This is a genomic window from Modicisalibacter radicis (genome assembly GCF_900961225.1).
In the GTDB taxonomy this organism is placed as follows: Bacteria; Pseudomonadota; Gammaproteobacteria; order Pseudomonadales; family Halomonadaceae; genus Modicisalibacter.
This window is the reverse complement of record NZ_CAAHFN010000061.1, coordinates 1-57,283: the sequence shown is the minus strand read 5'-3', so window position 1 is coordinate 57,283 and position 57,283 is coordinate 1. Positions and strand designations below refer to the sequence as shown.

The 57,283-nt window shown below is 64.1% G+C and carries 47 protein-coding genes, 1 tRNA gene and 1 pseudogene; 21 read left to right on the top strand and 28 right to left on the bottom strand.

Annotated elements, in window-relative coordinates:
* Nucleotides 1-103 precede the first annotated feature (103 nt).
* From HR9077_RS09935 to HR9077_RS09905, 7 genes are all read left to right on the top strand, one after another.
* Entirely contained in the window at nt 104-769 is a 666-nt protein-coding gene (locus HR9077_RS09935) for a response regulator (RefSeq protein ID WP_136066848.1), read from the top strand.
* Between the two features lie 73 nt (nt 770-842).
* Entirely contained in the window at nt 843-2,066 is a 1,224-nt protein-coding gene (locus HR9077_RS09930) for a sensor histidine kinase (RefSeq protein ID WP_244613137.1), read from the top strand.
* Between the two features lie 102 nt (nt 2,067-2,168).
* Nucleotides 2,169-2,624: a DUF411 domain-containing protein gene (locus HR9077_RS09925; protein ID WP_136066846.1), complete on the top strand. Its 456-nt coding sequence runs from the start codon at nt 2,169-2,171 to the stop codon at nt 2,622-2,624.
* 90 nt (nt 2,625-2,714) lie between these two features.
* On the top strand, nt 2,715-3,221 hold the full coding sequence (locus HR9077_RS09920; protein WP_136066845.1) for a cupredoxin domain-containing protein: 507 nt from the start codon (nt 2,715-2,717) through the stop codon (nt 3,219-3,221).
* A gap of 41 nt (nt 3,222-3,262) precedes the next feature.
* Nucleotides 3,263-5,287 carry a copper resistance system multicopper oxidase gene (locus HR9077_RS09915; protein ID WP_136066844.1) on the top strand — a complete coding sequence of 675 codons (2,025 nt, stop codon included), beginning with the start codon at nt 3,263-3,265 and terminating at the stop codon, nt 5,285-5,287.
* The gene (locus HR9077_RS09910; protein ID WP_136066843.1) at nt 5,280-6,062 is read left to right on the top strand and encodes a copper resistance protein B; all 783 of its coding nucleotides are present in this window, start codon (nt 5,280-5,282) and stop codon (nt 6,060-6,062) included. Before HR9077_RS09915 ends, HR9077_RS09910 begins: the two co-directional genes overlap by 8 nt.
* A gap of 28 nt (nt 6,063-6,090) precedes the next feature.
* Nucleotides 6,091-6,642, top strand: a complete 552-nt coding sequence (locus HR9077_RS09905; protein ID WP_136066842.1) for a cytochrome b — start codon at nt 6,091-6,093, stop codon at nt 6,640-6,642.
* Between the two features lie 85 nt (nt 6,643-6,727).
* Here HR9077_RS09905 and HR9077_RS09900 read toward each other — a convergent pair whose 3' ends face one another.
* From HR9077_RS09900 to speB, 6 genes are all read right to left on the bottom strand, one after another.
* The gene (locus HR9077_RS09900; protein ID WP_136066841.1) at nt 6,728-8,206 is read right to left on the bottom strand and encodes an aldehyde dehydrogenase family protein; all 1,479 of its coding nucleotides are present in this window, start codon (nt 8,204-8,206) and stop codon (nt 6,728-6,730) included.
* An 8-nt stretch (nt 8,207-8,214) separates the two neighbouring features.
* The gene (locus HR9077_RS09895; RefSeq protein WP_210725905.1) at nt 8,215-8,949 is read right to left on the bottom strand and encodes an MBL fold metallo-hydrolase; all 735 of its coding nucleotides are present in this window, start codon (nt 8,947-8,949) and stop codon (nt 8,215-8,217) included.
* The gene (locus HR9077_RS09890) at nt 8,946-10,265 is read right to left on the bottom strand and encodes a purine-cytosine permease family protein (RefSeq protein ID WP_136066840.1); all 1,320 of its coding nucleotides are present in this window, start codon (nt 10,263-10,265) and stop codon (nt 8,946-8,948) included. Before HR9077_RS09890 ends, HR9077_RS09895 begins: the two co-directional genes overlap by 4 nt.
* Before the next feature lie 51 nt (nt 10,266-10,316).
* Nucleotides 10,317-11,921, bottom strand: a complete 1,605-nt coding sequence (locus HR9077_RS09885) for a 5-guanidino-2-oxopentanoate decarboxylase (RefSeq protein WP_136066839.1) — start codon at nt 11,919-11,921, stop codon at nt 10,317-10,319.
* Between the two features lie 120 nt (nt 11,922-12,041).
* Nucleotides 12,042-13,439: a YjiH family protein gene (locus HR9077_RS09880; RefSeq protein WP_136066838.1), complete on the bottom strand. Its 1,398-nt coding sequence runs from the start codon at nt 13,437-13,439 to the stop codon at nt 12,042-12,044.
* Between the two features lie 63 nt (nt 13,440-13,502).
* Nucleotides 13,503-14,456 (bottom strand): agmatinase, encoded by a 954-nt coding sequence (gene speB, locus HR9077_RS09875; RefSeq protein ID WP_136066837.1) that lies wholly within the window; start codon nt 14,454-14,456, stop codon nt 13,503-13,505.
* Nucleotides 14,457-14,648: 192 nt separating this feature from the next.
* On the opposite strand from speB, the gene HR9077_RS09870 reads away from it, so the two are divergent.
* Nucleotides 14,649-16,055, top strand: a complete 1,407-nt coding sequence (locus HR9077_RS09870) for a sigma-54 interaction domain-containing protein (RefSeq protein WP_136066836.1) — start codon at nt 14,649-14,651, stop codon at nt 16,053-16,055.
* Nucleotides 16,056-16,119: 64 nt separating this feature from the next.
* On the opposite strand, the gene secF is transcribed toward HR9077_RS09870, so the two are convergent.
* From secF to queA, 5 genes are all read right to left on the bottom strand, one after another.
* On the bottom strand, nt 16,120-17,031 hold the full coding sequence (gene secF / locus HR9077_RS09865; protein ID WP_136066835.1) for a protein translocase subunit SecF: 912 nt from the start codon (nt 17,029-17,031) through the stop codon (nt 16,120-16,122).
* A gap of 12 nt (nt 17,032-17,043) precedes the next feature.
* Nucleotides 17,044-18,894, bottom strand: coding sequence for a protein translocase subunit SecD (gene secD, locus HR9077_RS09860; RefSeq protein ID WP_136066834.1), 1,851 nt, complete (start codon nt 18,892-18,894; stop codon nt 17,044-17,046).
* 70 nt (nt 18,895-18,964) lie between these two features.
* Nucleotides 18,965-19,294, bottom strand: coding sequence for a preprotein translocase subunit YajC (gene yajC / locus HR9077_RS09855; protein ID WP_136066833.1), 330 nt, complete (start codon nt 19,292-19,294; stop codon nt 18,965-18,967).
* Nucleotides 19,295-19,368: 74 nt separating this feature from the next.
* Nucleotides 19,369-20,487, bottom strand: a complete 1,119-nt coding sequence (tgt, locus tag HR9077_RS09850; protein ID WP_136066832.1) for a tRNA guanosine(34) transglycosylase Tgt — start codon at nt 20,485-20,487, stop codon at nt 19,369-19,371.
* Between the two features lie 75 nt (nt 20,488-20,562).
* Nucleotides 20,563-21,600 carry a tRNA preQ1(34) S-adenosylmethionine ribosyltransferase-isomerase QueA gene (queA, locus tag HR9077_RS09845; protein ID WP_136066831.1) on the bottom strand — a complete coding sequence of 346 codons (1,038 nt, stop codon included), beginning with the start codon at nt 21,598-21,600 and terminating at the stop codon, nt 20,563-20,565.
* A 193-nt stretch (nt 21,601-21,793) separates the two neighbouring features.
* Between queA and HR9077_RS09840 the strand changes: the two genes are divergently transcribed.
* Nucleotides 21,794-21,880: transfer RNA gene (locus HR9077_RS09840), tRNA-Leu, on the top strand.
* A 202-nt stretch (nt 21,881-22,082) separates the two neighbouring features.
* Here HR9077_RS09840 and HR9077_RS09835 read toward each other — a convergent pair.
* From HR9077_RS09835 to HR9077_RS09815, 5 genes are all read right to left on the bottom strand, one after another.
* A complete protein-coding gene (locus HR9077_RS09835; protein ID WP_136066830.1) occupies nt 22,083-23,072 on the bottom strand; it encodes an isoaspartyl peptidase/L-asparaginase family protein in 990 nt (329 codons plus the stop codon).
* Nucleotides 23,069-23,863 carry an amino acid ABC transporter ATP-binding protein gene (locus HR9077_RS09830; RefSeq protein WP_136066829.1) on the bottom strand — a complete coding sequence of 265 codons (795 nt, stop codon included), beginning with the start codon at nt 23,861-23,863 and terminating at the stop codon, nt 23,069-23,071. The genes HR9077_RS09835 and HR9077_RS09830 overlap by 4 nt, the downstream gene beginning before the upstream one ends.
* On the bottom strand, nt 23,860-24,975 hold the full coding sequence (locus HR9077_RS09825; RefSeq protein WP_136066828.1) for an amino acid ABC transporter permease: 1,116 nt from the start codon (nt 24,973-24,975) through the stop codon (nt 23,860-23,862). Before HR9077_RS09825 ends, HR9077_RS09830 begins: the two co-directional genes overlap by 4 nt.
* 9 nt (nt 24,976-24,984) lie before the next feature.
* Nucleotides 24,985-26,142 (bottom strand): amino acid ABC transporter permease, encoded by a 1,158-nt coding sequence (locus tag HR9077_RS09820; RefSeq protein WP_136066827.1) that lies wholly within the window; start codon nt 26,140-26,142, stop codon nt 24,985-24,987.
* A 116-nt stretch (nt 26,143-26,258) separates the two neighbouring features.
* On the bottom strand, nt 26,259-27,293 hold the full coding sequence (locus HR9077_RS09815; protein WP_136066826.1) for an amino acid ABC transporter substrate-binding protein: 1,035 nt from the start codon (nt 27,291-27,293) through the stop codon (nt 26,259-26,261).
* Between the two features lie 300 nt (nt 27,294-27,593).
* On the opposite strand from HR9077_RS09815, the gene HR9077_RS09810 reads away from it, so the two are divergent.
* Nucleotides 27,594-28,484: a LysR family transcriptional regulator gene (locus tag HR9077_RS09810; RefSeq protein ID WP_136066825.1), complete on the top strand. Its 891-nt coding sequence runs from the start codon at nt 27,594-27,596 to the stop codon at nt 28,482-28,484.
* A gap of 159 nt (nt 28,485-28,643) precedes the next feature.
* Here HR9077_RS09810 and HR9077_RS09805 read toward each other — a convergent pair whose 3' ends face one another.
* From HR9077_RS09805 to HR9077_RS09795, 3 genes are all read right to left on the bottom strand, one after another.
* Nucleotides 28,644-30,608, bottom strand: a complete 1,965-nt coding sequence (locus tag HR9077_RS09805) for a tripartite tricarboxylate transporter permease (RefSeq protein ID WP_136066824.1) — start codon at nt 30,606-30,608, stop codon at nt 28,644-28,646.
* Between the two features lie 70 nt (nt 30,609-30,678).
* On the bottom strand, nt 30,679-31,809 hold the full coding sequence (locus HR9077_RS09800) for a type 2 periplasmic-binding domain-containing protein (protein WP_244613135.1): 1,131 nt from the start codon (nt 31,807-31,809) through the stop codon (nt 30,679-30,681).
* A 63-nt stretch (nt 31,810-31,872) separates the two neighbouring features.
* On the bottom strand, nt 31,873-32,991 hold the full coding sequence (locus tag HR9077_RS09795) for a 4-oxalomesaconate tautomerase (RefSeq protein ID WP_136066823.1): 1,119 nt from the start codon (nt 32,989-32,991) through the stop codon (nt 31,873-31,875).
* A 152-nt stretch (nt 32,992-33,143) separates the two neighbouring features.
* Between HR9077_RS09795 and HR9077_RS09790 the strand changes: the two genes are divergently transcribed.
* Nucleotides 33,144-34,061: a LysR family transcriptional regulator gene (locus HR9077_RS09790; RefSeq protein ID WP_210725904.1), complete on the top strand. Its 918-nt coding sequence runs from the start codon at nt 33,144-33,146 to the stop codon at nt 34,059-34,061.
* 74 nt (nt 34,062-34,135) lie between these two features.
* Here the strand turns inward: HR9077_RS09790 and HR9077_RS09785 are convergent, their stop codons facing one another.
* The 7 genes from HR9077_RS09785 to HR9077_RS09755 form a co-directional block, all read right to left on the bottom strand.
* Nucleotides 34,136-34,417: a hypothetical protein gene (locus HR9077_RS09785; RefSeq protein ID WP_136066822.1), complete on the bottom strand. Its 282-nt coding sequence runs from the start codon at nt 34,415-34,417 to the stop codon at nt 34,136-34,138.
* Nucleotides 34,410-35,657: a poly-beta-1,6-N-acetyl-D-glucosamine synthase gene (gene pgaC / locus HR9077_RS09780; protein WP_136066821.1), complete on the bottom strand. Its 1,248-nt coding sequence runs from the start codon at nt 35,655-35,657 to the stop codon at nt 34,410-34,412. The genes HR9077_RS09785 and pgaC overlap by 8 nt, the downstream gene beginning before the upstream one ends.
* On the bottom strand, nt 35,654-37,624 hold the full coding sequence (gene pgaB / locus HR9077_RS09775) for a poly-beta-1,6-N-acetyl-D-glucosamine N-deacetylase PgaB (RefSeq protein WP_136066820.1): 1,971 nt from the start codon (nt 37,622-37,624) through the stop codon (nt 35,654-35,656). Before pgaB ends, pgaC begins: the two co-directional genes overlap by 4 nt.
* Nucleotides 37,621-40,038, bottom strand: a complete 2,418-nt coding sequence (gene pgaA / locus HR9077_RS09770; protein WP_136066819.1) for a poly-beta-1,6 N-acetyl-D-glucosamine export porin PgaA — start codon at nt 40,036-40,038, stop codon at nt 37,621-37,623. Before pgaA ends, pgaB begins: the two co-directional genes overlap by 4 nt.
* Before the next feature lie 420 nt (nt 40,039-40,458).
* A complete protein-coding gene (gene arfA, locus HR9077_RS09765; protein ID WP_136066818.1) occupies nt 40,459-41,973 on the bottom strand; it encodes an arabinosylfuranosidase ArfA in 1,515 nt (504 codons plus the stop codon).
* 37 nt (nt 41,974-42,010) lie between these two features.
* Nucleotides 42,011-43,420 carry an MFS transporter gene (locus tag HR9077_RS09760; RefSeq protein WP_136066817.1) on the bottom strand — a complete coding sequence of 470 codons (1,410 nt, stop codon included), beginning with the start codon at nt 43,418-43,420 and terminating at the stop codon, nt 42,011-42,013.
* Nucleotides 43,421-43,751: 331 nt separating this feature from the next.
* Entirely contained in the window at nt 43,752-43,964 is a 213-nt protein-coding gene (locus tag HR9077_RS09755; protein WP_136066816.1) for a hypothetical protein, read from the bottom strand.
* 566 nt (nt 43,965-44,530) lie between these two features.
* Here HR9077_RS09755 and HR9077_RS09750 point away from each other — a divergent pair.
* Nucleotides 44,531-44,944: a GreA/GreB family elongation factor gene (locus HR9077_RS09750; RefSeq protein WP_136066815.1), complete on the top strand. Its 414-nt coding sequence runs from the start codon at nt 44,531-44,533 to the stop codon at nt 44,942-44,944.
* Nucleotides 44,945-44,965: 21 nt separating this feature from the next.
* Entirely contained in the window at nt 44,966-45,574 is a 609-nt protein-coding gene (locus HR9077_RS09745) for a LysE family translocator (RefSeq protein WP_136066814.1), read from the top strand.
* Between the two features lie 8 nt (nt 45,575-45,582).
* Here HR9077_RS09745 and HR9077_RS09740 read toward each other — a convergent pair whose 3' ends face one another.
* On the bottom strand, nt 45,583-47,229 hold the full coding sequence (locus tag HR9077_RS09740; protein WP_136066813.1) for an acyl-CoA dehydrogenase family protein: 1,647 nt from the start codon (nt 47,227-47,229) through the stop codon (nt 45,583-45,585).
* 385 nt (nt 47,230-47,614) lie between these two features.
* On the opposite strand from HR9077_RS09740, the gene gbdR reads away from it, so the two are divergent.
* The 3 genes from gbdR to HR9077_RS09725 all read left to right on the top strand — a co-directional run bounded on the left by gbdR (nt 47,615) and on the right by HR9077_RS09725 (nt 50,645).
* Nucleotides 47,615-48,757, top strand: coding sequence for a choline metabolism transcriptional regulator GbdR (gene gbdR / locus HR9077_RS09735; protein ID WP_136066812.1), 1,143 nt, complete (start codon nt 47,615-47,617; stop codon nt 48,755-48,757).
* Nucleotides 48,758-48,886: 129 nt separating this feature from the next.
* Nucleotides 48,887-49,591, top strand: a complete 705-nt coding sequence (gene mtgA, locus HR9077_RS09730) for a monofunctional biosynthetic peptidoglycan transglycosylase (RefSeq protein WP_136066811.1) — start codon at nt 48,887-48,889, stop codon at nt 49,589-49,591.
* A gap of 124 nt (nt 49,592-49,715) precedes the next feature.
* Entirely contained in the window at nt 49,716-50,645 is a 930-nt protein-coding gene (locus HR9077_RS09725; RefSeq protein WP_136066810.1) for a Gfo/Idh/MocA family protein, read from the top strand.
* A gap of 23 nt (nt 50,646-50,668) precedes the next feature.
* Here the strand turns inward: HR9077_RS09725 and HR9077_RS09720 are convergent, their stop codons facing one another.
* Complete coding sequence (locus HR9077_RS09720; RefSeq protein ID WP_136066809.1) at nt 50,669-51,637, bottom strand: LysR substrate-binding domain-containing protein; 969 nt, start codon at nt 51,635-51,637, stop codon at nt 50,669-50,671.
* Nucleotides 51,638-51,751: 114 nt separating this feature from the next.
* On the opposite strand from HR9077_RS09720, the gene HR9077_RS09715 reads away from it, so the two are divergent.
* The 5 genes and pseudogenes from HR9077_RS09715 to HR9077_RS22135 form a co-directional block, all read left to right on the top strand.
* Entirely contained in the window at nt 51,752-52,993 is a 1,242-nt protein-coding gene (locus tag HR9077_RS09715; RefSeq protein ID WP_136066808.1) for an aldose epimerase family protein, read from the top strand.
* Between the two features lie 325 nt (nt 52,994-53,318).
* Complete coding sequence (locus tag HR9077_RS09710; protein ID WP_136066807.1) at nt 53,319-54,314, top strand: arabinose ABC transporter substrate-binding protein; 996 nt, start codon at nt 53,319-53,321, stop codon at nt 54,312-54,314.
* A gap of 110 nt (nt 54,315-54,424) precedes the next feature.
* Nucleotides 54,425-55,918: an L-arabinose ABC transporter ATP-binding protein AraG gene (gene araG, locus HR9077_RS09705; protein ID WP_136066806.1), complete on the top strand. Its 1,494-nt coding sequence runs from the start codon at nt 54,425-54,427 to the stop codon at nt 55,916-55,918.
* Nucleotides 55,919-55,952: 34 nt separating this feature from the next.
* Nucleotides 55,953-56,957, top strand: a complete 1,005-nt coding sequence (gene araH, locus HR9077_RS09700) for an L-arabinose ABC transporter permease AraH (RefSeq protein ID WP_136066805.1) — start codon at nt 55,953-55,955, stop codon at nt 56,955-56,957.
* 172 nt (nt 56,958-57,129) lie between these two features.
* A pseudogene (locus HR9077_RS22135) lies at nt 57,130-57,283 on the top strand (dihydroxy-acid dehydratase); the annotation flags it as partial.

Below are 57,283 nucleotides of genomic sequence, written 5' to 3'. Positions count from 1 at the left end.
CCGACGCTTTAAGTTGGCTTTCAGGCTGCATCTTCTTCTATCTAGGCCAGGACTGGGGAAGCCTGGGCCAAGACTGAAGAAGCATGAGGGGGTAGTGGCAAACATGAAAATCCTGCTTGTCGAGGATGACGAGTTACTCGCCGAGAGCCTGGCGGAGCTACTGGACGATGCGGGCTACCGCACCGATATCGCGTCTGACATCAAGACGGCGACGACGCTGGCGTCTACCGAGCGCTACGCGCTGGTGATTCTCGATCTCGGCTTGCCGGACGGCACCGGACTGACCCTTCTCGCTAATTGGCGAAAAGCGAAATGGCCGTTGCCGATACTGATCCTGACCGCCCGGGACAGCTGGATGGACAAGGTGGAGGGGCTCCGCGTCGGCGCCGATGATTATATGACCAAGCCGTTTCACGAGGAGGAGCTGCTGGCGCGGCTGCAGGCGCTGCTGCGTCGACGAATGGATACCTTCTCGAACCTGCTGGAGATCAACGGTATTCGTCTCGATGAGGCGCGCCAGCAGTACAGTCTCGAGCATCAGGAGTGGCAGTCGCTGACTTCTACCGAATTCCGGCTGCTGCGCTACCTGATGCGTCATCCCGATCGCGTTCATTCCAAGCGCCACCTGCTCGATCAACTCTATGCTCTTGAACAGGACGCTGCGGCGCCCAATCTTGTCGAGGTCTACATCGGACGGCTGCGTCAGCGTCTCGGACGTGAACGTATCGTGACCCGCCGCGGCGAGGGGTATGTGCTTGTCTCGGCCTGATCGTCGCAGCCTACGTTTGCGGTTGCTAAGCGGCCTGGGCATCGTGGCGCTACTGGTGGCGGGGAGCACTTGGATGCTGCACGGTCTGCTGCTGGAACGGCTGGCACAGGACTTTCTTGCCGATCGGCTGCAGCAGGAGGCCGATTTCGTCATCCGCCGCCTGCGCGTCGGCGGCCCGGAATCGCTGCCGCTGCCGCCTGATGCCAATCCCGCAGAGACCTTCCATCACTTTTACCTGCTGCGTATCGGCGAGCGCGTTTTCGGTACTCATGACGCGCTGCTGCCGCAGTTGTCGCCGCTGCTCGAAGGAATCACGGAGGGCGCCGCGCTGGTGCAATGGCGCGATCATCGCCTGCTGCTGTGGCGAACTCGCTTAACGCTTGAAGGAGAGCCGGCCACGCTGACGGTGGGTGAGGACTTTGCCAGCATCGAACGGGGCCTTTCGCGGCTGCACTGGTGGATCGGCGTGGTGGCAATGGCGCTACTGCTGCTGCTTTTGCTGCTCAATCTGCTCGCGGTCAACCGCGCCCTGCGCCCTTTCGGGCGGCTATCGCTTCAGCTTGCCGAGCTGCAACGCGGCGAGCGTCGGCGTCTTGATATCGAGACCGTCTCTGAACTGGAAGCACCAATCGTGCAACTCAACGCCTTCCTCGACGAACAAGAGCGTCGCCAACAGCGTTCACGCGAGTCGCTGGCCAATCTGTCTCATGCAATCAGAACGCCGCTGACGGCCGTCATGCAGGCGTTACGTTCGAGGCGAGCGCTGGATGACAAACGCCGTACACGCATTCTGGAGCGGCTCGATGACATCGACGAAAAACTGGAAAGTGAGCTGCGTCGCTCGCGTATCGTCGGCCCATCTACCGGCCAGCAGCACACCGCCATGGCGGAGATGGTTTCCATGTTGGATATGTTTCGCACCCTCTACCCCGATCGAACCTTCCTGCTCAATACGCCCGACATCACCGACTACCAGCTGCCGCTGGAGCGACAGGACGGCATGGAGATACTGGGTATCCTGCTCGACAACGCCGGCAAGTGGGCTCATGGGCGGGTCGAGCTGACGCTGCTTGTCGCGCCGTGTCGCCTGATCTTCGAGGATGACGGCCCGGGCGTGCCCGATGAGATGCTCGCTCAGTTGGGGCAGCGCGGTATTCGGCTCGACGAGCAATATCGTGGTCATGGCCTGGGGCTCTCCATTCTGACGCAGCTCGCCGAGCGCTATGGCGGGCACGTTACGTACGCCCGGTCACGGTTGGGCGGTCTGCGTGTCGAGGTCGTCTTCGCCCATCATTGAGTATTTTTGCGGCGCCCGTCCGAGGTGGCTTCTTTTCAGCGTATTTTCAGGTTGCCGGCGTCTACTGGTCCGAGGAATTCGTTAACGCTCGGGAGATCTGTCATGCCGCGCCATATCGCCGCACTGGTGTTATCCGCCACATTCACGCTGGGCTCACAGGTGGCGCACGCCTCGTTGCCCGAAGAGGCCATCCTGTACAAGAGCCCCAATTGCGGCTGCTGTGCCGCTTACGCTGACTATCTGGAAAAACGCGGTGTCGATGTCCAGGTAGTGGATACGCAGGATCTTGGTGACGTCAAAAGCCGTCTCGGCATTCCCCATGGACTCGGCAGTTGTCACAGCCTTGAGATGGGCGGGTACGTCATAGAAGGCCATGTACCCGGCGTGGCGCTTGATCGGCTGTTCGACGAACAGCCCTCAGTGGCGGGTATCGCGTTGCCCGGCATGCCTGCTGGCACGCCTGGTATGCCCGGCGAGCGGCAACAGGCACTCACGGTCCATCAGTTCGATGACGAGGACTCTGCAATCTTCATGTCCCTGCCGGCGGAAGCCGGCTGATCCACCGGGAGCGATTTCCGGTCTTTTTTCGATTTTCGGGGCATAGACGGCACCGCCGCCATCCCTCTTTACATCAATTGGAGATTTGCCATGAAGTTTTTGTTGACGCTTTTCACCTTCGCCGCCATCAGCACAACGGCGCTGGCCGATACGGGGCACGGACACGGCGGCGATGCGCCGGAACCCTCGCGGACTATCGAGATCAAGGCCGGCAGCATGTGGTTTGACCCCGATGAGCTACGGATTGCCCCGGGCACGACGGTGCGCTTTCGTATCGAAAACACCGCCATGATCGAGCATGAGTTCTCGATCGGTAGCGAACAGATGCAGCGAATGCATCAGGAAATGATGCAGCAGGGCGGTGGGCATCACGGTGGTGACGGCCAGGGCAATCAGCATGGCGACATGTCAGGTCATGGCGATATGTCAGGCCACGGTGGGATGAAGAATGCCTCTGTCACGCTGGCACCCGGCGAGACTAAGACACTGGTCTGGACCGCTCCCGAAGAGGGCGAGCGTATCGAATACGCCTGTTTCCTTCCCGGTCACTACGAGGCGGGCATGAAGGGCACGGTCATGCTGAATCCGGGTTCGTAAGCCTTGTCCCCTCGCCACCCAGCCTTCGGGAGCTGAATTGAGTGAAAAATCGTTCGATAGATGGCGATCGCCGCCGTTTTCTTTTCGCGCTCGCCGGTACTGGAGCGCTGGCAGGGCTGGAGGCGCTATTACCGGGTTACGCCCGCGGTGAGGCTCTTTCCCCCCGGGCGGGAATGGCCGCGCAGGTTAAAGGAGGAACGCCCCGTCCAGTCTCGCTGGATCTCACCGTGCGCCGCGAGCGGGTCGCCATCGCCGGTGGCCACGCAACAGGGGTCACGGTCAATCGCTCGATACCCGCGCCCTTGATCGAGCTGTGGGAGGGGCAGGAGGCGCGCCTGCGCGTGCACAATCAGCTCGACGAGGATACTTCGATTCATTGGCATGGCCTGCTGTTGCCCTTTCAGATGGACGGCGTGCCCGGCGTCTCCTTTCCCGGCATCGCCCCGGGTGCGAGCTTCGAGGCGCGCTTCCCGGTGCGTCAGCGCGGTACCTACTGGTATCACAGCCACTCCGGGATGCAGGAGCAGGTCGGCCTGACTGGGCCGCTTGTCGTGCATCCCGCCGGGCCGCCGCGAGTCAGCACCGATCGCGAATACGTGGTCATGCTCAACGACTGGACCTTCGAGGACCCGCACCGTCTCATGACGCGGCTGAAAAGTTCGGGCGATTACTACAACTTCGATCAGCGTACGGTAGACCATCTTTTCGAGGATGTGCAGAAGCGTGGTTTAGCGGCGACGCTGGGCGATCGTCTGGCCTGGCACCGGATGCGCATGGCGCCCACCGACATCGCCGACGTGACCGGTGCTACCTATACCTATCTGATGAATGGTCGCCACCCGTCAGTGGGTTGGGAGGGGCTGTTCCGGCCCGGTGAGCGCATCCGGCTGCGGGTGATCAACGCCTCGGCGATGACCTATTTCAATTTTCGCATTCCGGGGCTGGCCATGACGGTGGTGGGGGCTGACGGCGAGGAGGTGGAGCCTGTAGAAACCGACGAGTTCCAGATCGGTGTGGCGGAAACTTACGACGTCGTGGTCGAACCAAAAGCCGGGATCGCTTATACGTTGATGGCGGAGTCGATGGATCGCAGCGGTTACGCGCTGGGCACGCTGGCGCCCCGCGTCGGCATGCGCGCGGCGGTACCCGTGCTGCGCGAACCGCCCCGGCGCAGCATGATCAGTATGGGCATGGATCATACTGGCATGGCTGGCATGAACCACGATGCGATGGGGCCTGGAAACATGGATCACGCTGGCATGGCCGGCATGAGCCACGATGCGATGGGGCCTGGAAACATGGATCACGCTGGCATGGCTGGCATGAACCACGATGCGATGGGGCCTGGAAACATGGATCACGCTGGCATGGCTGGCATGAACCACGATGCGATGGGGCCTGGAAACATGGATCACGCTGGCATGGCCGGCATGAGCCACGATGCCACGAGCCATGGAAATATGGATCACGGCGCCATGAGCGGTATGGGAGTTGCGGCGGTTGTCGGCGGTGCCGGCCCGATAGTGGCGCGCCATGAGCCCGGCGGTCACGGTCCTGGCAATATCAACGTCGCCGAAGTTCAGCGCGACCGGCTCGGTGAACGTGGCACCGGTCTGGAGAATGTTGAACACCGCGTGCTCACCTACAGCCAACTGCGCAACGTCGTACCGATGCGCGACGGGCGCCCGCCATCGCGCACCATCGAGCTGCATCTGACCGGCAACATGGAACGCTACATGTGGTCATTCGACGGCGTGAAGTACTCCGACGCCGAGCCGATCGACATCGTGCTGGGCGAGCGCATTCGGCTGGTGCTGGTCAACGACACCATGATGGAGCACCCCATCCACCTGCACGGCATGTTCATGGAGCTGGAGAACGGCCAGGGAGATCGGCTGCCGTTCAAGCACACTCTCAGCGTCCTGCCCGCTTCGCGAGCCTCGCTGCTGCTCACCGCCGATGAGCCGGGACGCTGGGCCTTTCACTGCCACCTGCTCTATCACATGGATGCCGGCATGTTCCGGGTAGTGCGCGTGGCCCCGGCGGAGGCATTCGATCATGCCTGACAGAATGTTTCTGTATCGCGGCGTGGCATTTCTTGCCGCGCTCTGCCTACCCGTATTCGCTTCCGCCGACAATTACGGCCGCGCCAGCCCGGAGTCGGTGATACCCGACGCGCCCTACAATCCGCGTAGCGGTTCCCCTGTCGACTGGCCCGACCCGGTGTACGACGACGGACGCTACAGTCAGGTATTGATCGATCGGCTCGAATATCGCGATAGCGCCGGTGCGCCTAATGCCTGGCTGTGGGATGCCCAGGGCTGGATCGGCAGCGATGAAAACCGCTTCTGGTGGAAAAGCGAGGGAGAGGGGCCGATCGACGGTGGCAGCCCCGAGAATAGCGATCTCCAACTGCTCTACAGCCGCATGATATCGCCCTTCTGGAACCTTCAGTCGGGCGTGCGGCAGTCTTTCAATCCCGATCCAGACCGGCGCTTCGCGGTGGTCGGGTTTCAGGGGTTGGCTCCGCTGCTGCTGGAGACCGACACCGCCCTGTATGTCAGCGACGAAGGTGACGTCAGCGTCAGCGGCGAGTTCGAATACGAGATACTGCTCACCCAGCGGCTGATCCTGCAACCGCGGTTGGCGCTGTCGGCTTCGCTACAGGATGTGCCGGAGTACGGCACCGAGAGCGGACTCAACAGCAGTGAAGTGGGATTGCGACTGCGCTATGAACTGATACGTGAAATCGGCCCTTATGTGGGAATCAGCCACGCGCGCGACCATGATGAAAGCGAGTCGACCACAGCGCTGGTGATCGGTCTGCGCGCCTGGTACTGAGTCACGGAAACAGGGGAGAGGGGTTTAGATGTTGCGTCCACATTGGTGGGATACACCTGATCGCTACGGTCTTATCAGTCGCTGGCTCCACTGGGGCATCGGTGCCCTGCTGCTCTGGCAACTGGGGGGCATGGCGACGAGAGCACTGATGGGCTCCGGCGAGTGGATCCAACTCTGGATTTCCACTCACCGGCCGTTGGGAACGCTGCTGCTAGGGCTGTTCACGCTGCGTGCCTTGTGGGCGCTGTTCAATCTCCCTCGTAGGCCGCCGCACCGCGGCATGCCGGCGCGGCTGGCGGCCTGCTCGCATCTGCTGCTCTATCTTCTGATGTTGGCGATGCCGGCGTTGGGCCTTTACATGACCTGGCGTAGCGGCCAGCCGTTCGCCCCGCTGGGAATATCGCTTTTCGAAGGCGGCAGCGCTCATGTCGATCAGATGCTGCTGGCGCGGCAATGGCACGCCTGGTTGGGCTGGACGCTGCTGGCGCTGATCATCGGACATGTGGGGATGGCGCTTTTGTGGCATGGCCTGGTGCGTCGCGACGGTACTCTGAGCCGCATGGCTGGGAGAGGTCGGTAATGAAATCGACAAGCATCCGAAAGAAGGCATGTCGGCTGGTGATGCATCACGACCGACATGCCGGACTTCAAGGGCCTGGATCTAATCAGCCGCTTGTCGCCAGCTGCTCCGAACCGCTTCCGGCCGGACCGATCAAGTGTTTGACTTCCTGGTAGCTGGCCAGCCCCCAGGGGCCCAGCTCGCGGCCGATGCCGCTGCGCTTGTAGCCGCCCCAGGCGGCCTGCGGCGGTACCAGCTGTTCGCTGTTGAACCATACGCTGCCGGCCTGCAGTTGCCGGCCGATGCGCCGGGCGCGTTGGGCGTCGCCGCTGACCACCGTGGCGGCAAGGCCGAACTCGCTGTCGTTGGCCAGTTCGATGGCCTCGGCTTCGCTGGTGACGCTGCGCGCGCAGAGCACCGGGCCGAAGACCTCCTCGCGCCACAGCCGGCTCTCGACCGGCACATCGCGATACAGCGTCGGGGCGATGAAATAGCCCTGTTCCGGCACGCGGCGATGGCTGGCGTCGCGTACTGCGTTCAAACCTTCCTCGGCGGCGATCGCCAGGTAGCCGCGCACCGCGTCGCGCTGGCGGGCGCTGGCCATCGGCCCCTGGGTCGTCGCGGCATCCAGCGGGTCGCCGAGCGCCAGCGCGTCGATACGCTCGGCCAACGCCTGATAGAGCGGCTCGGCGATCGACTCGTGAACCAGCAGGCGCGACGTCGCCGAGCAGATCTGGCCGGCGTTGAAGTACAGCCCGGCCATCACGTAGTCGGCGGCCTCGCCGATGTCGGCGTCGTCCATCACCAGAATCGGCGACTTGCCGCCGAGTTCCAGCGAGATGCCACGACTGCCTTCGGCGACGGCGCGCATCACCGCCTCGCCGACCCGGTTGCTGCCGGTGAAGGAAATCTTGTCGACGCCGCGATGGGTGCTGAGCGGCGCGCCGACTCCCTCGCCGTCGCCATGCACCAGGTTGAACACCCCGGCGGGCAGGCCGATCTCCTCGGCAATCTCGGCCAGTGCCTGCTCGGGCAGCGGGGTGACTTCCGACGGCTTCAAGACCACCGTGCAGCCGGCGGCCAGGGCCGGAGCGAGCTTCCAGGCGCTGGTCACCAACGGGAAGTTCCACGGCGTGATCAACCCGACCACGCCCACCGGATCGAAATAGCAGGTGGCTTCGACGCCATCCATTTCCAGTGCCACCGGCTGGCCCTGGCGGGCGTCGAGCGCGCGCGCCTGGCCGGCATAATAGCGGTAGCAGTCGATGGCGTCGTCCAGATCGATGCCCGCCTCGGCCAGCGCCTTGCCGTTGTTGGTCGACGACAAATGCACGAGTTCCTCGCGGCGCCGGGTCAGGACTTCGGCGAAGCCATCCAGATAGCCGGCGCGCTCGGCACCCGATAGCGCTCGCCAGGCGGGTAATGCACGGCGCGCCGCGGCGACCGCAGCGTCGACGTCGGCGCTGTCGCCGGCGGTGACCTCGGCGAGGGCCTGCTCGGTGTAGGGATTGACCACCGCCAGGCGGCGGCTGCCGTGCGAGGCCACCCAGCGGTTGTCGATGAACTGCTTGTCGAGTTGTTGCATGGAGCTCCTTACAGATCGTGATTGCGCAGCCAGGCGTCGATCAGCGCATGCAGGTGGGGTCCCGAGAAGCTCGGGAAGTGCCCGCCGTGGACGGTGCGTACGGGAAGTTGGCGCAATCGCCGCAGGCTGGCGGCGTAATCGTCGAGATCGCTGTGCCAGAGGTCCTCGATCAGCGGCCCGTCGTAGATGATGTCGCCGGCGATCAGGGTGGCGCTGGCTGCTTCCCAGAGTGCGATGCCGCCGGGCGAGTGCCCGGGGGTATGGATGACCTCGATGTGTCGGTCGCCGAGATCGAAGCAATCGCCATCCTCGAGCGGGGCGATGCGTCGTGGCGGCGCGATGCGGTAGCTGTGGTATTCGAACGGCGCGGGCGGCAGCACGTCGAACATCGCCTCGCCGAGAAAGGCGTCGGCCAGGGTTCGCGCATTGTCGGGGCTGGCCAGGATATCGGCCTCGCCGGCATGCACGTGGCAGCACTCGAATTCATGCGCGGCACCGATATGGTCGAAGTGGGTGTGGCTGGCGACCGCCATCAGGTCGCGTTCGGCGACCAGCGGTACATGACGGCGCAGGGGCACCGCACCGAGGCCGAAATCCACCATCAGGTCGCGATCGCGGCCACGCACGTGCCAGATGTTGCAGCGGTAGAAGGGCTTGATTGCCGGTTCGTCGATCAGCGTGATGGCATCGGCGTGCGGCGTGATGCGATACCACTGCGTGGCTTGTGTGCGTTTCAGGCTCATGGCGTGGCGTATCCCCTACGGCGTAGACCCAGGCTGGCGACATAGTAGAACGCGCCGGTGAGCACGAACACCGGTAGCGAGGCGCCGAAGTCCAGCGGTGAGACCCAGTTCCAGTAGTAGGCCAGGGCGGCGCCAGCCAGGTAGCAGGCGAAGGCCAGCGGGTTGATGGCGGGCAACGCTCCGGCATCGCCGAGCAGGTGAGCGGCGCTGTAACGCTCGCGGCCCAGCAGATAGTAGTCGACGATCATCAGCGAGAAGGCCGGAATGAACACGCTGCCGATGATCAGCAGGAAGGTCTGGAACTGGTCGAGGATGCCGGGGATCAGCGAGCCCAGCACGCTGACGACACCGATCACCAGTGCCGGCTTCCAGAAAGCCGTACGCGGGCGCACGCTCATGTAGGAGAGCGTGGCGCTGTACACGCACATCACGTTGGTGGTCAGCACCGAGAAGAAGATCACCAGGGCCGCCGGCAGGCCGAAACCGAAACCGCTCAGCAACTGGGTGGGATCGTAAGTCTGCGGGAAGCCGATCGCTACCGACAGCGCCGAGACGCTGGCCCCCAGGCCCATGGCGATCAGCGTGGCGACCACATAGCCGCTCCAGGTGCCGGCGACCGCGGCGCGCAGGCTCTTGCAGTGGCGGTTGTAGTCGGCGGCCAGCGGGATCCACGAGAACGCCGTGGCGACCACGATGTCGAAGGCCACGCCGCTACCCAGTCCGCCGCTCGCGGCCAGCTCGGTGACGCTCGCCAGGTCGTAGTTCGATGCCAGCGCGAACACCACCACCCCCGATAGAATCAGCATCAGAACCGCCGCCAGTTTCTCGGCGGTCTCGATGCCCAGGTGGCCGCGCAGCGCGATGAGCACCACCAGCCCTTCGCAGAGCACCGTGAACAGCGCCACGTTGGAATAGCCGGTCAGGCTTTCCATCGCGTAGTCGAGGCTCATGCCGGCCAGCAGCGCCTGTATCCAGCTCCAGGCGATCAGCGCCAGCAGATTGACGATGGCCGGGAAGCCGGCCCCGACGCGACCGAACGTGCCCCTGGCCAGCACCATGGTGGTCAGGCCGGTCCGCTGGCCCATGGCGCCGATCAGCACCAACGGAATGATGCCGATCGCCGAACCCAGCAGCACCAGCGTCATGGCATGCAGAAAATCCAGGCTCGGCACCAGCAGCATGCCGGTGAGAATCGTGGTGACCACCACGTTGGCGCCCAGCCACAGCGCGAAGGTGCCGGGGAAGCCCAGGCTGCGGTCGCCGCTGACCGCGTCGAGAGTGTCCTGGCCGAAGGCCGGGGTCGTTGAATGTGCCATTGTTGTTGTTCCCTTGTGATGTCTTGGTTATGTCTCGTTGCGACTGCGCTCTCAGTGCTCCAGTGCCGACTGCCAGGCGAAAGCATCGACCTCGATCAAATAGGGGGCGTCGCTTGGCCGGTTGGCCAGCGCCGAGGCCAATTCGTGTGGACTGCCGACGCGAGTCGCCGCACAGCCGAAGCCGCCGGCCAACTGCTGAAAGTCGGGGGCCTTAAGGTCGACGCCCAGGCGGGCGACGCCGTGGGCATCCATGTAACGGCGGATCTCCTCGTAGCCGGCGTTGTGCCACAGCAGCACGATCACCGGCAGGCGCTCCTCCACCGCGGTGGCCAGCTCGGACAGCGTGAACATCACCCCGCCGTCGCCGACCAGTGCGACCACCGGCAGCTCGGGTTTGGCCAACGCCGCGCCGAGCGATGCCGGCAGGCCATAGCCGAGCGTGCCGTAGCCGGTCGAGGCATTGAAGAAACGTCGTGGCGCGGGCTGCGAGACCAGATGGTTGGCGGCATAGACCGGCGCGGTGGAGTCGCCGACCAGCACCGCCTCGGGCAGCGCCTCGCGCAGCGTTGCGAACAGCGGCACGAAGGGGACGAAGGCCGGGTCGCTTTCAAGCGCCAGCGCTTCGTGGGCCTTTCGGACGCGCTGTGCGCCGTCGCGCGGCAGCGGGGTGGGGAAGTGCGCGAGCAGCAATTCCAGCGCGCGGCCGGCATCGCCGACCAGCCCCAGCGCGGTGGCCTGGTTGCGTACCAGCTGTTCGGCGTCGATGTCGATGCGAATCAGCCGGCCGCTCAGCGCGAAGCCGTCGTCGAACACCACGTCGTAGTCGGTCTCGCCGAGCTCGGTGCCCACGGCGAGGATCACGTCCGCCTCGCGGGCGAGTTCGCGTACCGCCGGCAGCGCGGTGTTGGCGCCCAGGTCCAGGGGGTGATCGCGACCCAGCAGCCCCTTGGCGTTGATGGTGGTGGCGCACGGCGCGTCGAGGCGTTCGACGAGCTGCCGGGCGGCCTCGGCGGCATCCACGCAGCCTCCGCCGAGCAGCACCAGCGGACGCTCGGCCTCGCGCAGCCAGTCGGCGGCCTCGGCCAGCCCGGCCGGGTCGGGCGCGGGGCGATACAGCCGTGCCCCGGGCCACTGCGCGGGGGGCGTGACTGGGGCGTCGAACAGGTCGATGGGAATCTCGATATGCACCGGCCCGGGGCGCGCCGAGGAGAACACCGCGAAGGCGCGGGCCAGCACCTCGGGCAGCGCGCCGGGATCGAGCAGCGTGTGGCTGAAGCGCGCCACCCCGGCCAGCGTCTGCTGCTGGCTGGGCAGTTCGTGCAGCCGGCCCTGGCCACGCCCCAGGGTATCGCGGCGGTTGACGCTGGAGATCACCAGCATCGGCACCGAATCGGCCAGCGCCTGCCCCATGGCGGTGGCGATGTTGGTCATGCCCGGCCCGGTGATGATCAGGCAGACCCCGGGCTTGCCGCTGGCGCGGGCGTAGCCGTCGGCCATGAACCCGGCGCCCTGCTCGTGGCGCGGGGTGACGTGGCGGATCGCCTGACCCTCCAGGCCGCGATACAGCTCGACGGTATGCACGCCGGGAATGCCGAACAGGGTGTCGACGGCGTAGCGTTCGCGCAGCAGGCGGATCAGCAGTTCGGCGCAGGTCATTGTTTATCCTTTGGCTTCGGGCTTCGGGCTTCGGGCTTCGGGCTTCGGGCTTCGGGCTTCGGGCTTCGGGCTTCGAGCGGTTTGGCTCGCGGCTCGAGACGCGTAGCCCGTCGCTTCGATTCAGAACACGAAGGTGTGGGCGATGAAGGCGATGATCGGCAGGGTGATCGCCGTGCGCAGCAGGAAGACCGCTACCAGCTCCCAGAGCTTGAGCGGGATCTTGGATTTCAGCAGCAGCGCGCCGATCTCGGACATGTAGATCAGCTGGGTCAGCGACAGGCAGGCGATCACGAAGCGTGTCAGTTCGCTGTCGATGTCCTTGGCCAGCACCGCCGGCAGGAACATGTCGGCGAAGCCCACCAGGGTCGCCGGCGCCGCGGCCTGGGCCTCGGGAATGCGCAGCCACTCGAGCACCGGCACCATCGGGTAGGAGAGCCAGGTGAACAGCGGCGTGAACTCGGCGAGTATCAGCGCCACGGTGCCGATCGCGATCACCAGCGGCAGCAGGCCGAGAAAGATGTCGGCGACGTTGAGCATCGCGCTGCGCGCCAGGGCACGCGGGCCGGGGGCGGTCTCGGCGCGCGCCACGGCCTGGCCGAGGCTGAAGCGCAGCACCCCCACCTGGCGGGTGTTTTCCTCCTCGAGGCGGCAGCCCACCGGCTCGTAGTAGGTGTTCGGCTTGCGCGACAGCGGCGGCAGCCGCGGCACCACGACGGCGGCGATCAATCCGGCGACCACCACGGTCAGGTAGAACTGCACGAACAGGTGGTTGATGCCGATGAAGCTGGTCACCAGCAGCGCGAAGGCGATCGACACGATCGAGAAGTTGGTGGCGATCACCGACGCCTCGCGGCGGTTGTAATAGCCCTGCTCGTACTGCTGGGTGGTGATCAGCACGCCCACCGTGCCCGAGCCCATCCACGAGGCGGTGGCGTCGATGGCGCTGCGCCCGGGCAGGCCGAAGATCAGCCGGAACGGCTTGCGCACCAGGCTGCCGATGAACTCCATGAAGCCGAAGTCGACCAGAAAGGGCAGCAGCAGGGCGGCGAAGAAGAAGAACGTCAGCAGCACCGGCGCCAGGTCGTTGAGCATCACGCCGCCAGTGAAGTCGGCGATGACGACGGTCGGGCCGACCTGGAAGTAGGTCATCAGCGCGAACACGGCGCCCAGGATGCGCATGCCGAACCACAGCGGCGCGACATCGAACAGCTCGTTGGCCGCGCCGTCACGGGCCCAGCCCGGCCGGGTCAGCTTGACCAGCGCGGTGAGCAGCGCCGACAGGCACAGCACGATCACGGCGATTGCCGGCAAGGCGCCGCCCAGCAGCGCCTTGAGGCCATCGGCGAGCATGCCCATGCCGATATTGATGCCGTCACCGGTGGAGAACGGGATCAGGAACATGGCGATCCCGATCAGCGAAGGTATCAGAAACTTGATCAGCGCCCGGCGGTTGAGTCGCCCGCCATTGGGGGCGTTGCCGTCGTTGCGGCCCGCGGTCGTGGCTTGATTGGAAGACATGGTGGCTACCCATTGTTGTTGTCGATCACGCCGGTCGGGATCGACCGGCGTCGAAAAAGCGGTTCAGCGGCGCGCGACACCCGGCAGCACACAGAGCATCTCGTAGAGCAGGGTGGCGCCCATCAGCGCGGTGTTGCCGCTGGTGTCGTAGGGCGGCGAGACCTCGACCAGGTCGCCGCCGACCACGTTCAGGCCCCAGGCGCCGCGCACGATCTCGAGGCCCTGCTGGGCGGTCAGGCCGCCCATCTCGACGGTGCCGGTGCCCGGCGCCACCGAGGGGTCGAGGCCGTCGATGTCGAACGAGATATACACCGGACCCTCGCCCATCTGCTCGCGGACCTCGGCCATCAGCGGCGCCAGCGACTGGTACCAGCACTGCTCGGCGGGCACCACGCGAAAGCCCTGATCGCGGCACCAGTCGAAGTCGTCGGCGGCGTAGCCGGTGCCGCGCAGGCCGATCTGCACCACCCTTTTGCTGTCGAGCAGGCCCTCCTCCTGGGCGCGGCGGAACGGGCAGCCGTGGGCGACCTCCTCGCCGAACATGTGCGGATTGATGTCGGCGTGGGCGTCGATGTGGATCAGCCCCACCGGGCCGTGCCTGTTGGCGATGGCGCGCAGCACCGGCCAGGTCAGGGTGTGGTCGCCGCCCAGCGTCAGCGGCACGCAGCCCTGGGCGAGCACCTCGTCGTAGTAGCCGCTGATGATGTCGAGGTTCTTGGGCAGGTTGAAGGTGTTGATCGGCACGTCGCCGATGTCGGCCACTTGCAGGCTGTCGAAGGGCGCGGCGCGGGTCGCCATGTTGTAGGGCCGCAGCATGCGCGACTCGTCGCGGATCTGACGCGGTCCCAGGCGGGTGCCCGGGCGGTTGGAGGTGCCGATGTCCATGGGGATGCCGATGAAAGCGGCGTCCAGGCCGGCGGCGGTGACCTGGGTCGGCAGGCGCATCATCGTCGCCGGGCCGCCGAAGCGCGGCATTTCGTTGCCGCCCAGCGGCTGGTTGAGGTTCGGCTTGTCCATGCGGTCTCCTGAAGAGGCATTGTTATCGATCACTGACGTTGTGTGTATGTTGCATGAACCATGCCAGCTCCTGGGCGGCGTGGTTGGCGGGCTGTATCCTCGCCGTGATTCATCGATGAATCGTTCGGGACGCTTTGCGATTCATTCGTGTATCATTGATGCGAAAGTGAATCACCGAACTCGGGAAGCGACATGAGCGACATCGATAGCGCGGTGCTCTCGACCATCGTCGAGACCGCTCACGACCACTTCTTCATCGTCGACGCCGAGGGCCGGGTTCGCGATGTCAGCCCCGGCAGCGCGGCGGTGTATGGATTGGGGCGCGAGGAGCTGTGTGCGAGCACCGTGCAGGAACTGGTCGAGCGCGGCGTGCTGTCGCCCTCGGTGACCCAGGAGGTGATGCGCACCCGCCAGCCGGCGCAGCTGATGCAGCACACCGGCACCGGCCGGCGCGTGATCGCCGAGGCGCACCCGGTGTTTCTCGACGGCGTACTGGTGCGGATCGTCTCGCGCTCGATGGATCTCACCGACCTGCAGCTGCTGCAGGATGAGTACGCGCTGCTGCAGCGGCGCTTCAGCGAGCACTTGAAGCGCGGTGGGGCCTCGCCGCTGGACGACGATCTCGAACTCGACAGCCTGGAAGTGCGCAGCGGGGTAATGCGCGAGGTGGCGCTGCTGCTCAAGCGGGTCGCGCCCAGCGACGCCACGGTGCTGATGCTCGGCGAGTCGGGGGTCGGCAAGACCGCCTTCGCGCGCCAGCTGCATCGCTGGAGCGCGCGTCGCGAGGGGCCGTTCATCGACGTCAATTGCGCGGCGATCCCCGAGGCGCTGTTCGAGTCCGAGATGTTCGGCTACCAGCCGGGAGCCTTCAGCGGTGCGGGTCGCCAAGGCAAGGCCGGGGTGCTTGAGCGCGCCGATGGCGGCACGCTGTTCCTCGACGAGATCGGCGAATTGCCGCTGCCGATGCAGAGCAAGCTGCTCAAGGTGATCCAGGACGGCGAGGTGACCCGTCTGGGCGACACCCGCTCGCGACGGGTCGACTTTCGCCTGGTGGTGGCCTCGAACCAGGACCTCGCCGCGCGCGTCGAGAGCGGCGCCTTTCGCCTCGACCTCTACTATCGACTCAACGTCATTCCCGTGACCCTGCCGCCACTGCGCGAACGCCGCGAGGACATTCCCGGGCTGGTGGAACTGCAGCTGGAGCGGCTCAACCAGCGCTACGGCCAGCCCAAGGTATTGCATCCCAGCGTCTGGCCGGAGCTGATGGGCCGCGATTGGCCGGGCAACGTGCGCGAACTGGAAAACTGGATGGAGCGCACCTGGCTGGCCAGCCCCGGCGAGCTGATCGGCGCGCCGGCAGATACCAGCCCCGGCGCCGTGCCCGCGCCATCCGCCGGCTCCACGCCCGGCGTCCCGGCGGTGCTGGCCGAAGGTCAGACGCTGCGCGAAGCGCTAGACGTGGCGGAGCGCGGAATTCTCGCCGGGCTGTGCCGCGAACTGCCCAGCACCTATGCGCTGGCGGCGCGACTGGGCATCAGCCAGCCCAGCGTGGTGCGCAAGCTGCGCAAGCACGACCTGCGCATCGGCGACGCGGGCTGACGCCGCGCACAAACGACGACACCCCGCCGAGGCGGGGTGTCGCGGTCCTGCCAGGCGCGCCGCGTCAGGGCAGCTCTTCCTCGCCGTCGGCGTTTTCCTTCTGTGCCGGCATCAGGTCCTCGCGCTGCAGGTTGATCGAGATCAGCAGTGCCGAGGCGACGTAGACCGATGAGTAGGTGCCCACGCCCACGCCGATGATCAGCGCCAGGGCGAAGTTGTGGATCATGTCGCCGCCGAGCAGCAGCAGGGCCAGCAGCACCAGCAGGGTGGTGCCGGAGGTCGCCAGGGTGCGCGCCAGAGTCTGGTTGATCGATTCGTTGAAGATCGTCGGCATGTGTTCGATGCGCGACTTGCGGATATTCTCGCGGATCCGGTCGTAGACGATGATGGTGTCGTTGAGCGAATAGCCGATCACCGCCAGCACGGCGGCCAGCACGGTCAGGTCGAAGTCGATCTGGAACAGCGAGAACACCCCGAGCACGATGATCACGTCGTGGACCAGCGCCAGCAGCGCGCCCAGCGAGAACTTGTACTGGAAGCGCAGCGCCACGTAGAGCATCACCGCGCCGAGCGCCACCAGCATGCCGAGGCCGCTCTGGTCGCGCAGCTGGCCGCCGACCTGGGCGCCGACGAACTCGGCGCGCACCAGGCTGACGTTCTCGCCGCTCTGGCGCAGCACCTCGGTGACCTGCGCCCCGACGCCGGGGTCGAAGGCCTGCTGCAGGCGCACCAGCACCTCGGAGGGCGCGCCGAAGGTCTGTACCGAGACGTTGTCGAAGCCGGCGCTCTCCAGCGCCTGACGCACTGCCTCGAGCGCCGGCGCCGTGGCGTAGCGGACCTCGACCAGCGTGCCGCCGGTGAAGTCCAGCCCCAGGTTGAGCTGCTGGAGCGCCAGCGTGACGATCGAGACCAGCAGCAGCACGCCCGAGACGATGAAGGCCAGGCGGCGCTTGCCCATGAAGTCGAACTGTCGCATCGCGTTAGCCCCTTAAATCCAGAGTTTCTTCACCGGCTTGCCGCCGATGGAGAGGTTGACGATCGCGCGCGAGACCAGGATGCCGGTGAACATCGAGGTCAGAATGCCCAGCGACAGCGTCACGGCGAAGCCCTTGACCGGACCGGTGCCGATCGAGAACAGGATCACCGCCACCAGCAGGGTGGTGATGTTGCCGTCGACGATCGAGGTGAAGGCGCGTTCGTAGCCGGCGTGGATCGCCTGCTGGATCGGCATCTTGGCCCGTACCTCTTCGCGTATGCGCTCGAAGATCAGCACGTTGGCGTCGACCGCCATGCCCAGCGTGAGCACGATACCGGCGATGCCGGGCAGCGTCAGGGTGGCGCCGAGCATCGACAGCGCGGCGATCAGCAGTATCAGGTTGCATGCCAGCGCCAGGTTGGCGACCACGCCGAACGCCTTGTAGCGGATCAGCATGAACGCCACCACCAGCAGCATGCCGATCTCGACCGACAGCACGCCCTGCTCGATGTTGCGCTGGCCGAGGCTCGGCCCGATGGTGCGCTCGGCGACGAAGTACATCGGCGCGGCGAGCGAGCCGGAGCGCAGCAGCAGCGCGAGCTCCTGGGCCTCGGTGGGCGAGTCCAGCCCGGTGATGCGGAAGCGGTTGCCCAGCGCGCTCTGGATGGTCGCCAGGCTGATGATGCCGCGCTCGACGTAGGGATCGCGCTTTTCGACCCGCTCGCCATCCTCGATCACCGTGCGGGTGCGGGTCTTGTTGTCGATGTAGATGACCGCCATCGAACGGCCGATGTTGGAGCGCGTGGCGCGATTCATCAGCGTACCGCCGGTGCCGTCCAGGTCGATGTTGACCTGCGGCCGGCCGTTCTGGTCGAAGCTGGTGCTGGCGCTGGAAACGTTCTCGCCGGTAATGATCACGTCGCGCATCAGCTCGGCGGTGCGCTGTTCATCGTTGCGAAACGACAGCGTCTCGGTTTCCGAAGCGGGGGTGTCGGGGCGCGCGGCGAGGCGGAATTCCAGGTTGGCGGTGGCGCCGACCACGCGCTTGGCGGCGGCGGTGTCCTGGACACCGGGCAGCTCGACGACGATGCGGTTGGGGCCCTGGCGCTGGACCAGCGGCTCGGCCACGCCCAGCTCGTTGACGCGGTTGCGCAGCGTGGTCAGGTTCTGCTCGACCGCGTAGTCCTGGATCTCGTCGATCTTCTGCTGGGTCAGGGTCATCGCCAGGGGCGCGCCGCGTTCGGCGTCGGGCTCCTGGTACTGGAAGTCGGGAAACTCGCCGCTGATGATGCTGCGCGCTTCGCTGCGGTCCTCGGCGTTGGCGAAGGTCATCGTCAGGGTGTTGTCGTCGATCTGGGTGTCGCGGTAGCGGATGCGTGCGTCTCGCAGGGCGTCGCGCATCGCGCTGGCGTTGACCTCGAGGCGCTGTTTCACCGCCGACTGCATGTCGACCTCGAGGGCGAAGTGCACGCCGCCGCGCAGGTCGAGGCCCAGGTTCATCGGCGAAGCGCCCAGGCTTTCGAGCCAGGCGGGGGTCGATTCGGCGAGGTTGAGCGCCACCGTGTAGTCGTCGTTGAGCAGGCCGCTGATGATTTCTCGGGCCTCGAGCTGGTCCTCGCCCTCGGCCAGGCGAATCAGGGTGCCGCTGCCTTGCCCGTCGATACGCTTGATGGCGATGTCGGCGTCGTCGAGGGCGCCACGAATCCGCTCGAGCTGGCTCTCGTCGAGACTGGTGTTGCCGCGGGAGCTGCTGATCTGGACGGCGGGATCTTCGGGGTACAGATTGGGCAGGGCGTAGACCACCCCGACGACGAGCACGACGAGTATCAGCAGATACTTCCACAGGGGGTAACGGTTGAGCATGGAAGCCCTGTCCTTGTTGCTGACGCTGTAAGAGCGCTGCCGACACGGGGGCCGGCAGCGTGAGGAGGTATCAGAGGGACTTCAGCGTGCCCTTGGGCAGGACCGCCGCGACGGCGTTCTTCTGCACGTTGACCTCGGTGCCCTCGGCGATCTCCATGGTCAGGAACTCGTCGCTGACCTTGGTGACCCGGCCGACCAGTCCGCCGCCGATGACGATCTCGTCACCCTTGTCGAGGTTGCTGATGAGCTGCTTGTGCTGCTTGGCGCGCTTGGACTGCGGGCGCCACAGCAGGAAGTAGAAGATCAGTACGAAGCCGACCAGCATGACGATCTGGGCGATACCGCCGCCCGCAGCCGCACCGCCTTCCGCGTGCGCCTGTGAAATGAAGAAGTCCAGCATGGGTTGTTGTCTCCTGGAGGGTTGCGAAACAGGGCCGAGGCTCGGCCTCGACCGGAATAAGGGTCGTCGTTAGCTCACTGTGGCGCGTCGGGCACTGACAGGCCGCGTCGTGCATAGAACATTTTCACGAAGTCCGCCAATGTACCCGCTTCGATAGCACCGCGCAAACCGGCCATGACGCGCTGGTAATAGCGCAGATTGTGGATGGTATTGAGCATCGAACCAAGCATTTCGCCACACCGATCAAGGTGATGCAGATAGCTGCGCGAGAAATGCTGGCAGGTATAGCAGTCGCAGCCTTCCTCGAGTGGGCGGGTGTCGTGACGATGCTTGGCATTGCGGATCTTGACCGTGCCCTCGGCGGTGAACAGATGACCGTTGCGGCCGTTGCGGGTCGGCATCACGCAGTCGAACATGTCGATGCCGCGACGCACGCCCTCGACCAGATCCTCGGGCTTGCCCACCCCCATCAGGTAGCGCGGCTTGTCATCGGGCATCCAGGTCGGCAGGTAATCGAGGACCTCGATCATCTCCTCCTTGGGCTCGCCCACCGACAGCCCGCCGATCGCCAGGCCGTCGAAGCCGATCTCCTCGAGCCCCTCCAGCGAGCGCTTGCGCAGCTCGGGATACATGCCGCCCTGGATGATCCCGAACAGCGCCGAGGGCGAGTCGCCGTGGGCGAGGCGCGAACGCTCGGCCCAGCGCAGCGAGAGTTCCATCGACTTCCGTGCCTCGTCCTCCGTCGCCGGGTAGGGGGTGCACTCGTCGAAGATCATCACGATGTCCGAGCCCAGCGAGCGCTGAACGGCCATCGACTCCTCGGGGCCCATGAACACCTTGGCGCCGTCCACCGGCGAGCGAAAGTGCACGCCCTGCTCGGTGATCTTGCGCATCGCCCCCAGCGAGAACACCTGGAAACCGCCGGAATCGGTGAGGATCGGCTTGTCCCACTGGGCGAAGTCGTGCAGGTCGCCATGGGCCTCGATCACCTCGGTGCCCGGGCGCAGCCACAGGTGGAAGGTATTGCCGAGGATGATCTCGGCGCCGATCTCCTTGACGCTCTGCGGGGTCATGCCCTTGACGGTACCGTAGGTGCCCACCGGCATGAACGCCGGGGTTTCCACGGTGCCGCGCGGGAAGGTCAGCCGGCCGCGGCGGGCGCGCCCGTCGCCGGCCAGACGCTCGAAACTCATGAAGCATTCGTTACGCATGGAATTCTCGAAAAAAGATGAATGACGCCGCGGGCCGAGTTCAGCGTGTCTTGCGGGTCAGGGCTTACGTGTCAAGAACATGGCATCGCCATAACTGAAGAAGCTGTAGCGCGCGTCGACCGCGGCGCGGTAGGCGTCCATGACCGGCTGGTAACCGGCGAACGCCGACACCAGCATCAGCAGGGTCGATTCCGGCAGGTGGAAGTTGGTCACCAGGGCGTCGACGCAGCGCCATTGATACCCCGGGTAGATGAAGATGTCGGTCTCGCCGCGAAACGGCGCGATCTGGCCATCGGCGCCGGCGGCACAGGCGCTCTCCAGGCAGCGCACGCTGGTGGTGCCCACCGCGATCACCCGGTTGCCGCGCGCCTTGGCGGCACGCACCTGAGCGCTGACCGTCTCGTCGACCTCGACCCATTCGCTGTGCATGTGGTGCTCGCGGATGTCGTCGACGCGCACCGGCTGAAAGGTGCCCGCCCCCACGTGGAGGGTGACGAAGGCGGGCTCGATGCCGCGCTCGCGCATGGCTTCCATCAGCGGCTCGTCGAAGTGCAGCCCGGCGGTGGGCGCGGCGACCGCGCCGTCGCGCCGCGCGTAGACGGTCTGGTAACGTTCGCGGTCGGCGAGTTCGTCGTCGCGCTCGATGTACGGGGGGAGTGGCATGTGGCCGTGGCGTTCGAGCAGTTCGATCAGCGGCGTGTCGCCGAGAAAGCGCAGCTCGAACAGGGCCTCGCGACGACCCTCGACCACCGCGCGCACCTCGCCTTCGAAGACCAGCTCGGTCCCCGGTCTGGGCGACTTGCTGGCGCGGATGTGCGCCAGCCCGCGGTGGGCGTCGAGCGGGCGCTCGAGCAGCATCTCCACGCGCCCGCCGCTGGCCTTGTGGCCGTGCAGCCGCGCGGGGATCACCCGGGTATCGTTGAACACCACCACGTCACCCGGCGCCAGGCGCTCGAGCAGGTCGGGGAAGCGCCGGTGCTCGATGGCGCCGCTGTCGCCATCCAGGCACAGCAGTCGGCAGTCGCTGCGCTGTTCGCTGGGATAGCGGGCGATCAGCTCGTCGGGAAGGTCGAAATGGAAGTCGGCGCGCTGCATGGCTGCGTGAAGGCTCGAGTAAGGTTGCAAGACGATGACGGGCGAAACATGCCTGCGGGCGGCCCCGCGATGCTCGAAGGGGTCTCTTCGAGAGGGGCCGCCCGCAAAGGCGCACCATGATAATCGACACGCTCGATTAAGTCAGGCCCGGCGATTGACGAACCCGGCGAGACCCGTATAATCCTGACCCGCTGCCGGCGTGGCGGAATTGGTAGACGCAGCGGATTCAAAATCCGCCGCTGGAGACAGTGTGTCGGTTCGAGTCCGACCGCCGGCACCATGTAATCAAGCACTTAGCATTCCCCTCGTGCTTGACCTCGATTCGCATCCCCTCATGTGTCAACAAAGTGTCCACACACTTCGAACGTGTATCAGATGACTCTCGCGTGAGTTTGCAAGCCTAATGTGCGCCATTAGACCGCGGTGTGCATGAGCGCCCCAGGGCGCTCATCATGAGCACGAGCCAAAGTAGGAAGTTCGCTTCAGCCATGCACCCTGTCGTCTTGCGCATAGATCGCCGTATGGGGCCTTCCTTCACCGTCTCGCCAGGCGCGGTACATGCCCGGCGTGTTGAAGACCAGCTGGGTACTGCCATCCGGCGAGACGGCAATGACCCCGCCTTGGCCGCCAAGCGCTTTCAGCTCCTGAAAGACGACGTCCCGACAGGCTGTCTCGAGGTCTTTTCGCGCGTGGCGCATGCGCGCGGCGATGTCATGAGCGACTGCGGCGCGAATGAAATACTCGCCATGTCCCGTGGCGGAGATCGCGGCACTTCGGTCATCGGCCCAGGTGCCGGCGCCTATCAGCGGCGTGTCGCCGACCCGTGAGTAGCGCTTGTTGGTGATGCCCCCGGTGGACGTTGCCGCCGCGACATGGCCATGACGATCGAGCGCGACTGCACCAACCGTACCGAACTTGTGGCCCTCGGGCGGCTCGTCCTGGCCACCTCGATGATCGGCCTGGCTGGGTTCAAGGTTTGGTGTGCCGCCCTTGAGGCGATTGTCCTGCCACTGGCGACGCCGGAGTTCCGTGTCGTACCAGTCATTGGCGACCTGGGGGAGCTGACGTTCTTCCAGGAAGCGGTCGGCGCCTTCGCCGATGAGCATGACATGCTCGCTGTGCTCCATGACGGCGCGCGCGCCGCGAATCGGGTTGCGGACATGATGCACGCCGGCAACGGCGCCGGCGGCGCGGTCGCTGCCCCGCATGATGGCGGCATCGAGCTCATGGCGGCCTTCGTCGGTGAACACGGCGCCCTTGCCGGCATTGAACCAGGGGGATTCTTCCAGCATCACGACACTGGCTTCCACGGCATCCAGACTGCTGCCGCCCGCTTCCAGTATCCGCTGGCCGGCGTCGAGGGCCAGTCGCAGCGCTTCGTGAATGTCGCTTTCATCCTGAGCGGACAACAGGCCGGGCGTCAGGACGCCGGCGCCGCCATGAATCGCCATGGCGATGGGGGCATGGTTCATGCGTTGGAGACTCCGTGATCGAGAATTTGCGTCAGAAACTGCTGGGTGCGAGGAGAGCGCGGTGCGTCGAAGAATTGCCTGGGCGGTGCCTCCTCGACGATCTCGCCACGATCCATGAACACCACGCGGTCGGCCACGCGCCTGGCAAAGCCCATTTCATGCGTGACGCAGAGCATCGTCATGCCCTCCTTGGCGAGGTCCACCATGACCTCGAGCACTTCGGCGATCATCTCGGGATCGAGCGCCGAGGTGGGCTCGTCGAAGAGCATGACCTTGGGGCGCATGCACAGCGCGCGGGCGATGGCGATGCGCTGCTGTTGGCCGCCCGAAAGCTGACCCGGGTACTTGTTGGCGTGCTCGCGCATCTGCACACGGTCCAGGAGCGACAACGCATGCTCGATGGCATCCGCCTGGGCGATCCCGAGATTGGCGGTCTGGGGGAGCGTGCAGTTCTTGAGTACGCTGAGATGAGGAAAGAGATTGAAGTGCTGAAAGCACATGCCCACGCTGCGTCTGATGCGTTGCAGGCGTTGACGATTGTCGTCCAGCGTTTCGCCCAGCACCTCGAGCGTACCCTGCTGATGTACTTCGAGCTGGTTGATGCAGCGGATGAGCGTGGATTTGCCCGACCCCGAGGGGCCGCAGATGACGATACGTTCGCCGCTTCGGACATCGAGCGAGATATCCTTGAGGGCGTGGAACTTGTCATACCACTTGTTGAGGTTCTGGATCCGCACGACGGGGGCATCATGCGCAGGCGTGGCGACGTTGGAGATCGGTGCGGTGCTCATGAGCGGCTTTTTTCCAGTTGTTTTTCCAGGTGGCGCGCGTAGCGAGACAGGGCGAAGCAGATCGTGAAGAAGAAGAAGGCCAGGAAAAGATAGACCTCATGCTCCAGACCTAGCCATTCGGGCGCGGAGGTGGTGCTCATGGCGATGCCCACGACATCCAGGACGCCGACGACGACGACCAGCGTGGTTTCCTTGAACAGCCCGATGAACTGGGTCAGCAGCGGCGGGATGGTATTGCGCAGCACCTGGGGGAGGATGATCATCCCCATGGTCTTCCAGTAGGAGAACCCCAGCGCTCTTGCGGCTTCGTACTGGCCACGCGGCATGCCTTGCAGGCCACCGCGAATGGTCTCGGCCATGTACGCAGCCGTGAACATGATCAGCACGATCAGCACCCGCAGCAGGATGTCGACGGTGAAGCCTTCGGGAAAGAATAGCTGGATCATCAACGAAGCCATGAACAGCAGCGTGATGACGGGGACCGAGCGCACCAGTTCGATGTACAGCACGCTGAGCAGCTTGATGGCGGGTTTGCTCGAGCGGCGGCCGAGTGCCAGGAGAATGCCGATCGGCAGGGCGAAAAGCATGCCGATGACGCCCAGGAATACGGTGACCAGGATGCCCGCGAACTTCGTCGACGAGACCTCGGGCAGCCCGGCGCCGCCCTTGAGCAGCCACCACATCACGAACGGCAGGGCGATCAGGTAACCCAGCACCCAGCGCCGATCGATACGCTTCAGGTACAGCAGGGGAAAGATAGCCGCCGAGAGCGCGAAGGCGATGTCGACGCGCCAGGTTTGCGTGTCGGGGTAGAAACCGTAGACGAACAGCCCGATGCGCTGGGTGACGGGTAGCCAGCAGGCGCCATCGCCGATGCAGTCGGCCTGGCTGTCGCCCGTGAAGGTCGCCGAGAAGATCAGCCAGTCCAGGGTGCGTGGCACGAACCACACCAGCAGCGCCAGCGTGACGAGCGTCACTACGGACTGGAAGGCCGTCGGAAACAGCTTCTGCTTCATCCAGCGTCTGGCACGCACGACGCCATGATCCTGCGGCGGCGCTTGTGCTGGTCGATGGGGCTGCTCGGTGGCCAAGACGGTCGAGGAAAGTGGCATGGGAGCTCCTTAACCGTGCGTGCGCAGGCTGACGCGGTAGTTGTAGAAATTCATCAACAGCGACGTTATCAAGCTGAAGACGCAATAGGTCGCCATCACCAGGGCGATGCACTCGATGGCCTGGCCCGTCTGGTTGAGCGTGGTGCCGCCCGTCGACGACACCAGCTCCATGTAGCCGACCACCACGCCCAGCGACGAATTCTTGATGATATTGAGATAGGTGCTGGTGACCTGGGGGATCATCGGATAAATCGCCTGCGGAACGATCAGGCGGAACATGGTGGGCATCTCGGAGAAGCCCAGGGCATGGGCCGCCTCGTATTGACCACGCGATACGGACTGGATGGAGCCACGCACGATTTCGGCGATGTAGCTGGCGCTGTAGAAGGAAAGGGCCAGCCAGAGCGCCATCAGTTCGGGGGTGAGATTGACGCCGCCGCTGAAACCGAAACCTCGAGAAACGGGGACGTCCCACTGCCAATGGCTACCGCTGATCAGGTAGACGATGAGCGGCAACACGATGGCACCGATGAGGATGGCGGGCCAGACGGGCGGACCGAAGCCTTTCCAGGCGAGGCCGTTCCGGTACCGCGCCATCAGCGCATAACCGATCGCCCCGCCACCGACGGCGCACAGCAGACCCCAACCGATCAGCGAGCCATCGCTGGCCCAGGCGAGGGTCAGTCCGCGGTTGCTGAGATAGCCCACATCGAACAGGGAAATGGCCTGGCGCACGTTGGGCAGCGCCAGCATGAGCCCGTACCACCAGATCAAATGCACGATCAGCGGCACGTTGCGCAGAAACTCGACGGCGAGATAGCTAAGCCGCCCCAGCAGCCAGTTGTCCGAGACACGGCAGACGCCGAGGAATACGCCGCACAGGGTGGCCAGGGCGATGCTCAATCCCGACACGAGCAGGGTATTGATCAGGCCGACCAGATAAGCGCGAAAATAGGTGTCGTTCGGCGTGTAATCGATCAGGTGAAAGCTGATGGCATAGCCGGCGCGCTCATTCAGGAAGCCGAAGCCCGAAGCGATGCCCAATGCATCGAGGTTGTCGCTGGCGTTGACGACCAGTAGATAGAAGGCGCCAGCGACGAGGGCGAGGATGGCGCCTTGTTGCAGTGCGCTGAGGGCTCGCGCACTTTGCAGGCGTTTGTTCCACATAAGCGTTTCTCGATACGATGCCGCGCGAACGCAGCAGTGCAGTGGAGTGCGACGGGCGCCCGGCCATGGCCATGTCCGGGGCCCGATTCATTCACCACCTGAGCGCGAGGATGCGCTTAGCGGATGGGCGCGGGGTAGAGGAGGCCGTTGTCGCTCCAAAGGCGATTGAGGCCGCGATCGAACTTCAGCGGCGTCTCGGGGCCCACGTTGCGAGCGAATATTTCCGCATAATTGCCGACCTGCTTGATGGCCTGGTAGGCCCAGTCATTGCTCAGGCCGAAGCGCTCGCCGATGCGTCCATCAGTGCCCAGCAGGCGAGCGATATTGGGGTTCTGCGTCTCGTCGCGCAGGGTGTCGACGTTATGCGAGGTGACCTCGAGCTCTTCGGCATTCATGAGTGCGAAGGCGGTCCAGGTGACGATGTCACGCCATTGTGCATCCCCCTGCGGCACGTAGGCGCCAAGAGGCTCCTTGGAGATCGCGTCGGGAAGCAGAGTGAAGGCATCGGGGTCGGCAAACTGGGTCCGGCGCGAGGCCAGGCCGCTCATGTCGTTGGTAATGGCATCGCAACGCCCCTTCTGGAAGGCATTGTACAACTCGGTACTCTTTTCGATGACCACGGTGCGATAGCTCAGGTCGCGACGACCGAAGTAATCTTCCAGGTTTTGTTCGGACGTGGTTCCTGGCGATAGACAGAAGACAGCGCCATCGAGTTCTTCGATAGAAGCGATGCCAAAGTCGGCATGTGTCATCACCCCTTGGCCGTCATAGAACCAGGGTGTGGTGAAGTCGGCGCCCAGGTTGGCATCCCGCGAGGCCGTCCAGGTCGTGGCGCGTGACAGCACATCGATCTCTCCGGAGGCGAGTGCCGTGAAACGATTCTTTGCCGTGGTGACCACGAATTCCACCTTGCTGGCGTCGCCGAGCACCGCGGCCGCAACACCGCGACACAAATCGACATCCATGCCGCTCCACCGGCCGTCGTCGGTCAGGTAGGAGAATCCGGCCTTGTCGCTGCTGACCCCGCAGCGCAGAGCGTCTCGTGCCTGTACGTCGTCGAGCAGGCTGGCCTGGGCGGCGCCGGCATAGGCGGCACCCAGGCTCATGAGTCCCAGGGCGGCGATCTTTCCCAACATGTTGTTGTTTTGCATGTGTCTTCCTTCTATTCCGTCGCGTTCATTTGAAACCCTCGCTGGGGTAGGGTGAAGCGTCATCGTACGAATGCAGGTCCGCCATGGTGCTGTCGCGCTATCGGATCCATGCATCGTTGGCCCATGGCGCCGCTTCAGGCCCAATTAACATTACGCACCTGACCAGGGCAGCTCTAGCGACGATTGATCGTCACAGTCGTATCGGCTATCGAATATGTGCATAACCTGATACTTTTGAGTCGGTACGTTACGGTTATCAAACGGCCGGCAATTAGCCGTGTCGGGACCCAATGAGGCGTCATGGACATCATCTGGTACGCGGATTTCTTGGCGCTCGCCGAAACGGGCAAGTTCACCGCCGCTGCACGTCTTCGAAATTGCTCACAGTCGACGCTGAGCCGGCGTATCCAGCTACTGGAAGCCCACCTCGGCATGCAGCTGTTCGATCGTGGCAGGACGCCGATTCGCCTGACTGCCTCGGGTGAGGCGTTGACACCCGCCGCGGCTGAGCTGGTCCGGCTGTCTCATGAATGCGAGCAGAGCGTCAAGGTCATCGATCGGCCATTGACGTTTGCCTCGCTTCATACGCTGGCATGCAACTTCTTTCCGCAATGGATCTCACGCTATTCCACGCAGGACGCGCCATTGTTCACCCGTATCGATACGGGGCACAAGAGTACGGAAAATTACTATATGTCGCTGATGTCGGGGCGCAGCGATTTCATCCTCTTTTATCGAGATGACGAATCGCAGCGCTACTTTCAGCGTGATGACTTTGAAGTGCTATCGCTGGGGCATGACGAGCTGTATTGGGTGGGCACCTCGGAGCTGGCCCGGTTGTGCCGAAGTTCCCAGGGCACGATCCCCTGGTTGACCTACTCGCGCACCGCTCAATTGCACGAGCTTTCGCGAGCGCAGGTCGAACGGCACCCCGAGCCCTCTCGCCTGAAGCGGGTTTTCGAGGCGACCGTATCCGAAGCGCTCAAGCCCATGGTCGCGATGGGCCAAGGCATAGCCTGTATGCCGCATAGCATGTCCGCTCCACTCATCGAAGACGGCAGGCTGGTACGGATTTACCCGCAGATGCCGGCGGACCATGTGGAGATCATCCTGGTGCGCTGGCTGGGTAATCGCAATGCCGTGGCCAGCGACTTTTGGGAACGCTTGAAAAGCGATAGCGCTTCCATCTGAGAGATGATCCTTTGCCGCGCCCACCAGAGCGTGCCAAGCCTGGCCAGGACCTGCCTGCAAAGTTATCGGATGCTTCCAGCCCGGCATGAAGATGCAGGCGGGGCCGCGCCTGATGCTGCCGCTACCCGTTACGGTGGGAAGCGGCATGTCGTGGAGGGTTTAGCTGAAGAGCCAGGGGTCGAGAACCCCGCTGGGATAGGTGAGGGTCAGGAAATGTGCCATGCCAACCAGGAAGGCGACCACGCCAACCGCCATCCCTGCCGCCGTCCATAACTTCAGCCGGGCGATGCCCAGCAGGAATGTCAGGCAGAACAGAGCGGCAGTGCTGATGAAGCCCAGTCCCAGGACGGTCGCGATCAGCGTGCAGAAGCCCGCCAGCCAGACCAGTTCCTCACGGCACGTCTGACGTTGCCATTGTGGGCGTCGCACCGCATGTCGTGCGATTTCGGCCAGACTGCCCAGCGCCATGATGGCGATAGCCAGCTTGGGGAACACGCTGCCCAGTAGCGATAGGCCAGCGACGTCGCTCCAGGCGAACGCGGCCAGGCCCAGCAGACCCCCCAGCAGTAGCACGTCCACGCCACCCAGTCTGGCTTGCTCCTTGTCGACTGGAGCGGCCGCCTTGGCGTCAGTACCTCCGCCCTCTTTCGTCTGCCGGCGTTGCTGCCATAGTGATTTGAGGACTGGGATAAACAGCACCGCCAGGATCAGCGCGCCAATAATCAGCACGCCGGGACGGGCGAAGGCTGCGCTGCCCTGAAACTGTACCGCCTGGTAGAAGTAGGTTTCGGCACCGGGAGCCAGCACGAAGCCGATCAGGAAGGCTGGACGCGACCAGGCGGCCTTCTTGAACAGAACGCCAACGGCACCCACTGCTGCCAGAGCGATCAGGTCGCCGGTGGAGCGGGTCGCCTGATAGGCAGCGAACAGGATAAGAACGGTGATCAGCGGAGCAAGAATGGTAAAGCGTACCCGGGTGAGGCCGGCGACCGGACCTGCTAGCCCCAGACAAAGTCCGGCGCCGAGAATGTTGGCTAGTGCCAGTGACCAGATGATGGTGTAGGTCAGATCGAGATGGGTCTCGATCATGCCGACACCCGGCTGCAGGCCCAGCAGTAGAAGCCCACCGAGAAACACCGCCGCGCTGCCGGAGCCAGGCACGCCAAATAATAGCGTGGGCACCATCGCTCCGCAGGCGCAGGCGTTGTTGGCCGACTCGGGGGCGATCACCCCGCGAATATCGCCTTTGCCGAATTCACTTTTGTCCTTGGCGCTTTGTACCGCGTGGCCATAGGTCATCCAGTCGACTACCGAACCGGCTAGCCCCGGAATGGTACCAATCAAGCTGCCGAAGCCCGCGCAACGGGCTACCAAGCCTCGTTCCCGTCGCACGTCGCGAAAGCCTTGGCGCCAGCCCGCGCCGAGCCGGCAGGGCTCGCCGGCGATGGCACCTCGCTGTGCCAGCAGGTCGATGATCTCCGGCAATGCGAAGATGCCGAGGCCTACCACCACCAGCGGCAAGCCGTCGTAGAGATAATCGAGACCGTAGTTCAGCCGAAACTCGCCGGTTGCCGGCGCCATTCCTGTGGCGCCGACCAGCAGACCCAGCCCGCATGCGGCCAGCCCCTTGAACAGGTCGCGGCCCGAGAGCACGGCAACCATCGACAGGCCCAGCAATGTCAACATGAACAGCTCGGATGACGAGAAAGACAACACCAGCGGTCGGGCAATGAGGATGAACCCGGTCAGTACCACGGCGCCGATCAAGCCGCCGATCATCGACGACAGGAAGGCACTGGACAGCGCACGCGCCGCCTGGCCGCGCTTGGCTAACGAGAAGCCGTCGATCACCGTGGCTTGCGAAGCGCTGGAACCGGGAATGCCGAGCAGCACAGAGGCGAAGGTGTCGCCGGTAGGAATGACTGCCACCAACCCCATCAGCATTCCCAAGGCTACCGAGGGGTCCATGCCGTACAGGAAGGGCAGCAGCAACGACATGCCGGCTATGCCGCCAAGGCCGGGAATGATGCCGACTATCAGGCCGACGATGACCCCAAGCATCATGTAGAGAAGATGGGAGAGGGTGAAGACCTGTCCCAGACTGGAGAGAAGAATATCGAGCATGGCGTGGTTCTTCGCGTTGTCGTATCGAAAATCGAGCCGGCCCCGTCGCCATGCGACGAGGCCGGGAAGATCAGCGCGTGGCCAGGTGGACGTCGAACTTGTCCGCCAGCCAGGTGATCAGCCACTGACGGGTCTCGTCCTTGATCGCCATGGCGTCCTCGAGATGGGCCGAGACCGTCTTGCCGACGATGGGCGTGTAGGGCCCGAGCTGAGCCGTCGACTCCTGCTTGAACCTGTCGGTCTTGATGAATTCGCGGGCAGCCTGCCGATAGACCTCGGTGAGCGCCTCGGGGGTATCGACCGGCACCATCACCAGTTTCTGTAGCGCATAGCCGGAAGCGAAGAATTTGCGATAGGCCTCGTAGGCGTTACCGGACGGCGCCTCGCCTTCGGTCTGCTGATAAATCTCGTTGAACGTTGGCAAGTCAGGGAAGGTCGGATCGCGGACGATCTTGCCGTCATCGTCAAGCACGCCCAGGCTGAACAGCGGAATGGCCTTGCCGTCATCGACCAGCGGCTGGACATTGCTCAGGTAGGCCGAGGTGGTCTGGAAATCGATATTCGCTTCGCCGCGTTCGAAAGCCAGTCGACCCTCGCCGCGGCTACGCATCCCGAACACCGGGTTAATGTCGACACCCAGCATGTCGAGCGCAATCAGGACGGGTAGCTCGACTCCTGTGGGCGACTGTGCAGCGAGTTTGACCGGTTCCTGGAGCAGGGCCTGCAGGGCGCTGTCAGCATCCTTGCCGAGGCTCGGCGAGGCATAGACGACACCACCGGTTGGCGTGGCAAGGAGCGGTTTCCAGTCGGCATAGTCGTAGCGTACACGCGGGTCGCCCAGCATCGCCGGATACTGAGTCGAGGCCGAGGTGCCTAGCCACTGGCTACCATCGGCATGGGCTCGCATCGCGAAAAGGTTGGCACCATTGATCGATCCGCCCCCAGGCACATTGTCGATCATGAGGGTGGGCTCGTCGGGCAAGTAGTTACTGAACCAAGGGGCGAAGAAACGGGCCCAGACATCGGTACCGCCACCCACTCCAAAGGGGATGGTCCATTTGATGCTGTCGGGTACCTTGGCGTCCGCGGCCTTGGCAATGGGGGGTAAGGTCATGGCACTCAGCCCGGCACATAGCAGGCCCAGGCCTGCGACGCGTTTCAGTCGGGTAGTGAGTGTCCGTTGGGTGTTCAAGGGACTCATGGCGTGACTCCTTGTTCTTGTGTTGCTCTTTGGGTGGATTTATTCGTTGGAATCGAAGGCTGTCTAGCAGGCCTTCGCTTTTACGGCGTCGGCCGGACTGCCGGAATAATAGAGCGTACCGGCCATGATCTTGCGAGCCGTACGCACCAGCGATACACGGGCTACGTCATGCGGATCTTGCCCTCGGTGTTCGACATCGAGATCGATATAGCCCGAGGGATGCTCGAGGCGAACATGATCTAGTCGCTCGCCCTCGGCCAGTCGACCCGAAGCGACGGCGATGCGGTGGGCAACGGTGCCCGGCACGCTAACCGCCGTCGCCAAGGCGATGGCACCGGTAACGGCGAGTGCCTTGTGGCAGCGGTGTGGCACGAAGTAGCGCGCGCGCAATGTGGCGCCGCGCTCGTCGGCCGCTGACAGCAGAACCGGCTTGGGCAGTACGCCCTGGCTGACATCGCCGAGTCCCATGCGTCGTCCGGCTTCACGGCGAATTGACTCGAGTCGGGCCAGCACGGAATCGTTAGCATCGAGTTCGGCGGGTGTTTCGTTACCGCTCAGGCCGAAGTCCACGGATGCAATCAGCAGCGTGGGGGTCGCAGCGTCAAGGCAGGTAACCGCAATGCCGTCGATGGTTTCCTGCGCCTGCCCGGTGGGCAACAATGCACCGGTCTTGGTCCCCACGACATCGAGGAAGCTCAATTGAATGCCGGCGGCAGTGCCTGGAACGCCGCTGATTCGCGTGTCGCCCTCATAGAGGACCTGTCGTCCGGGTGTGGGAACATGGCACTCGATGAGCCGCTGGGTGTTGATGTTGCGGACCCGCACCACGGTCATGTCGTCGCGAGGCTCGACCAGTCCGGTCTCGATCGCGTAGGGGCCGACCGCCGACAGCATATTGCCACAATTGGGATTGAAGTCGACGCGGCGACCGGGGCCGTCGACCTGAGCAAATAGATAATCGACATCGGCCCCCGGATAGTCGGAACGTTCGACAATCGCCACTTTGCTGGTCAACGGATCGCTGCCACCGATGCCGTCGATCTGTAGGGCATGGCCGGCGCCCATCAGACTAAGCAGTGTCTCTGCTCGTGCCTCTGGCGATTCGGGCAGGTCGTTCATGCGCAGAAAAGGACCTTTGGATGTGCCGCCGCGCATGATGATGCAGGGAATGCTGTTGATCATTGCTGTTTCACTTTCCTTGCGTGGGGACTCGTGAAACGAGCATGTCACCCGCTTTTTGATGCCTCAAATGCAAATAAAATAGGTTTTCAATGTCGAGTACGCATTAATGCGCTAAGCTATTCGATATAGCTCTTTTAATGCAAGAATCGCCTATGTTGCATCGCATCGAATTCCTTGACTTGCAGGCCTTTGTCCAAGTCGCCGATCTGGGCAGCTTCCACGAGGCGGCGCAGCGCCTTCACCTGTCACAGCCAGCACTGTCGCGGCGTATTCAGAAGCTTGAGGAAGCGCTCGAGGTTGCGCTTCTCGAGCGCACTACTCGACGCACATGGTTGACCGCGATTGGCGCCGACTTCTTGCCGCGGGCCCGAAGGATGATCGACGATTACGAATCGTCGATCCTCGGCATTCGCGAATTGGCGACCCATCAGAAGGGGACCTTGACCATAGCCTGCCTCCCCACGGCGGCTTTCTACTTCCTGCCTAGTGTCATTCGACGCTTCAACGAGGCTTGGCCGGGGATTCGCATTCGCATTCTCGATGTCAGCGCCAACGAAGGGCTGGAGCGGGTCATCAACGGCGAAGCGGATTTCGGCATCAACATGATCAGCCCGCAGCTACCCGAGGTGTCGTTCACGCCACTGCTGCGCGATCCCTTCGTGCTGGCGTTGCGTTCCGACCATCCGCTGGCTGCCAAGGAGACGATCACCTGGGCCGATCTGGAAGCGGTTCGAATGATTACCGTTAGTCGTGATAGCGGCAACCGTACGCTGCTGGACAATGTGCTGTCATCGGAGGGTATCCGTCTCAACGGTTTCTACGAAGTACAGCACCTTTCGACATCGCTTGGTCTGGTGGAGTCCGGCCTTGGGGTCGCCATCTTACCGAGGATGACCATGCCAGGTCCGGGCCATGACACGCTCTGCGCGCGACCTTTGCCCGAGCCGCGGATACAGCGCACCATCGGTTTGATCCAGCGCAACGATCATAACCTGTCGAGTACCGCAGAGCTGTTCATCGAGACCTTGTTGGCATTGTGGGGCGACAAGGGTGGGGGCAGTCCTTCTTAGGGCTTTGTTTATGTCCTTTGAGCGCTTATACGAGTCGGGCGATATGCCTCATTGCCGATGAATAAGCGGACTTCTCAGACCTTCCACTTCATGCGGAACAGCAAACGCTCATAGAGAACCCAGGCGTGGAAGAGCATGAACACGGCAACGAAGTCGATAGCGGTTACTTTGAGTAACGACAGAATGTAGGCCTGTTCTGCCAGAAACTCGGCACTTGTCACCGCCAAGTAGGTCTCGGTGCCGAATAGGCCCCACAGGCTGAGAGTGGCGAGTACCAGGGCCATGTCCCTGACGCGGTAACCCAATCCGCGTCGTTTGGGGTTGCTGATGATCATTGAGCCAAGCTGGTTATTCACGGAAAGATTCTCCTCTGTCGGGACTGCGCCAGATGGCGTGCTGGCCGCGGCGACGCACCACGGCCTTGGGAAAGGCGATGACGGCCGTCATCATGTTCAAGATCCAGTAGAAAAACGGATACCAGATGCTCCAGAACAGACAGTTGGCCATGGCGTGGTCATAGCGGCTGTCGATGAAGAAGCTGACGCAGAACTGGAGCAGGCAAAGAAAGACCAGTAGGCCCACTGACCATTCGAGCACGGCTTCTGCCGTATCCCAGCTCGGCATGCCCAAGGTCAGGTCGCACAGGCCTAAGACGATCAGCGCTAGCATCGAGTAGCACCAGACGATGCTGATGACGTATTCGGCGAGTAGCGGCCAAAAACGGCGGTTGCGCCAGCCAATCGCCTTGCCGAAATGACGCAGGAAAGCCTCGGCGCCACCTTGCGCCCAGCGCAGACGCTGACGAAACAGGCCGCGCAGGGTCTCGGGCATCAATACCCAGCAAATGGCATGGGGCTCGTAGCGGATCTGCCATCTTGAGAGTTGCAGCTTCCAGCTGACATCGATGTCCTCGGTGATCATGTCGGTGCTCCAGCCGCCGACCTGCTCGAGCGCGCTGCGGCGAAAGGCGCAGATGACCCCGGAAATGGTGAAGACCATGCCGTAGATGCGCTGGGCACGCTTTATCAAACCGATGATCGAGGAGAATTCGCCTGTCTGGATCTTGCCGATCGCCGTGGAGCGCGTACGTACCCGTGGATTGCCGGTCACGCTGCCGACACGCGGGCTGCGCAGGAAGTGTTCGACCATCCAGGCGACGGCGTCGTAGTCGAGCACGGCATCGCCGTCGATACCGACGATGATGTCTCCGCTGGCGTGGGCCAGGCCATTGTTCATAGCGCTGGCCTTGCCTTGATTGCTTTGGTGCAGCACTTTCAGGGTCGAGTACTGCTGGGCCAGCGCGTCCAGACGGTTGCCGGTATCGTCGCGGCTGCCGTCGTTGATGGCGATGATTTCGAGATTGAGGTAGTTCTGCCGAATCAGGTGGCCGATGGTCTCATCGATGTTTTCCCCTTCGTTGTGGCAGGGCACCAGCACCGATACGCGCGGGGCATTGGGGGCGATGGCCGAAGCCGGTCGCTCCGTCTGCTTGCGTTCCCAGTGGAAGAAATAGTAAAGACCGCCACAGATCCAAACCGTGGCCATCAGGCTGGGATAGCTCATGGTAAACAGCGCGAGTGCTTCCATCGCGGTCATGGCGCGTCACCCAGGTGGCTCGCCAATGAAAAGCTGCGACGCAATACGCCGATGTCTGGATGGCTGTTGATGAAGTCGTCAGGGTAGTAGCCATAGTTGTAGATACCCTCGCTGCGGATCACTTCCATCCAGTGCGCCAGTGTCTTGCTGGGAACCGGCGTCTGGTCGCGCCAGTCGGTGGCCTGGAGTTCGAAGACTAGGCGTTCGGCGGGGACGTGCTCCAGGGTCTCGTTGGCAAGGCGTCTCAGCCAGCTGTCCGCATCCTTGGCTCCTTCCATATACGGCATGGCCATGACGGCGGTGTAGTCATAGGAGTCGCCGAACTTCTCGAGATTCTGGGCGAACCATGCCTCGCTTTCAGGCTCGAGCACCACTGGCGCATAGAGGTTGCGCGCGATCAGGAAGCGCTGGTTGTCGTACTGGCGATAATGGTCGGCGGCGTTTCGCAATTCGTAGGTGAAATCGATCAGGAACTGCGTCTTGTGGCGGGTCCACTCGGCCATTTTCGTGTCGTCTTGGCGTATCTGTGACACGCTGCCAGGCAGATTCCATTCGCGTTCATACCACTGCAGCGCCGCCGGGCTGGCGTCCTCGAAGTCGTTCATCAGCCCATCATCGTGAAACAGCAGGCTATCGAACTTGGCCATGCGGCCCAGATCCTCGTAGATCTCGCGAACGATCTGGCGGTTTTTCTCGATGTAGGGCGAAAGGCGCCGATAATAGTCCGGGTTGGTTTTACCGAGACGCGCATCGACGATGTATTGATGGTCTTCGCCTAGATCGAAAGCCATGATCGGCATCCAGGCGTAGACTTCGACCCCGGCGCGCTTCTTGAGCTGCCAGGCGACGCGGTTGAACAGGTCGGCCTTCATCGGCATATGGCGGTTCGGAAAATACAGCGCCTCGGCGACCCCGTCGCCATCGTCATCGGCATAGGCCTGCAGGTAGACCGTGCTCACGCCCTGCTTCTTGACGCGATCGAGCAGGATATCCAGGTTGTGGCCTTGTTGGACTTTGTCCTCGTCGTAGATGTAGTCGAGATCCACGTGAACGATCCGCTCGACGCCACGCTCCCAGGTACGGTCGGCCAGGATCTCTTCGAGGGTCTCCAGTGAGGTTTCCTGGTCGATCAGGTAGCGCCCCATTTCCCTGGGGCTCTCCTCCATGTCGTTGACGTGGCCAAGCAGGCTGAAGGTTTGCAGCATGCCTGCTTCGGCGGCCAGCTTCAGTGTTGTATTGCTGTAGGCGCCATAAGGCCAGACCATGATGCGTGGCCCCTTGCCCAGCTCTTCCTGGAAACGCTGACGGGTCATGTTCATGTCGTCGCGTATGCGCGAGAGATATTCGCTTTCGCTCTCGTAGCCCGAAGGCGACCAGGCGCTGGTCGTAGCGGCGGGCTGCTGGTTGCCGAAAGGGTTGCCGACAATTCCCTTGTGAAGGTCGTAGGTATGTGAAGCGACTTCGACCAACTGGGATTGCTGCATCTCGCGCAATTCTTCCCAGCTCATGAAACGCTCGCGGGGCAGTGTCGTGTCGCCGTAGGGCACTTGCTGCCTGGATGGTACATCGAGCCAACTGCCGACCACGGCGGTGATGGCGGGGTAGCCGTAGAGCTTGAGTAGTGGATAGACGATATCGTAAAAGCTGCGGTAGCCGTCGTCGAAGGTCAGCAGGATGGCCTTTTCAGGCAAGGGCTGCTTGCCCTCACGTGCATCGATGATCTGTTGATAGCTGACTGGCTGATAGCCAAGTTCGGCGAACAGATTGAAATGCTGGACCAACAGGTTACGGGTGATCGTCTGCGGGAAGATCTTCTGGTTCGGGGTCTGGTTCAGGTCGATCACGTCGTGATAGCTGATAACGCTGAATTCCCCGGGATCGCGTCCCGGGTCGCGGCCCCAATCCTTGGCCGCAAATGCCGGCATGGCCAGGGACAAGGCCAGCAGGGCTGCAATCCATTTGCTCACAGGAACCTCCATTCAAAACCGGCGGTGATGAAGTTGCCGTATTCGGGAACGCCGTCGTAGACGGATTTTTGACGGCTGATGCCGTATTCGAAGAGGACGTCGGGCTCGAACTCCCAGCTGTGCTGGTAGCCCACCGCCCAGGTTGGCTCGCTCCCGTAGTCTTCCTGCCAGTACCTGCCACCACCCAATGTCAGGGCCTGCACCAAAGACTTGCGGTAGCCCAGTGGCAGGGTATGGCTGAACTCGAACTCACCGCTGGCGCTGGCGTCTTGGCGGGGGTTGAAATAGCTGGCCTCGACCTCGTCATTCTTCGATGTGCCGGCGAACAGCTGGCCTGTGATGTTCCATTCATCATGGCCGTAGATTTCCTCGGTCCAATAGCCCGAGATGGCGCGGCGCAGGTTGCCGTCTTCCAGATCCATGAAAGCCAGACCAATACCGCCGGTACCGGACTCATCCCGACGGTAGCGTCCTTCCAGGCGGTAAAGGTCGGCATAGACGCCGTCGCGCAGCGCGCGCAGGGGCGTCTCGGCGCTATTGATCTCGACGCTGAAAATTCCCGTCCAGTAATCGGAGAAGGCATAACTGAGCTCGCTCCAGATCAGCGGGTCTTCGTTGAGCTGGACACCATCGCCGACCGCCAGCTTGACAGTGGCGGGGTACAGGTTGAATTCGTAGCCGACGGCGGTATAAGCGGCATACAGCGGTTCGCCGTCGTACTCGCCGTACATCCCGATACGCTGGGCGAAGAAGCGCGAGCCGGCCTCGTTGCGAGGTGCTTCCAGCAGCGCCTCGTAACGCCAATCGTGCGAGCTTTGGACGCCGGAACCGGTGCTGTCGCCATGCGTGGCCTTGACGCTGAGTCGACCGGCACGCTGCTCGCGCAACTCCCTGGCCAAGCCATCCAGCGACACGCTGGGCGGGTCCTGCTCGATACGCTGCTCGATGGTCTCGACGTTGCCGCGCCAGTCGCCACGGTCGAGCCGCGACATGAGAACGCCATAGGTGGGTACGTTGCGGTTATCGGGGGCCGAAAGCTGGGCGGCGCGCTGGTAATCCTCTTCCGCTTGGCGTGGCCAGCCACGCCAACGGCTGAGGTCACCCTTGATACGCCACAGCGAAGCGTTGGCCGGGGCCTGTTCGATCAGGTTGTCGAGGCGCTCGGACGCGACGTCCTCGTCGCCGCGCCAGGCGGAGAGCATTACGTCGAGATGGCGCACACGCTCGTAGTTGAGGTTGGCGATGCGCCGGGTGCCGGTAAAGTCCCAGCGTGAGGCAGGCTCGGCCTTTTCCCATTTCTCGAGAACCCGCTCGGCGTCGTCATACTGGCGGGCATCGGCGTAGGCGTAGATCAGCGACTCGTAACGTGGCTGGTCCGGGGCTCGCGCAAGGTTGGGGTTGGAGGCGATCAGCGATGCATAGATGTCGCGTGCCTCGCGTGGGCGACCCAGGCCGCTGAGCGCATCGGCACGGGCTTCGAGGACGTAATTGGGCAGCGGGCCATAACGGACTTCCAATTGCGCTGCCAGGGCCTCGGCTTCCTCGAAACGGCGTAGTGTTGCAAGTGCCACGACCCTATCGTACTGGGCGCGTTGGGCGAGCCCCGGATCGGCATTCTGGGTGGCGATGACCGACTCCAGTTCAGTCAGGCCCGCCTCGGCACGAATGACCTCGTTGGTGCTATCGGCCAAGCGCATCTTGCTTACCGCATCGTAGTAACGCAGCCAGAGACGGTCCGTTTCGGTGAAAAGTTGAGGTGATTCCTGCATCAGCCGCTCGGCGGCGCTGTGGGCGCCCAGCGTTATGGCCAGGCGATAAAGCGCCTTGATTTCCGCTTCATTCCGAGGCTGACGTTCGATGAGCAACTGGCGAGCCTGCAGCTCTGCGATGGGGTTTTCGTTGCGTGCCGCCAGGTAGGCACGTGTCTCGAACCAACCATCGGTGCGCCCAAAACGTTCTTCGTAACGGGTCAGCGCCCAGTTGGCGGACTCGTAGTAGCCCTGGTCGATATTGGTCAGCGCAATACCGAGCCACCCCTGGGCATTGTTGGGGTCGCGGAAGGTCAGGGTCTGGTAGAAATCGAGCGAATGCTGGTACTCCCCGGCCAGGCGGGCGGCCCGGCCCAAGGCTTCCAGGCTGACATTGGAGTAGTCATCGATATGGCATTGCGCACAGGCATCCAGGGCCTGCTGATAGCGACCATCGCGCACCATCAAGGCAATCAAATCATCGAGAACGACGCGATCGCCTGTCTGAGCGTAAAGCCTCGATAGGCCATCGATCGCTTCGTCGAGTTGCCCCTGGCGGGCCATGATGATCCAGGCTTCTCGCTGAGAATCGAGATCACTTTGTGCCAGAGTCGCATTTGCCGCCAACAGCGCTACTGCACACAGTAGCGATCTCGTCAGATTCATGGACCATCCTTTCCCCGGTCTGTTATGTGTATTCGATTCGGTATGAATCTAAAAAGCTTTATTAGCAACTGCCATGATAGGCAGCATGACGAACCGATAAATACCGTGGGTAGAGTAAAGGGAGGCGGAGAATGTCCCAACCTGACATTGGCTCATTGGTGGGGTGGTTTCTGCACCACTTAAAGTGAGTTGAAGCATTGTTATAGGCAGCCTGGTGAAGACGGTAACTTAATGTGAGAGCTGCTAGTAGCTTAATCTTGCAAAGAGGCTGTGTTCGTGGTTTAAGGGTTTGAGTGTCTTCATATGGGCGTGTTTAAAAACATGGTGCTCTTTTTACAGCCATGCCATGGCCATCGCTAATAAAAAAGCGGGTAGTCGGACCCACCGACTACCCGCTTTTTCTTGCATCGCGCTCGGCGTTTAATCGGCTACCGACAAACGCACCATGTGGTAACTCAGCGGCGCGACTCTGCCCTCGAGCGCCGTGCCGTCGACGCTGAGCCCCCGGCCCGTGGTGGGGCGCACATGGTCGGGGCGCTCGGCGGTGTTGGCCGCTTTCATGTCGGGGTAGTCGAGGGTCTGGTGCTCCTCGAGCCGGCAGGCCGTGAAGCCGCCGAGATCGACATCGAGATCGAGCGCCTCGTCGGGGTGACGATTGACGATGAACAGGGCGATGCTCCCCTGTGCTTCGTCGTGCACGGCGGAAACGTCCAGGTAAGCGACATCGCCGAGTTCGCCGGCCTGATAGGTGGGGCTGTCGACGGCCAGTCGCAGCGCCTTGCCACGGCCGAAACGCGATGCGAAATACAGCGGGTAGAAGATCGTCTGACGCCAGGCGCTGCCGCCGCTTTCGGTCATGATCGGTGCGATGACGTTGACCAGCTGCGCGATGCAGGCGATGCGCACGCGGTCGGAACGGCGGATGAAGGTGTTGAGCACGCAGCCGATCAGCAGGGCATCCTCGACGTTGTAGGCGTCCTCGAGGATCGCCGGCGCGAAGGGCCAGTCGTTGCCCTGGAGGATGCGCTTGTCGCGTTCGGTGCTGTGATACCAGACGTTCCACTCGTCGAAGCAGATGTGCACGTCCTTGGTGGAGCGCTTCTTGGCCTTGATGTAGTCGATCACGCCGGCGATAGAGCCGATGTAGCGGTCGAGCTTCTCGTTGAGCGCCAGATAGCTGCCCAGGTCGTCGGCATAGTTGGTGAAGTACATGTGCAGCGAGATGTAGTCGACCGTTTCGTAGCAGTGGTCGAGCACGGTGGCTTCCCATTCGGGGTAGCTGGCCATGTCGGGGTTGGAGGAGCCGCAGGCGACCAGCTCGAGGCTGCCGTCGTAGGCCTTCAGGGCCTTGCCTGTCTCGTTGGCGAGATGCCCGTATTCGGCGGCGTTCTTGTGGCCGACCTGCCAGGGACCGTCCATCTCGTTGCCCAGGCACCAGAGCTTGACGTTCCACGGCGCCCGACGGCCGTTGCGAATCCGCAGGTCGCTCCAGGCGCTGCCCTCGGGGTGGTTGACGTATTCGAGGAAGTTGCGGGCGGCGTCGATGCCGCGCGAGCCGAGATTGACCGCCAGCATCATGTCGATGCCGGCCCGCTCGCACCAGTCGGCGAACTCGTGGATACCCACCTGATTGGATTCGCGACTGTGCCAGGCCAGGTCGAGGCGTACCGGGCGCTCCTCGCGCGGGCCGATGCCATCCTCCCAGTTGTAGGCGGAGACGAAGTTCCCGCCCGGGTAGCGCACGATGGGGGGCGCCAGCTCCTTGACCAGGCCGAGCACGTCGCGGCGAAAACCATCGTTGTCCGCCTCGGGGTGGCCGGGCTCGTAGATGCCGTTGTAGATGGCTCGGCCCATGTGCTCGAGAAAGGCGCCGTAGAGGCGGTCGTCGATCTCGCTGATGACGAAGTCGCGATGCAGGGTCACTCGGGTGTGCATGGTGTTCTCCATGGCGTCGTTTACAAGAAGCGTTGGCTCAGGAAAGCGCAGAGCCGCCGGCGGATGAAGGCGTCAGGGTCGACTCGTCAGCGTCGTCACGGTCACCGTGACGGGCCTCCAGATCATGTCGGACCTGGTCCATGGCCCGGTCATCGAGGCCGAAGAACCAGATGGCGATGGCCAGCACCAGACTGATGGCCGCCGGAATCAACGTCAGCATCAGGCTGATGGCATTGAGGGCATCGGCACTTTGTTGCTCGACACCTGCCTCATAGCCGCCCCAGGACAGCAAGAAGCCGATCATGCCGCCGGAGAAGGCCAGGCCGAGCTTGAGGAAGAACAGGTTGCCGGCGAAGGCGACGCCGGTGTTGCGCGTGCCGGTCTTCCACTCGCCGTAGTCCTCGGCGTCGGCCATCAAGGCCCAGGAGATCGGCGTACCGATGCCGTGCATGAAGTTGACGATGACGAACAGCGCGGTGGCCAGGATCGCCAGATTGCCCGGTACCAGATAAAGCAGTACCGAGGCGAGAATCAGCGCGCTGGTACTGGCCAGGAAGACGCTACGCTTGCTGATGCGATTGCTGAACCAGGTGGAAATGGCGGTGCCGGCGATCTTGCCGATCACGCCGGAAGTGACGAACACGGAAATGCCGGTAGCGCCCAGGCCCAGTACATAGGTGGCGAAGTAGATCGCCGCGCCCTGGCGGAGGAAGAACTGCAGTGCCTGCAGGAAAGTGATGCCCAGAATGATCAGCCATTTCTCGTTCCTGGCCAGTGCCTTGAGGATGGTCAGCAGACCTTCCTGCTGGGAGACGGGGGGCTGGATGCGCTCCTTAACGGTGGCGAAGCAGAAAGCGAACATCGCCAGGGCGATCAGGGACATGATCAGCATCGCCCACTGGAAGCCCTGGGCCTGGTCGCCATCGCCCAGCCATTCGACCAGCGGCATCAGGCCGCTGTTGAGAATCAGGTAGGCGCCGCCGACCAGGATGAACCGATAGGACTGGCAGGAAACCCGCTCACGGTGATCGTGGGTGATCACCCCGCCCAGGGCGCAGTAGGGGATGTTCACCGCGGTATACAGTAGCGACATCGCAAAGTAGGTGGCGAAGGCGTAGCCGATCTTGGCCGACTCCGACCAGTCCGGCGTGGTGAACATCAGGACGCAGGCCGCGGCCAGGGGCACGGGAACGAAAAGGATATACGGCCTGAATCGCCCCCAGCGACTGCGGGTCCGGTCCGCCAGGGCACCCATGATCGGATCGGTAATGGCATCCACGAAGCGCATGGAGATGAAGATGGTGCCAACCACGGCGGGCGAGATGCCGTAGACATCGGTATAGAAATAAGAGAGATACATGACGACCGCGGCAAACGTCATGTTGTTGCCGGCATCGCCCATGCCGAAGCCGATCTTTTCCCGGATACTGAGTTTGGCGTTGCTCATGGCTGCAGGCTCCCGAGGGCTCGTTTTTGTTTAGCCTGCGAAGGGTAGGTGGGTTTTTTAAATCCCCGCTAATATGGGGATTTCTTTCTCTCCATATGCATATCGTTATCGAAACTGCCGGGGCGCGGCCATCACTGGCGTCGGTCTGGTGGCTTCGACCAAGGGCGGGCCACCAAAGTAGCAAGTTCAAAGTGCCCGGAACGGGAAGGCACCATGAGCGTGCAGGCCGATGCAGACCCGGGAGGAAGCGCCAGAAAAGCAAATCCCGGCCGTGTTCACGGCCGGGGCAGCATGTTGACGGGCCTGCCTTCCCGGCGGCGCCATCAAAGGCTCAATGCATGACCTTCCATAACTGGAGAAGGGGTTCCTTGATGCCGTTGCGTCTGGCGACGTACTCGGCTTCGCGTCGCGCGTTGGCGGCCTGCTCTACGCTCAACGGGCCTTCGTCGTCCAGGCGTCGTGCCGTGGCGATCGCATGCCCGGATTTGTAGATCATGCCCAGGCGGGCGGGGACAGTCTCCGTGGTTCTCTGCAGCTTATCCATGGTGCTCTCCTTTGCAGTACAAGGGCGTCACGTGCCCTTGCTTATTACGTTAGTACACATTCGGTTACCTTCAAAGCCTCTATGGGGTGCGCATCGCGACGTTCACGGCAACGTCATCGGCTCTGGACGCGAGTGAGCTGCAGTCGACAGGGTCATGGCGGGAGTAGAGCGGGATCGGCGTCGCTCATGGGCGGCTGAGGCGCAGTTCAAGCTTATATTTTCATTGATTATTCTCCGTCGCTCGATTAGTTGAATTTACCCCTGTAAACGGCTCCAGTTCCCGCAATTGCGGGAGGCGTGCCTCGCTAGAATGGTGGCGATGCATCCCAGCATCCCTGTTTGACTGGCGCCTTCCCGGGCGCCGGTCCTTTTTTGCGCGCCAGCTCCGCCGCTCAGGACGGCACGGCGGCCCTTGTCCCTTGGTCGAATGGCCCGGAGCTGACTTAGGTCGGCGTTCCGGCTTATCATTAACGCGCGATATCAGTCCTCCCCCGCGGCGCCTGCCCGCGGAGGCGGGCTGATTTTTTCGCGCTAACGCACATGGCATTAAGAGAAGGAGCCTCTATATGCTGCACCCTGCAATGACCCTGAACCGGCTGGATGCTGAGCGCCTGCAACGCTTGATCGATGAAATGGACGAGATCGACGATCGATGCCTGACCGGGGTGCTTCAGGGCAAGCTCGACCTGGGGATCGTATTCGATCCGCAGGAGCTGCCCGCCAGCGTCGTCAGCATGAACACCCGGATTCGCCTGACCGATCCGAACGACGGACGCTCGACCACCCGCACCCTGGTCTTTCCGCATTCGCTGGGCAGCATCCGGGACGGCCTGTCGGTGTTCACCGATCTGGGCGCCGACCTGCTGGGGCGCTGTCTCGGCGACTGCGTGACCTGGCCGCGGGTGGATGGCTGCCGGCAGACGCTACGCATCGACGCGATCCTCTGGCAGCCGGAGGCATCGGGTCAGTTCCATCGTTGAGGAAAGAAGGATGAGCAACGCATGCCGCTGACGCTCTGGTTTTCGCTCGCCGCCGTCTGCGCGATGGGCGCGATGTCGCCCGGTCCCAGCCTGGCGATGGTGCTGCGGCATACGCTCGGTGGCGGACGCACGCCGGGGGTGATCGCCAGCCTCGCCCATGCCATGGGCGTGGGACTGTACGCGCTGCTGACGGTATGGGGGCTGGGCGCGGTTATCAGCCGTCAGCCGATGCTGTTCACGCTGATCACCTGGGGTGGGGCGGCTTACCTTGCCTGGCTGGGCATCAAGGCGTTGCGCGCCGGGCGCGATGGTGCGCTGGAGGCGCAGGGCACCGCCACCGGTCCGGTTCAGGCGGCCAGGGACGGCGTGCTGGTGGCGCTGGGCAATCCCAAGCTGATCCTGTTCTTCGTCGCCCTGCTCAGCCAGTTCGTCAGCGCCGACATGGCGTGGCCCGCCAAGGCGCTGATCGTCGCCACGGCGACGCTGATCGACGGCGGCTGGTACGTGCTGGTGGCGCTGGCGCTGTCGCACTCCGCGGTGCTGCCGTGGCTGCAGGCCCGCGCCCACTGGATCAACCGCATCACCGGTGTCTTGCTGATCGCCCTGGCGCTGCGGGTGCTGGTCGGCTGAGGCCGGCCTCAGGGCTCGATGCGCGCGAGTATCGCATCCAGCGGCGTGTCCATCGGCAGCACGCCGTAGACCGGGCTGACGGTGTCGCCGAGCCGGCTGCGGCAGAAGCTGTCGCTGACCTCGCTGGGCGCATGCTGCAGAAGCAGCGCCGCCTGAAGGCACTGGGCCATGCGCTGGGTCAGCCAGCGGGCGTTGGCCTCGAGCGCTGCGCGCGGTTCACCGAACGCCTTTTCCAGCGCCTCAACGGCCCGCGCATAGGCCGGCGACAACCCGCGTGCGGGGGCGAGTTCCTCCCGCAACGCGTCGAAGCATTCCGGGTGGCGATCGAATACCCGCAGCACGTCCAGGCAGATCACGTTGCCGGAACCCTCCCAGATCGAATTGACCGGAGCCTCGCGGTAGAGCCGTGCGAGCGGCGTCTCCTCGACGTAGCCGATGCCGCCCAGGCACTCCATGGCCTCGGCCATGAAGCCGGGGCCACGCTTGTTGTGCCAGTACTTGCCGAGTGCCGGCAGCAGTCGCGCCAGGGCCTGTTCGTGGGCGTCCCCGGGGGTGTCGAAGGCCCGCGCGGTGCGCATCACCAGCGCCAGGCTGGCTTCGCTTTCCAGCGCCAGATCGGCGACCACCCGACGCATCAGCGGCTGCTCGCCGAGGGGGCGGCCGAAGGCCTGGCGGCGGTTCACGTGCTCCCAGGCCTCGAGCAGCGCCTGTCTCATCATGCCGGCCGGCGCGGTAGCGGCGTCGAGCCGGGTCTGCTGGACCATCTCGAGAATCGTCGCAATGCCGCGGCCGGGCTCGCCGACCGCCTCGGCGTAGGCCTCGCGGTATTCGATCTCGGCCGAGGCGTTGGCGCGATTACCGCACTTGTCCTTGAGCCGCTGAATCTCGAGGGCGTTGCGCTGGCCGTCGGGGGTAAAGCGGGGCACCAGGAAGCAGCTCAGGCCATCGTCGGTCTGCGCCAGGGTCAGGAAGGCGTCGGACATCGGGGCACTGCAGAACCATTTGTGGCCGGTAAGCCGGTAGCCGTCGCCGGTGCGTTCGGCCTGGGTGGTGTTGGCGCGAACGTCGCTGCCGCCCTGTTTCTCGGTCATTGCCATGCCCAGGGAAGCGGCGGGCTTTTCCCAGGCGGGTACCGCGCGTTCGTCGTAATCCCAGGCCAGCAGCCGCGCCTGCCATTCGTCGAACACCCGCGGCTCGCGGCGCAGCGCAGGAATCGCCGCATGGGTCATGGTCACCGGGCAGCAGAAACCGGGCTCGGCCTGGGTCAGCAGGTAGAGCGCGGCGACATGCGCCTGATGGCCGCCGTGGTGCTCCTCCTCCCAGGCCACGGCATGCCAGCCGTTGTCGAAGGCCAGGTGCATCAGTTCATGGTAGGCGGGGTGGTAGACGACCTCGTCGAGGCGGCGGCCGTGCCGGTCGAACAGACGCAGCTCGGGCGGGTGGCGATTGGCGGCGTCGCCCAGCGCCTGGACTTCGCGGCTGCCCACGGCGACGCCCAGCGACTCGAGCCGTCGTGCCACCCAGTCGGGGGCTTCGCGGTCCAGCGCCTCGCGCAGCGGCCGATCGAGCGCGAACAGGTCGCGGTCGCGGGGGGCGGGTGGTTGATTGTCGACCCGATGGGTGGCGAGCTGGCTGCGCGGCGCGTGGTCGGTCATGGCGACCTCTCCAATGATGTTCCTCACGTCGTCGCTGCTTCGCTGAGAGGCACCCCGGTGCCGGGAGAAGCAGGCGACGCGTCACGGTATTTCGAGCATGGCGTCGGCGCATGCGCCGGTCAATCACGACCATCGGCGAGTGGCGCTACGGCGACGCTTGCTGGTGGTTCGCCACGCGCGACACGGGAAGCGACCTCGCAATACCTGTTTGCGACATGAATGTCGTTGACGAGTGCGTTTCCCCCCGCCTATCCGCAAGAATGCACTATCAGTCTGTCGCGTTCGGTGTATATCCTGACGCAGTGGGCGGCAGGCGCACCATAACAAGCACAACAGGACCCTTCGGCGAGACCGAGGGGCGGACCCCGTGGAAGAGGAGATCGCCATGGCATCTTCCCAGGCTGTAAATGCATCGTCGGCGGCCGCGCGGGCCGTTGTCCCCCAGACGCTAGGCTTCCTGCTGCTGGAAAACTTCACCCTGATCTCGCTGGCCTCGGCCATCGAACCGCTGCGCATGGCCAACCAACTGGCCGGTCGCGAGCTCTACCGCTGGTATACGCTGAGTCACAACGGCGAGCCGGTGCGGGCCAGCGACGGCCTGCAGATCACTCCCGACGCGGCGACGCATATCCCGTTGTCGCTCGACTGGGTGGTGGTGTGCGGCGGCGTCGCGCCGCATCGCGGCGTGACCCGCGAGCACATCGCCTGGTTGCAGAGCCAGTCGCGGCTCTCGCGGCGGCTGGGGTCGGTCTGCACCGGCAGCTGGGCACTGGCCAAGGCCGGGCTGCTCGACGGCTACGAGACCAGCATTCACTGGGAGTGTCTGGCGGCGATGCAGGAAGCGTTCCCGCGGGTGCCGTTGACTACCCGGCTGTTCTCGATCGACCGCGACCGCTTCACCGCCTCCGGTGGCACCGCGCCGCTCGACATGATGCTCAACCTGATTGGGCATGATCATGGCCGGGAGCTGGCCGCCGGCATCTCCGAGATGTTCATCTACGACCGGGTGCGCAACGAACAGGACCAGCAACGGGTGCCGCTCAAGCACGTGCTGGGCACCACCCAGCCCAAGCTGCTGGAGATCGTCGCGTTGATGGAGGCCAACCTCGAGGAGCCCATCGGCCTCGACGAGCTGGCAAGCTACGTCGACGTCTCGCGGCGTCAGCTCGAACGGCTGTTCCAGAAGTATCTCAACTGCTCGCCGTCGCGCTACTACCTCAAGCTGCGCCTGACCCGGGCGCGTCAGCTGCTCAAGCAGACACCGTTGTCGATCATCGAGGTCGCGTCGGCCTGCGGCTTCGTCTCCACGCCGCATTTCTCCAAGTGCTACCGCGAATACTTCGGCATTCCGCCGCGTGACGAGCGCAACGGCATCGATTCGCGCCAGGGGCGAGACACGCCGGGCGAGCGTGAGCCGCGGGTGAGAATGACCCTGACGGCGCCCCCCGCCGAGCCGATGTCGAGCGCGGTACTGGCGCTGGCCCAGGCGCAGGGCGAGCCGACCTACGCCAGCGTGCCGTTGCGCTAGCGGCGCTACACGACAGCGTGCCGGGCCGGCAATCGCCAGTCCGGTGCGTTGCGTTGGCCGCCATCCGTCGCCGTGGCGTCCTGTGTTGTTATACTCGCCGGGTCTTCGCACGCACGGGAACGCCATCGCATGTCTCACCACTGGCCACGCAGGCTGCTGCGCTATCTGCTGCTGGGCATCGCCGCCTTCGTACTCGCCTCGCTGGGCCTGGTGATGTTCTTTCGCGTGGTGCCGGTGTTCGGCTCGATGGTGATGGTCGAGCGCAAGGTGGAGTCGTGGGTGGGCGGTGAGTCGTTGGACATCCAGCAGGCCTGGATGCCCTGGGGGCGGCTGTCGGATCACGCCAAGCTGGCGGTGATCGCCGCCGAGGACCAGAAGTTTCCCGACCACCACGGCTTCGACTTCGGCCAGTTGCGTCGGGCGATCGCCGCCTGGCAGGCCGGCGACAGCCTGCGCGGGGCGAGCACCATCAGCCAGCAGACCGCCAAGAACCTGTTCCTGTGGACCGGCCGCAACTGGCTGCGCAAGGGCCTGGAAGCCTGGTTCACCGTGCTCATCGAGACGCTGTGGCCCAAGCAGCGCATCCTCGAGGTGTATCTCAACATCGTCGAATGGGACACCGGCGTATTCGGCCTGGAAGCGGCTGCCCGGCATTATTTCGGCGTCTCCGCCGACCAGCTCAGCGTCGTCCAGGCCAGCCGGCTGGCGGCCATCCTGCCCAACCCGCGCGAGCGCAGCGCCTCGCGGCCCTCCTCGGCGACACTCCAGCGCAGCCAGTGGATCCAGCGCCAGATGCGCCAGCTCGGTGGCACGGCCTACCTCGAGCGGCTGTGAATTCAAGCCGGCCATGGCGGTGCTCATACCCCAAGGGTGATCGCGGCATGGCGGGATTGGTATTGGCACCCTCGCGGCGGCGCCGGTAAGGTGAGCAGCAATTTCACTGCCGAGGTACCTTGCGATGACTCCCCTGAAGATCGGCATCGTCGGCGTGGGCAAGATCGCCCGCGACCAGCACCTGCCCGCCCTCGAGGCCAACCCCGACTACCAGCTGGTGGCCATCGCCAGCCGCAATGCGGCGTTGTCCGGGGTCGCCAACTTCCTGTCGCAGGAGGCGATGCTCGAGGCGATGCCCGAACTCGACGCGGTGTCGCTGTGCGCACCGCCCACCGTGCGCTACGCCCAGGCCAGGCAGGCGCTGGCCGCCGGCAAGCACGTGATGCTCGAGAAGCCGCCCGGCGCCACGCTGAGCGAGGTCGAGGACCTGGCCCGCCTGGCCCGCCAGGCCGGGCGCACGCTGTTCGCCACCTGGCATTCGCGGCACGCGCCGGGCGTGTCGCCGGCCCGCGACTGGCTGGCCGGGCGTACCATTCGCGGCGTGGAGATCGAGTGGAAGGAAGACGTGCGCGTCTGGCACCCCGGCCAGGCGTGGATCTTCGAGCCCGGCGGCATGGGCGTGTTCGATCCCGGCATCAATGCGCTGTCGATCGCCACCGCGATCCTGCCGCGGGCGTTCCATCTGCGCGAGGCGATGCTGCAGGTGCCGGAGAACCGCCAGGCGCCGATCGCCGCGCAACTGAGCTTCAGCGACGCTGCCGAGACGCCGATCCTCGCCGACTTCGATTTCCGTCAGACCGGCCCGCAGACCTGGGACATCCACGTCGATACCGATGCCGGCCGACTGACCCTGAGCAAGGGCGGCAGCGAGCTGTACATCGACGGCGAGCGCCAGCCGACGGGCGAAGAGCAGGAGTACCCGGGGCTCTACGCACGCTTCGCCGAGCTCGTCGCTGCCGGCGAGTCGGACGTCGACATCGCGCCGCTGCGGCATGTCGCCGACGCCTTCCTGCTCGGTCGGCGCGAGTCGGTCGAGGCGTTCCACGATGAGTGATCCGGGCCCGGCGCCCGCTCGCCTCAGGTCCTGCGGTGCTGGTGGACGATCAGCTCGCGCAGGGTGCTCATCAGCGCCCCCGCGCCGGGCGACAGGCGCTGCTTGCGCAGACTCACCAGCCCGTAGGGCTGGACGCTCAACGATTCGCTGAACGGCAGCAGCCGAAAGCGCTGCGGGGCGCACAGCAGGTCGGCGACCTGGCGCGAGGTCACGGTCAGGGTGTCGGACTTGGCGACCAGCGCCAGCGACACCAGGATGTCCGGCGTGTCGACGATCTGCCCCGGCGGCAGCACGCCATGCTGCAGCAGCAGGTGGTCGACACGCTGGCGCATCAGTGCGCCGCTGGGTTGCAACGACCAGGGGTAGGCGGCCATGGCGGCCAGGTCGGGCATCGCCACGCCGGCCAGCGGGTGGCCCGCGCGGCAGACGAAGCAGATCTCCTCTTCGCCGATCTCCTCGAACACGAACTGCTCGGCGGGGAAACCCTCGGGGATGCGGGTGATGGCGAAATCGAATTCGCCCTCCATCAGCCGGGGAATCAGCGACTTGCTGACGTCGACATCGACGCTCACCTTGAGCCCCGGCAGTTCGCGATGGACCCGTTCGATGGCACTGGCGAGGATCGTCACCGCCGGTGCCATCACCGTGCCCACCGAGACGACGCCGGCGTTGCCCTCGCGCAGGGCGTTGAGTTCCTCGCCGGCATGATGGAGTTCGGAAAGGATGCTGCGGGCGTGACGGATCACGATCTCGCCGTACCAGTTGGGCGTGACCCCGCGTGAATGGCGCTCGAACAGCGTGACGCCGAGCTGGGACTCGAGATCGCCGAGCAGCTTGGAGGCCGCCGGTTGGCTTATCGCCAGGCTGGCCGCGGCGCGGTGCAGGTTGCGATGCTCCTCCAGGGCCAGGAACAGCTGCAGATGGCGTAACTTTAGTCGTACGCGCAGAAACCAGTCCGGCGCCAATGTTCCCTTGTCATCCTGTTCTTTCATGGCCGATAACTTTTTTGATATCTGTTGTGTGAAGCGCATTATTAGCTGTGCCTTTTCCCGCTGTCTAACCTGCAAGGGCAACGACAACAAGCATCCACGGGAAAGGAGCATCGCATGCCACGGATCATTCATCATCGACAACACGGCCAGTGCCTGTTGCTGAGCGCCTGTCTGGCCGCCGCGCTCCCCGGGTCTGCAATGGCCGATGACACCAGCAACCAGGGCGGTTCTGCGCCGCAAACCGCTTCGCTGGAGGGCGTGGAGAAGTCGTCCTTCGGCAAGATGCCGGACGGCCGCCAGGTGGACGTCTATCGGATCAGCAACGACAACGGCATCGAGATGCGGGTGATCACCTATGGCGGCATCATCGTCTCGCTACGCACGCCCGACGCCCAGGGCAATGTCGATGACATCGTGCTTGGCTTCGATTCGCTGGACGGCTATCTGTCCGATACCTACCAGCAGGTCAATCCCTATTTCGGCGCGCTGATCGGGCGCTACGGCAACCGTATCGCCAACGGCCAATTCAGGCTCAACGACGAGACCCATGAGCTGGCGACCAATGACGGCGACAACCACCTTCATGGCGGAGACAAGGGCTTCAATCAGCGACTCTGGCAGGCCGAGCCGTTCTCCAACGCGCAGGGTGCCGGAGTGATCCTGCGCTACACAAGTGCCGATGGCGAAGAGGGCTATCCCGGACGCCTGAAAACCCGCGTGACCTACACCCTGACCGATGACGACGCCCTCGAGATCGACTACCACGCCACCACCACCGAGGCGACGCCGGTCAATCTCACCCAGCACAGCTATTTCAATCTGAACGGCGAGGGCAACGACAGCATTCTCGACCATCGGTTGCTGATCAATGCCGAGGCTTTCACGCCGATCGACGAGTCGCTGATTCCTACCGGCGAGATTCGTCCGGTGGCCGGTACGCCGCTCGACTTCACCGAACCGACGCCGATCGGTGCGCGCATCGAAGCCGACAACCAGCAGCTCGAGTTCGCCAAGGGCTACGACCACAATTTCGTGCTCAAGCGTGAAGCGCCCCAGAGTGAAGCGCTGGTGCTCGCCGCTCGCGTCTGGGAACCCGACACCGGCCGCGTGCTGGAGGTGGCCACCAACGAGCCGGGCATCCAGTTCTATTCGGGCAATTTCCTGGCCGGCAAACTGACCGGCAAGGGCGGCCAGGCCTACGCTCATCGCAGTGGCTTCGCCCTCGAGACCCAGCACTTCCCCGACTCGCCCAATCACCCCGATTTTCCCTCGACGATTCTGCGGCCGGGCGAGACCTATCAATCGCAGACCGTCTATCGCTTTTCGACCGCCGAATCCCCCGATGAAATGAAATAAGGCGCTCAGGGATAAGCGGAAAAGGCCGCCCGTCGGGTGGCTTTTTTTTCGTTCTGCAGCGCGGGGAAGGACGATGGCCGCGAACGACTTTAGTCGCAATGAGTCTGACATTAGTCGTAGCCATCGAGGCCATTCGATGGTCGTGGGGCGCAACTGACCAAGCCTGTCTATCTTCTGATAACCAAAACGATATCCTCCCGTCGAGCAAAGGGTATTGGTCGCCCGAGCGCGGGCCGACTAATTTCACTGGGTGCTCGCAGGATCGGCCGCCGTGGCGCCCGATCACAACAACAAAACCTGTGCCCTCTGGGCAGGAGAACGCCGAATGTCATTGACTCACACGCTGTCACGTCTCGCGCTGGGCGCCGGCCTGGCGCTGAGCTCGTTCACTCTGGCGCAGGCCGCCGACGACGAGGTCAAGATCGGCTTCATCGTCAAGAAGCCGGAGCAGGCCTGGTTCATCAACGAGCAGCAGGCCGCCACCGATCTCGGCGAGGAAAAGGGCTTCGAGGTGGTGCGGCTGTCCGGCGAGGATGGCCAGCAGGTGCTCAGCGCCATCGACAACCTCAATTCGCAGGGCGCCCAGGGCTTCGTCATCTGCCCGCCCGACGTGCGCCTGGGGCCGGCGATCATGAACCGCGCCGAGCAGTACGGCATGAAGGTGGTCACCGTCGACGACCGCTTCGTGGGCGCCGACGGCGAACCGATGGAGGGCGTGCCGCACCTGGGCATGTCGGGTTACAAGATCGGCCAGCAGGTGGGCAACGCCATCGCCGCGGAGATGGAAAAGCGCGGCTGGGATCCGGAGAACGTCGCCGCGCTGCGCATTACCAACTATGAGCTGCCCACCGCCAAGGAGCGCACCGACGGGGCCACCGACGCGCTGCTCGAATCCGGCTTCGAGGAAGCCAACATCTTCGATGCACCACAGCAGAACACCGATACCAGCAGCGCCTTCGCCGCGGCATCGCCGGTGCTGTCCAAGAACGGCGATTTCGAGCACTGGGTGATCTACGCGCTCAACGAGGAGAGCGTGCTCGGCGGGGTGCGCGCCAGCGAGCAGTACGGGCTGTCCGCCGACCAGGTTATCGGCGTCGGCATCAACGGCTCGGGGGCGGCGTTCGCCGAGTTCTCGCGCGAGAAGCCCACCGGTTTCCACGGCACCGTGGCGGTGAGTTCGACCATGCACGGCAGCCAGAGCGCCGACAATCTCTATACCTGGATCACCGAGGGCGAGAAGCCGCCGGCCAATACCGAAACCACCGGCACGCTGATGACCCGCGACAACTGGGAGCAGGTCCGCGAGGAACTCAACCTGTAGCGGCAGGCCAGGCTCGACCCGAAGGCCGGCTTGCCGGCCCGGGCCTGACGCCGGGGCGCCTGTCGCCCCGGTTCCCTTCGAATAACCACGTCGCCTGCGGGAGTCATGCCATGGCAGACCCTTATCTTCGCGTCGACGGCATTACCGTCGAGTTCCCCGGCGTGCGCGCGCTCGACGACGTCAGCTTCAGCGCCCGGGCCGGTGAGGTCCATGCCCTGATGGGCGAGAACGGCGCCGGCAAGTCGACCCTGCTCAAGGTGCTCAGCGGGGTCAACAAGGTCACCGCCGGGGCGCTGTGGATCAACGGCGAGCGCCACGTCTTCAACAACGCCCGCGAGGCGCTCAACCAGGGCATCGCGATCATCTACCAGGAATTGACGCTGTCGCCCAACCTGTCGGTGGCCGAGAACCTGCTGCTCGGGCAACTGCCCGAGCGTCGCGGCTTCATCGACCGCCGCCAGTTGCGCGAGCGTGCCCTCAAGGTGCTCGAGGACCTCGGCGAGGCGAGCATTCACCCCGCCACCAAGGTCCGCGACCTGTCGATCGGCCAGCAGCAGATGATCGAGATCGGCCGCGCACTGCTGCGCGACACCCGGATCATCGCCTTCGACGAGCCCACCAGCAGCCTTTCCGTGCAGGAGATTCGCCACCTGAAGCGCATCGTCGCCCGGCTGCGCGACGAGGGCCGGGTGGTGCTCTACGTCACCCATCGCATGGAAGAGGTCTTCGAGATGTGCGATGCGCTGACGGTGTTTCGCGACGGTCGTCATATCGCCACCCACGACACGCTGGTCGGCGTCGACCACGACACCCTGGTCAGCGAGATGGTGGGGCGCGAGATCGCCGACGTGTACGGCTACCGTCCGCGCCGGCACGGCGAGACCCTGATGCGTCTCGAGGGTCTCAAGGGGCGCGGTGTGCGCGAGCCGGTCAGCTTCGAGGTCAGGCGCGGCGAGGTACTGGGGCTGTTCGGGCTGGTCGGCGCCGGGCGCAGCGAACTGATGCGGCTGGTCTGCGGTGTCGAAAGGGCCAGCGAGGGGGCGGTGAATTTTGCCGGCGAAACGCGACGCTTCACCAGCCCGCGCGAGGCGATACGCGCCGGCATCGCCATGTGCCCCGAGGATCGCAAGTCGCAGGGCATCTTTCCGGTGGCGAGTGTCGCCGACAATCTCAACATCAGTTGCCGACGCTTCTTCAAGCGCTGGGGGCTGTTCCGCCACGCCCGCCGCGAGACCGACAACGCCAACGATTATATCCACCAGCTGAGCATCAAGACCCCGGGGCCCAGGACCCCGATCAACAACCTGTCGGGCGGCAACCAGCAGAAAGTGATCGTGGCGCGCTGGCTGGCCGAGGAGATCGAGCTGTTCGTGATGGACGAGCCGACCCGCGGCATCGACGTCGGCGCCCGCCGCGACATCTACTCGCTGCTCTACGACCTCGCCGAGCAGGGCAAGAGCGTGGTGGTGATCTCCAGCGACCTGGCCGAGGTGAGCTCGATCTGCGATCGCATCGGCGTGATGCGCGACGGCGCGCTGATCGACATCGTCGATCGCGACGAGGCCACCCCCGAACGTCTGCTGGGTCTGGCATTGCCGGCCTGACAATCCCGCCGAAGCTTTCAGAGAGGAATTACCCATGTCCAGTGAAAAGACCGCTTCCTCCACGGCGGTGCAACCCGGGGGACGGCGCGGCTTGCCCAAGCCGCTGCGCACGCTGCTCGATACCTCCGGGCTGATCGCCATCTTCATCCTGCTGTTCATCGGCCTGTCGGTCCTGGTGCCCGATTTCCTGACCGGGCGCAACATCGTCGGCCTGCTGCTCTCGGTGACGCTGATCGGCACCATCGCCACGACCATGATGATGGTGCTGGCGCTGGGCGAGGTCGATCTGTCGGTGGCCTCGATCGTCGCCTTCGCCGGGGTCGTCGCGGCGGTGATCACCTCGACCTCGGGCAGCGTGGTCATCGGCGTGCTCGGCGGTGTGGCCGCCGGCGGCGCGGTGGGCGCCTTCAACGGTTTCGTGGTGGCGCGCTTCGGCATCAACTCGCTGATCGCCACGCTGGCGGCGATGGAGTTCGTGCGCGGGCTGGCCTACATCACCTCCGGCGGCGACGCGGTGATGATCACCGTGCCGGGGTTCTTCGAACTGGGCAGCGCCTCCTTCCTGGGCCTGACCCTGCCGGTGTGGACGATGATCGCGTGCTTCGTGATCTTCGGTGTGCTGCTCAACCTGACAGCCTTCGGCCGCAACGTGCTGGCCACCGGCGGCAACGCCGAGGCGGCGAGCCTGGCCGGGGTCAACGTGCGCCGGCTCAAGATCACCGTGTTCGCGCTGCAGGGCGTGGTCGCCGGCATCGCCGGGGTGCTGCTCACCTCGCGCATGGGCCTGGGCGATCCCAACACCTCGCTGGGGCTGGAACTCGCGGTGATCTCGGCCTGCGTGCTGGGCGGCGTGTCGCTCTCCGGCGGCGTGGCATCGATCACCGGCGTGCTGGTCGGGGTACTGATCATGGGCTGCGTGCAGAACGCCATGGGCCTGCTCAACGTGCCGACCTTCTATCAGTACCTGGTGCGCGGCGCGATCCTGCTGCTGGCGGTGATGTTCGACCGCTGGAAGCAGACACGTAGAGCGAAAGGGTAGGCGTACTTGGCCACACCTCGTCGCTACCGGCCCCGAGGGCAGGTCTTTGCGAAGGCGCTATGAACCCTTCCCTGGGCGCTACATTCGTCATCCCTGACGAATGACCTTCGCGTTGACCTGTCCGCGGGACCGCGCCGGCTATGTTTTGAATCGCACTTTTAGGGAACTCTTCATGACCGATAAAAGACCGCTGCGCAGCGCCGCCTGGTTCGGCACGGCCGACAAGAACGGCTTCATGTACCGCAGCTGGATGAAGAACCAGGGCATCCCCGATCATGAGTTCCAGGGCAAGCCGATCATCGGCATCTGCAACACCTGGTCGGAGC

What these genes read in the sequence shown, in the direction of transcription:
- HR9077_RS09935 (WP_136066848.1), top strand. Translation starts at nt 104, where the DNA reads ATGAAAATCCTGCTTGTCGAGGATGACGAGTTACTCGCCGAGAGCCTG.
- HR9077_RS09930 (WP_244613137.1), top strand. Translation starts at nt 843, where the DNA reads ATGCTGCACGGTCTGCTGCTGGAACGGCTGGCACAGGACTTTCTTGCC.
- HR9077_RS09925 (WP_136066846.1), top strand. Translation starts at nt 2,169, where the DNA reads ATGCCGCGCCATATCGCCGCACTGGTGTTATCCGCCACATTCACGCTG.
- HR9077_RS09920 (WP_136066845.1), top strand. Translation starts at nt 2,715, where the DNA reads ATGAAGTTTTTGTTGACGCTTTTCACCTTCGCCGCCATCAGCACAACG.
- HR9077_RS09910 (WP_136066843.1), top strand. Translation starts at nt 5,280, where the DNA reads ATGCCTGACAGAATGTTTCTGTATCGCGGCGTGGCATTTCTTGCCGCG.
- HR9077_RS09905 (WP_136066842.1), top strand. Translation starts at nt 6,091, where the DNA reads ATGTTGCGTCCACATTGGTGGGATACACCTGATCGCTACGGTCTTATC.
- HR9077_RS09900 (WP_136066841.1), bottom strand. Translation starts at nt 8,206, where the DNA reads ATGCAACAACTCGACAAGCAGTTCATCGACAACCGCTGGGTGGCCTCG.
- HR9077_RS09895 (WP_210725905.1), bottom strand. Translation starts at nt 8,949, where the DNA reads ATGAGCCTGAAACGCACACAAGCCACGCAGTGGTATCGCATCACGCCG.
- HR9077_RS09890 (WP_136066840.1), bottom strand. Translation starts at nt 10,265, where the DNA reads ATGGCACATTCAACGACCCCGGCCTTCGGCCAGGACACTCTCGACGCG.
- HR9077_RS09885 (WP_136066839.1), bottom strand. Translation starts at nt 11,921, where the DNA reads ATGACCTGCGCCGAACTGCTGATCCGCCTGCTGCGCGAACGCTACGCC.
- HR9077_RS09880 (WP_136066838.1), bottom strand. Translation starts at nt 13,439, where the DNA reads ATGTCTTCCAATCAAGCCACGACCGCGGGCCGCAACGACGGCAACGCC.
- speB (WP_136066837.1), bottom strand. Translation starts at nt 14,456, where the DNA reads ATGGACAAGCCGAACCTCAACCAGCCGCTGGGCGGCAACGAAATGCCG.
- HR9077_RS09870 (WP_136066836.1), top strand. Translation starts at nt 14,649, where the DNA reads ATGAGCGACATCGATAGCGCGGTGCTCTCGACCATCGTCGAGACCGCT.
- secF (WP_136066835.1), bottom strand. Translation starts at nt 17,031, where the DNA reads ATGCGACAGTTCGACTTCATGGGCAAGCGCCGCCTGGCCTTCATCGTC.
- secD (WP_136066834.1), bottom strand. Translation starts at nt 18,894, where the DNA reads ATGCTCAACCGTTACCCCCTGTGGAAGTATCTGCTGATACTCGTCGTG.
- yajC (WP_136066833.1), bottom strand. Translation starts at nt 19,294, where the DNA reads ATGCTGGACTTCTTCATTTCACAGGCGCACGCGGAAGGCGGTGCGGCT.
- tgt (WP_136066832.1), bottom strand. Translation starts at nt 20,487, where the DNA reads ATGAGTTTCGAGCGTCTGGCCGGCGACGGGCGCGCCCGCCGCGGCCGG.
- queA (WP_136066831.1), bottom strand. Translation starts at nt 21,600, where the DNA reads ATGCAGCGCGCCGACTTCCATTTCGACCTTCCCGACGAGCTGATCGCC.
- HR9077_RS09835 (WP_136066830.1), bottom strand. Translation starts at nt 23,072, where the DNA reads ATGAACCATGCCCCCATCGCCATGGCGATTCATGGCGGCGCCGGCGTC.
- HR9077_RS09830 (WP_136066829.1), bottom strand. Translation starts at nt 23,863, where the DNA reads ATGAGCACCGCACCGATCTCCAACGTCGCCACGCCTGCGCATGATGCC.
- HR9077_RS09825 (WP_136066828.1), bottom strand. Translation starts at nt 24,975, where the DNA reads ATGCCACTTTCCTCGACCGTCTTGGCCACCGAGCAGCCCCATCGACCA.
- HR9077_RS09820 (WP_136066827.1), bottom strand. Translation starts at nt 26,142, where the DNA reads ATGTGGAACAAACGCCTGCAAAGTGCGCGAGCCCTCAGCGCACTGCAA.
- HR9077_RS09815 (WP_136066826.1), bottom strand. Translation starts at nt 27,293, where the DNA reads ATGCAAAACAACAACATGTTGGGAAAGATCGCCGCCCTGGGACTCATG.
- HR9077_RS09810 (WP_136066825.1), top strand. Translation starts at nt 27,594, where the DNA reads ATGGACATCATCTGGTACGCGGATTTCTTGGCGCTCGCCGAAACGGGC.
- HR9077_RS09805 (WP_136066824.1), bottom strand. Translation starts at nt 30,608, where the DNA reads ATGCTCGATATTCTTCTCTCCAGTCTGGGACAGGTCTTCACCCTCTCC.
- HR9077_RS09800 (WP_244613135.1), bottom strand. Translation starts at nt 31,809, where the DNA reads ATGAGTCCCTTGAACACCCAACGGACACTCACTACCCGACTGAAACGC.
- HR9077_RS09795 (WP_136066823.1), bottom strand. Translation starts at nt 32,991, where the DNA reads ATGATCAACAGCATTCCCTGCATCATCATGCGCGGCGGCACATCCAAA.
- HR9077_RS09790 (WP_210725904.1), top strand. Translation starts at nt 33,144, where the DNA reads ATGTTGCATCGCATCGAATTCCTTGACTTGCAGGCCTTTGTCCAAGTC.
- pgaC (WP_136066821.1), bottom strand. Translation starts at nt 35,657, where the DNA reads ATGACCGCGATGGAAGCACTCGCGCTGTTTACCATGAGCTATCCCAGC.
- pgaA (WP_136066819.1), bottom strand. Translation starts at nt 40,038, where the DNA reads ATGAATCTGACGAGATCGCTACTGTGTGCAGTAGCGCTGTTGGCGGCA.
- arfA (WP_136066818.1), bottom strand. Translation starts at nt 41,973, where the DNA reads ATGCACACCCGAGTGACCCTGCATCGCGACTTCGTCATCAGCGAGATC.
- HR9077_RS09760 (WP_136066817.1), bottom strand. Translation starts at nt 43,420, where the DNA reads ATGAGCAACGCCAAACTCAGTATCCGGGAAAAGATCGGCTTCGGCATG.
- HR9077_RS09755 (WP_136066816.1), bottom strand. Translation starts at nt 43,964, where the DNA reads ATGGATAAGCTGCAGAGAACCACGGAGACTGTCCCCGCCCGCCTGGGC.
- HR9077_RS09750 (WP_136066815.1), top strand. Translation starts at nt 44,531, where the DNA reads ATGCTGCACCCTGCAATGACCCTGAACCGGCTGGATGCTGAGCGCCTG.
- HR9077_RS09745 (WP_136066814.1), top strand. Translation starts at nt 44,966, where the DNA reads ATGCCGCTGACGCTCTGGTTTTCGCTCGCCGCCGTCTGCGCGATGGGC.
- HR9077_RS09740 (WP_136066813.1), bottom strand. Translation starts at nt 47,229, where the DNA reads ATGACCGACCACGCGCCGCGCAGCCAGCTCGCCACCCATCGGGTCGAC.
- gbdR (WP_136066812.1), top strand. Translation starts at nt 47,615, where the DNA reads ATGGCATCTTCCCAGGCTGTAAATGCATCGTCGGCGGCCGCGCGGGCC.
- mtgA (WP_136066811.1), top strand. Translation starts at nt 48,887, where the DNA reads ATGTCTCACCACTGGCCACGCAGGCTGCTGCGCTATCTGCTGCTGGGC.
- HR9077_RS09725 (WP_136066810.1), top strand. Translation starts at nt 49,716, where the DNA reads ATGACTCCCCTGAAGATCGGCATCGTCGGCGTGGGCAAGATCGCCCGC.
- HR9077_RS09720 (WP_136066809.1), bottom strand. Translation starts at nt 51,637, where the DNA reads ATGAAAGAACAGGATGACAAGGGAACATTGGCGCCGGACTGGTTTCTG.
- HR9077_RS09715 (WP_136066808.1), top strand. Translation starts at nt 51,752, where the DNA reads ATGCCACGGATCATTCATCATCGACAACACGGCCAGTGCCTGTTGCTG.
- HR9077_RS09710 (WP_136066807.1), top strand. Translation starts at nt 53,319, where the DNA reads ATGTCATTGACTCACACGCTGTCACGTCTCGCGCTGGGCGCCGGCCTG.
- araG (WP_136066806.1), top strand. Translation starts at nt 54,425, where the DNA reads ATGGCAGACCCTTATCTTCGCGTCGACGGCATTACCGTCGAGTTCCCC.
- araH (WP_136066805.1), top strand. Translation starts at nt 55,953, where the DNA reads ATGTCCAGTGAAAAGACCGCTTCCTCCACGGCGGTGCAACCCGGGGGA.